General features: G+C 41.0%; 45 protein-coding genes. 9 read left to right on the forward strand and 36 right to left on the reverse strand.

Annotation, left to right across the window (positions count from 1 at the left end; all coding sequences use genetic code 11):
* From ACN0T8_RS04480 to guaB, 3 genes are all read right to left on the reverse strand, one after another.
* Nucleotides 1–983: tyrosine-type recombinase/integrase (locus ACN0T8_RS04480; RefSeq protein WP_417879421.1), on the reverse strand; the 983-nt coding region annotated here is incomplete at its 3' end.
* Nucleotides 984–1,289: 306 nt separating this feature from the next.
* A complete protein-coding gene (gene guaA / locus ACN0T8_RS04485; protein ID WP_417879422.1) occupies nucleotides 1,290–2,867 on the reverse strand; it encodes a glutamine-hydrolyzing GMP synthase in 1,578 nt (525 codons plus the stop codon).
* A 188-nt stretch (nucleotides 2,868–3,055) separates the two neighbouring features.
* Nucleotides 3,056–4,519: an IMP dehydrogenase gene (guaB, locus tag ACN0T8_RS04490; RefSeq protein ID WP_417879423.1), complete on the reverse strand. Its 1,464-nt coding sequence runs from the start codon at nucleotides 4,517–4,519 to the stop codon at nucleotides 3,056–3,058.
* A 349-nt stretch (nucleotides 4,520–4,868) separates the two neighbouring features.
* Here guaB and xseA point away from each other — a divergent pair, with 349 nt between their 5' ends.
* The gene (xseA, locus tag ACN0T8_RS04495; protein ID WP_417879424.1) at nucleotides 4,869–6,200 is read left to right on the forward strand and encodes an exodeoxyribonuclease VII large subunit; all 1,332 of its coding nucleotides are present in this window, start codon (nucleotides 4,869–4,871) and stop codon (nucleotides 6,198–6,200) included.
* A 1,080-nt stretch (nucleotides 6,201–7,280) separates the two neighbouring features.
* Here xseA and der read toward each other — a convergent pair.
* From der to trmJ, 19 genes are all read right to left on the reverse strand, one after another.
* Nucleotides 7,281–8,786 (reverse strand): ribosome biogenesis GTPase Der, encoded by a 1,506-nt coding sequence (der, locus tag ACN0T8_RS04500; protein ID WP_417879425.1) that lies wholly within the window; start codon nucleotides 8,784–8,786, stop codon nucleotides 7,281–7,283.
* 203 nt (nucleotides 8,787–8,989) lie between these two features.
* A complete protein-coding gene (gene bamB / locus ACN0T8_RS04505) occupies nucleotides 8,990–10,156 on the reverse strand; it encodes an outer membrane protein assembly factor BamB (RefSeq protein ID WP_417879426.1) in 1,167 nt (388 codons plus the stop codon).
* A 12-nt stretch (nucleotides 10,157–10,168) separates the two neighbouring features.
* Nucleotides 10,169–10,786 (reverse strand): YfgM family protein, encoded by a 618-nt coding sequence (locus tag ACN0T8_RS04510; RefSeq protein ID WP_417879427.1) that lies wholly within the window; start codon nucleotides 10,784–10,786, stop codon nucleotides 10,169–10,171.
* Between the two features lie 35 nt (nucleotides 10,787–10,821).
* Complete coding sequence (hisS, locus tag ACN0T8_RS04515) at nucleotides 10,822–12,090, reverse strand: histidine--tRNA ligase (protein ID WP_417879428.1); 1,269 nt, start codon at nucleotides 12,088–12,090, stop codon at nucleotides 10,822–10,824.
* 30 nt (nucleotides 12,091–12,120) lie between these two features.
* Entirely contained in the window at nucleotides 12,121–13,242 is a 1,122-nt protein-coding gene (gene ispG / locus ACN0T8_RS04520; protein WP_417879429.1) for a flavodoxin-dependent (E)-4-hydroxy-3-methylbut-2-enyl-diphosphate synthase, read from the reverse strand.
* 7 nt (nucleotides 13,243–13,249) lie between these two features.
* Entirely contained in the window at nucleotides 13,250–14,227 is a 978-nt protein-coding gene (rodZ, locus tag ACN0T8_RS04525; RefSeq protein WP_417879430.1) for a cytoskeleton protein RodZ, read from the reverse strand.
* Complete coding sequence (pilW, locus tag ACN0T8_RS04530; RefSeq protein WP_417879431.1) at nucleotides 14,217–14,978, reverse strand: type IV pilus biogenesis/stability protein PilW; 762 nt, start codon at nucleotides 14,976–14,978, stop codon at nucleotides 14,217–14,219. The genes rodZ and pilW overlap by 11 nt, the downstream gene beginning before the upstream one ends.
* Nucleotides 14,979–15,025: 47 nt before the next feature.
* Entirely contained in the window at nucleotides 15,026–16,144 is a 1,119-nt protein-coding gene (locus ACN0T8_RS04535) for a bifunctional tRNA (adenosine(37)-C2)-methyltransferase TrmG/ribosomal RNA large subunit methyltransferase RlmN (protein ID WP_417879432.1), read from the reverse strand.
* 167 nt (nucleotides 16,145–16,311) lie between these two features.
* The gene (gene ndk / locus ACN0T8_RS04540) at nucleotides 16,312–16,737 is read right to left on the reverse strand and encodes a nucleoside-diphosphate kinase (protein WP_237296382.1); all 426 of its coding nucleotides are present in this window, start codon (nucleotides 16,735–16,737) and stop codon (nucleotides 16,312–16,314) included.
* A 76-nt stretch (nucleotides 16,738–16,813) separates the two neighbouring features.
* Nucleotides 16,814–18,109 (reverse strand): aminopeptidase PepB, encoded by a 1,296-nt coding sequence (gene pepB / locus ACN0T8_RS04545; protein ID WP_417879433.1) that lies wholly within the window; start codon nucleotides 18,107–18,109, stop codon nucleotides 16,814–16,816.
* A 393-nt stretch (nucleotides 18,110–18,502) separates the two neighbouring features.
* On the reverse strand, nucleotides 18,503–18,700 hold the full coding sequence (gene iscX, locus ACN0T8_RS04550) for a Fe-S cluster assembly protein IscX (RefSeq protein ID WP_417879434.1): 198 nt from the start codon (nucleotides 18,698–18,700) through the stop codon (nucleotides 18,503–18,505).
* Between the two features lie 25 nt (nucleotides 18,701–18,725).
* The gene (fdx, locus tag ACN0T8_RS04555) at nucleotides 18,726–19,064 is read right to left on the reverse strand and encodes an ISC system 2Fe-2S type ferredoxin (RefSeq protein ID WP_417879435.1); all 339 of its coding nucleotides are present in this window, start codon (nucleotides 19,062–19,064) and stop codon (nucleotides 18,726–18,728) included.
* Between the two features lie 96 nt (nucleotides 19,065–19,160).
* Nucleotides 19,161–21,011 carry a Fe-S protein assembly chaperone HscA gene (hscA, locus tag ACN0T8_RS04560; protein WP_417879436.1) on the reverse strand — a complete coding sequence of 617 codons (1,851 nt, stop codon included), beginning with the start codon at nucleotides 21,009–21,011 and terminating at the stop codon, nucleotides 19,161–19,163.
* Between the two features lie 67 nt (nucleotides 21,012–21,078).
* Nucleotides 21,079–21,594 carry a co-chaperone HscB gene (gene hscB, locus ACN0T8_RS04565; RefSeq protein ID WP_417879437.1) on the reverse strand — a complete coding sequence of 172 codons (516 nt, stop codon included), beginning with the start codon at nucleotides 21,592–21,594 and terminating at the stop codon, nucleotides 21,079–21,081.
* 111 nt (nucleotides 21,595–21,705) lie between these two features.
* A complete protein-coding gene (iscA, locus tag ACN0T8_RS04570; protein WP_089123498.1) occupies nucleotides 21,706–22,029 on the reverse strand; it encodes an iron-sulfur cluster assembly protein IscA in 324 nt (107 codons plus the stop codon).
* A 92-nt stretch (nucleotides 22,030–22,121) separates the two neighbouring features.
* The gene (gene iscU, locus ACN0T8_RS04575; protein ID WP_089123499.1) at nucleotides 22,122–22,505 is read right to left on the reverse strand and encodes a Fe-S cluster assembly scaffold IscU; all 384 of its coding nucleotides are present in this window, start codon (nucleotides 22,503–22,505) and stop codon (nucleotides 22,122–22,124) included.
* A gap of 33 nt (nucleotides 22,506–22,538) precedes the next feature.
* Complete coding sequence (locus ACN0T8_RS04580) at nucleotides 22,539–23,753, reverse strand: IscS subfamily cysteine desulfurase (RefSeq protein WP_417879438.1); 1,215 nt, start codon at nucleotides 23,751–23,753, stop codon at nucleotides 22,539–22,541.
* A gap of 33 nt (nucleotides 23,754–23,786) precedes the next feature.
* Nucleotides 23,787–24,311, reverse strand: a complete 525-nt coding sequence (gene iscR / locus ACN0T8_RS04585; protein ID WP_417879439.1) for a Fe-S cluster assembly transcriptional regulator IscR — start codon at nucleotides 24,309–24,311, stop codon at nucleotides 23,787–23,789.
* A 101-nt stretch (nucleotides 24,312–24,412) separates the two neighbouring features.
* Nucleotides 24,413–25,144 carry a tRNA (cytosine(32)/uridine(32)-2'-O)-methyltransferase TrmJ gene (gene trmJ, locus ACN0T8_RS04590; protein WP_417879507.1) on the reverse strand — a complete coding sequence of 244 codons (732 nt, stop codon included), beginning with the start codon at nucleotides 25,142–25,144 and terminating at the stop codon, nucleotides 24,413–24,415.
* Between the two features lie 176 nt (nucleotides 25,145–25,320).
* On the opposite strand from trmJ, the gene suhB reads away from it, so the two are divergent.
* Nucleotides 25,321–26,124 carry an inositol-1-monophosphatase gene (gene suhB / locus ACN0T8_RS04595; RefSeq protein WP_144388254.1) on the forward strand — a complete coding sequence of 268 codons (804 nt, stop codon included), beginning with the start codon at nucleotides 25,321–25,323 and terminating at the stop codon, nucleotides 26,122–26,124.
* A 137-nt stretch (nucleotides 26,125–26,261) separates the two neighbouring features.
* On the opposite strand, the gene secF is transcribed toward suhB, so the two are convergent.
* From secF to ACN0T8_RS04625, 6 genes are all read right to left on the reverse strand, one after another.
* Complete coding sequence (secF, locus tag ACN0T8_RS04600) at nucleotides 26,262–27,212, reverse strand: protein translocase subunit SecF (RefSeq protein ID WP_417879440.1); 951 nt, start codon at nucleotides 27,210–27,212, stop codon at nucleotides 26,262–26,264.
* A 9-nt stretch (nucleotides 27,213–27,221) separates the two neighbouring features.
* Entirely contained in the window at nucleotides 27,222–29,072 is a 1,851-nt protein-coding gene (secD, locus tag ACN0T8_RS04605) for a protein translocase subunit SecD (protein WP_417879441.1), read from the reverse strand.
* 39 nt (nucleotides 29,073–29,111) lie between these two features.
* Entirely contained in the window at nucleotides 29,112–29,444 is a 333-nt protein-coding gene (gene yajC / locus ACN0T8_RS04610) for a preprotein translocase subunit YajC (protein ID WP_417879442.1), read from the reverse strand.
* Between the two features lie 102 nt (nucleotides 29,445–29,546).
* Nucleotides 29,547–30,698, reverse strand: coding sequence for a tRNA guanosine(34) transglycosylase Tgt (tgt, locus tag ACN0T8_RS04615; RefSeq protein WP_417879443.1), 1,152 nt, complete (start codon nucleotides 30,696–30,698; stop codon nucleotides 29,547–29,549).
* Between the two features lie 87 nt (nucleotides 30,699–30,785).
* Nucleotides 30,786–31,838: a tRNA preQ1(34) S-adenosylmethionine ribosyltransferase-isomerase QueA gene (gene queA / locus ACN0T8_RS04620; RefSeq protein ID WP_417879444.1), complete on the reverse strand. Its 1,053-nt coding sequence runs from the start codon at nucleotides 31,836–31,838 to the stop codon at nucleotides 30,786–30,788.
* 93 nt (nucleotides 31,839–31,931) lie between these two features.
* Nucleotides 31,932–32,837: a hydrogen peroxide-inducible genes activator gene (locus tag ACN0T8_RS04625; protein ID WP_417879445.1), complete on the reverse strand. Its 906-nt coding sequence runs from the start codon at nucleotides 32,835–32,837 to the stop codon at nucleotides 31,932–31,934.
* 201 nt (nucleotides 32,838–33,038) lie between these two features.
* Here ACN0T8_RS04625 and ACN0T8_RS04630 point away from each other — a divergent pair, with 201 nt between their 5' ends.
* On the forward strand, nucleotides 33,039–33,650 hold the full coding sequence (locus ACN0T8_RS04630) for a peroxiredoxin C (protein ID WP_027696756.1): 612 nt from the start codon (nucleotides 33,039–33,041) through the stop codon (nucleotides 33,648–33,650).
* An 89-nt stretch (nucleotides 33,651–33,739) separates the two neighbouring features.
* Nucleotides 33,740–34,483 carry a copper homeostasis protein CutC gene (locus tag ACN0T8_RS04635; RefSeq protein WP_417879446.1) on the forward strand — a complete coding sequence of 248 codons (744 nt, stop codon included), beginning with the start codon at nucleotides 33,740–33,742 and terminating at the stop codon, nucleotides 34,481–34,483.
* Between the two features lie 83 nt (nucleotides 34,484–34,566).
* On the opposite strand, the gene phoU is transcribed toward ACN0T8_RS04635, so the two are convergent.
* Genes phoU through ACN0T8_RS04655 form a run of 4 tightly spaced genes read right to left on the reverse strand, consistent with a single transcriptional unit; the run spans nucleotide 34,567 to nucleotide 40,136 of the window.
* Entirely contained in the window at nucleotides 34,567–35,259 is a 693-nt protein-coding gene (gene phoU / locus ACN0T8_RS04640; RefSeq protein ID WP_417879447.1) for a phosphate signaling complex protein PhoU, read from the reverse strand.
* A gap of 46 nt (nucleotides 35,260–35,305) precedes the next feature.
* Entirely contained in the window at nucleotides 35,306–36,124 is an 819-nt protein-coding gene (pstB, locus tag ACN0T8_RS04645; RefSeq protein ID WP_417879448.1) for a phosphate ABC transporter ATP-binding protein PstB, read from the reverse strand.
* 1 nt (nucleotide 36,125) lies between these two features.
* The gene (gene pstA, locus ACN0T8_RS04650) at nucleotides 36,126–37,787 is read right to left on the reverse strand and encodes a phosphate ABC transporter permease PstA (RefSeq protein ID WP_417879449.1); all 1,662 of its coding nucleotides are present in this window, start codon (nucleotides 37,785–37,787) and stop codon (nucleotides 36,126–36,128) included.
* A 57-nt stretch (nucleotides 37,788–37,844) separates the two neighbouring features.
* Nucleotides 37,845–40,136, reverse strand: a complete 2,292-nt coding sequence (locus ACN0T8_RS04655) for a phosphate ABC transporter permease (protein WP_417879450.1) — start codon at nucleotides 40,134–40,136, stop codon at nucleotides 37,845–37,847.
* A 214-nt stretch (nucleotides 40,137–40,350) separates the two neighbouring features.
* On the opposite strand from ACN0T8_RS04655, the gene ppk1 reads away from it, so the two are divergent.
* A complete protein-coding gene (gene ppk1 / locus ACN0T8_RS04660; protein ID WP_417879451.1) occupies nucleotides 40,351–42,426 on the forward strand; it encodes a polyphosphate kinase 1 in 2,076 nt (691 codons plus the stop codon).
* A gap of 10 nt (nucleotides 42,427–42,436) precedes the next feature.
* Entirely contained in the window at nucleotides 42,437–43,978 is a 1,542-nt protein-coding gene (gene ppx, locus ACN0T8_RS04665; RefSeq protein ID WP_417879452.1) for an exopolyphosphatase, read from the forward strand.
* Nucleotides 43,979–44,115: 137 nt separating this feature from the next.
* On the opposite strand, the gene ACN0T8_RS04670 is transcribed toward ppx, so the two are convergent.
* The 3 genes from ACN0T8_RS04670 to phoB are packed head-to-tail and all read right to left on the reverse strand — an operon-like array spanning nucleotide 44,116 to nucleotide 47,128.
* Nucleotides 44,116–45,078 carry a PstS family phosphate ABC transporter substrate-binding protein gene (locus tag ACN0T8_RS04670; protein ID WP_417879453.1) on the reverse strand — a complete coding sequence of 321 codons (963 nt, stop codon included), beginning with the start codon at nucleotides 45,076–45,078 and terminating at the stop codon, nucleotides 44,116–44,118.
* A gap of 16 nt (nucleotides 45,079–45,094) precedes the next feature.
* Nucleotides 45,095–46,402 carry a phosphate regulon sensor histidine kinase PhoR gene (gene phoR / locus ACN0T8_RS04675; RefSeq protein ID WP_417879454.1) on the reverse strand — a complete coding sequence of 436 codons (1,308 nt, stop codon included), beginning with the start codon at nucleotides 46,400–46,402 and terminating at the stop codon, nucleotides 45,095–45,097.
* Nucleotides 46,403–46,438: 36 nt separating this feature from the next.
* A complete protein-coding gene (gene phoB / locus ACN0T8_RS04680; RefSeq protein WP_237296403.1) occupies nucleotides 46,439–47,128 on the reverse strand; it encodes a phosphate regulon transcriptional regulator PhoB in 690 nt (229 codons plus the stop codon).
* A gap of 258 nt (nucleotides 47,129–47,386) precedes the next feature.
* Here phoB and rdgC point away from each other — a divergent pair, with 258 nt between their 5' ends.
* The 3 genes from rdgC (at nucleotide 47,387) to ACN0T8_RS04695 (ending at nucleotide 50,140) form a co-directional block, all read left to right on the forward strand.
* Nucleotides 47,387–48,298: a recombination-associated protein RdgC gene (gene rdgC / locus ACN0T8_RS04685; RefSeq protein ID WP_417879455.1), complete on the forward strand. Its 912-nt coding sequence runs from the start codon at nucleotides 47,387–47,389 to the stop codon at nucleotides 48,296–48,298.
* 182 nt (nucleotides 48,299–48,480) lie between these two features.
* On the forward strand, nucleotides 48,481–49,884 hold the full coding sequence (gene yegQ, locus ACN0T8_RS04690; RefSeq protein ID WP_417879456.1) for a tRNA 5-hydroxyuridine modification protein YegQ: 1,404 nt from the start codon (nucleotides 48,481–48,483) through the stop codon (nucleotides 49,882–49,884).
* 1 nt (nucleotide 49,885) lies between these two features.
* Nucleotides 49,886–50,140 (forward strand): YfhL family 4Fe-4S dicluster ferredoxin, encoded by a 255-nt coding sequence (locus ACN0T8_RS04695; protein ID WP_027696743.1) that lies wholly within the window; start codon nucleotides 49,886–49,888, stop codon nucleotides 50,138–50,140.
* Between the two features lie 93 nt (nucleotides 50,141–50,233).
* Here ACN0T8_RS04695 and nfsA read toward each other — a convergent pair whose 3' ends face one another.
* Entirely contained in the window at nucleotides 50,234–50,956 is a 723-nt protein-coding gene (gene nfsA, locus ACN0T8_RS04700) for an oxygen-insensitive NADPH nitroreductase (RefSeq protein ID WP_417879457.1), read from the reverse strand.
* Between the last annotated feature and the right edge of the window lie 381 nt (nucleotides 50,957–51,337).

Consider the following 51,337-nt stretch of genomic DNA (forward strand, 5'->3'; position numbering starts at 1 on the left):
GACTGCCCATCCTTCTGCGCAGCCTTGTACGTTAAAGCCAATACACGATTCATTGTCGCACTGCTCATTGGGGCATCTGAGTCATAACGGGAAGGAAGAATGTAATCAGACCCACCGGCAAATGTCTTCAAGGCAATCAGAATGTCCATAGCCTGGCGTGACAAAAATACCAGGTGAGGGTTACGCCGTTTCATCCTCTCTTTAGGAATCGTCCACAACGCTTCGCTAAAGTTAATTTCGCTCCAGGTTGCATTGGTTAATTCGCTTTTGCGTACCATAGTCAGCAATAGCAACTTTACCGCAGCACGAATCGAAGGGGTGGTTCCTACCTTTTCCATATAGCGGTACATCAAACCAATCTCAGCCGGTGTTAACGTTCGGTCTCTTGGCTCAAACCGCGCGATACTTACGGGCCTCACCAGGTCTGCCGGGTTCTCAACTTTCTGCCCTCTCTCAATCGCCCATCGATACACCTGGAGTACAATATCACGTGTGTGTACAGCCGTTGCGGGCGCTCCACGCTCTACTATTGCATCAGTCAGTGCTCGCAGATCTTCATGGGTAATTTCTGTAAGCTTCCAGTTACCAAATTTATCTTTAAGTTCTCGGGTATAGACTGAGCGACGCATATCTCGGGTAGAATCGGCCATCTGATAGCCACGCAGCCATTTTATAGCCCAGGCACCAAAGGTTTCAGCATCTTTGGTTCTCGCCTTCGCACGTGCTTTCTCTTTGGCCGGTGACTTTCCATCAGTAACCATTCTCTTCGCTTCATTGAGACGCTCACGCGCTTCTGCTAACGTGATGCCTCCTACTCCATAGCGACCAAAGGTAATGGTTTCTTGTCTGCCATTGATCGAGTAGTTGTAGCGAAAAGAAATAGAGCCCGCAGTCGTCACAGCAACATAGAGGCCATCACGGTCATTGACTTTGTAAAGTTTATCTTTGGGTTTGAGATTGCGTAGCTTGGTATCAGTCAGCATGTATCGACCTATTATTATTGTTTGATACCATGCTGAAAAACCTCTAAAAAATAGAGATTAATCTTTATAAAACAGATAGATATGTAAATTTAATACCATGCCCCATCAAAAACACTCAGCATGGTATCGGGCGTAATCCATGGCATTACCGATGAATCATACCCATCAAAATACCACGGTCAAACCGTGCTTGGCGTTGCCAGACATTGCCAAAAATCACTAAGCCAAAAACGAAAAAAGTCCGCAATTACGCGGACTTAAGTATGATTTAGTGCTTGTTAATGCCAGACCTTTCTTAAAGGAGCATTATTCCCACTCGATAGTCGCTGGTGGCTTACCAGAAATATCATAAACTACACGAGAAATGCCATCGATTTCATTGATGATACGGTTAGAAACCTTACCTAGGAAATCGTATGGTAAGTGCGCCCAGTGTGCTGTCATGAAATCAATCGTTTCTACCGCACGTAGTGACACAACCCAATCGTATTTACGACCATCGCCCATTACGCCAACCGAACGTACAGGTAGGAATACCGTAAAGGCTTGAGAAACTTTATTGTAAAGATCCGCAGCGTGAAGTTCTTCAATAAAGATAGCATCGGCACGACGTAGTAAATCACAATATTCTTTCTTCACCTCACCTAGAACACGTACACCTAGACCAGGGCCTGGGAATGGGTGACGGTAAAGCATATTGTATGGTAGACCTAGTTCTAGACCAATTTTACGGACTTCATCTTTAAATAATTCACGTAATGGTTCAACCAAGCCCATTGCCATATCATCTGGCAAGCCACCAACATTATGGTGAGATTTAATTACATGCGCTTTACCTGTTTTCGATGCTGCAGATTCAATCACATCAGGATAAATAGTACCTTGTGCTAACCATTTAGCGTTCTTCAGTTTCTTCGATTCTTCATCAAAGATTTCTACGAATACGCGACCAATGATTTTACGTTTGGCTTCTGGCTCATCTTCACCACCTAAAGCTTCAAGGAAACGGTTTTCTGCATCGACATGAATGATATTAAGACCAAAATGATCGCCAAACATTTCCATTACTTGATCTGCTTCATTCAAACGTAGTAAACCGTTATCAACAAACACACAAGTTAATTTAGGACCAATCGCACGGTGGATTAGCATCGCAACCACTGATGAATCAACACCACCAGATAAACCTAAGATCACTTCATCATCACCCACTTGCTCTTTAATGCGAGCAACTGCGTCTTCGATGATTGAAGATGGTGTCCATAATTTGCTACAGCCACAGATATTTAGCACAAAGTTTTCAAGCATACGTAAGCCTTGGCGAGTGTGCGTGACTTCTGGGTGGAACTGAACACCGTAGAAACGTTTTTCTTCGTTGGCCATTGCCGCGTACGGACAAGTATCAGTTTGAGCAACTTTGGTGAAATTGCTTGGAATCTCAACTACTTTATCGCCATGACTCATCCATACATCTAAAAGTGGTTTGCCATCTTCAGAGATTGCATCTTCGATGTTTTTGAATAAAGCACAATCAGAAATAGACTTAACTTGAGCATAACCAAATTCACGCTCGCTGGAACCGGCCACTTTGCCGCCTAGTTGCTCAGACATCGTCTGCATGCCGTAACAAATACCAAATACCGGTACGCCAGCATTAAAAACATACTCAGGAGCGCGAGGTGAACCGGCTTCAGTTACACTTTCTGGACCGCCCGATAAGATAATACCGTTTGGATTAAATTCACGGATATCCGCTTCGTCTACATCCCAGCTCCACAGTTCACAATACACACCGATTTCACGGATACGACGAGCAATCAATTGGGTGTATTGAGAGCCAAAATCTAAAATTAAAATGCGTTCAGCATGGATATTGGTTGTCATTAGTGTTCTCTAATAATCTAATCAAAGTGGGTGTGGTACGAGTTTCGAGTTTCGAGTTTCGAGTTTCGAGTTTCGAGTTTCGAGAAGACTAGCCTCCCTGTATCTAAACTCAAACACTCATACCTTTAAAATATTATCTGGAGTAAAGCTTTACCGTTATAACTCACTTTACCCCATAGATTAACAAGTTACATTCTATTGTAGTTTGGCGCTTCTTTGGTGATCTGTACATCATGCACATGCGACTCTTGAATGCCTGCACCTGAAATACGAACAAATTCCGCTTTAGTACGCATATCTTCGATGGTTGCACTACCCGTTAAGCCCATGCTTGAACGTAAACCACCCATTTGTTGGTGGATAATTTCTTTTAGGCGACCTTTGTATGCAATGCGACCTTCAATACCTTCAGGTACTAGCTTGTCTGCAGCATTATCCGATTGGAAGTAACGGTCTGATGAGCCTTGGGACATCGCCCCTAGTGAGCCCATACCGCGGTAAGACTTGTAAGAGCGACCTTGGAAAAGAATTACTTCACCCGGCGCTTCTTCCGTACCTGCGAACATAGAGCCAACCATCACGCAAGATGCACCAGCGGCAATCGCTTTACAGATATCCCCAGAGAAACGGATACCACCATCAGCAATCACAGGAATGCCAAATTCAGCGGCAGCACTTGCCGCTTCTGAAATAGCCGTAATTTGTGGAACGCCTACGCCTGTTACGATACGAGTAGTACAAATAGAACCTGGGCCGATACCGACTTTAACCGCATCAACACCAGCATCAATGAGTGCACGAGCGCCGGAAGCCGTTGCTACGTTACCACCGATGATTTGTAGATCAGGGTATAGAGCGCGTGTTTCTTTAATGCGATCAAGTACGCCTTGCGAGTGGCCATGTGATGAGTCAATCAATAACACATCAACACCGGCTTCAACTAACGCTTTAACACGTTCTTCGTTACCAGCACCAGCGCCAACTGCAGCACCAACACGTAAACGGCCACGCTCATCTTTACAAGCGTTCGGTTTACGTTCAGCTTTTTGGAAATCTTTTGCCGTTATCATACCTGAAAGTTGGAAAGCGTCATTAACGACCAATACTTTCTCCACACGATGGGCTTGCATGCATTGCTGAACTTCACTCATTGATGCGCCTTCTTTTACAGAAGCAAGGCGATCTTTTGGTGTCATTACTTGTTCAACTTTTTTTGTTAAATCGGTTACAAAACGCACGTCACGACCGGTAATAATACCGACAAGATCGTTGCTTTCTGTCACAACAGGAAAACCAGCAAAACCGTGTTTCTCGGTTAATGCTTTTACATCAGCTATGGTTTCATCAGGACGGATTGTCACAGGATTGCTAACCACACCCGCTTCGTAAATTTTTACTAAGCGAACTTCTTCAGCTTGTTGCTCAATCGACATATTTTTGTGAATAAAACCGATACCGCCTTCTTGAGCTAGAGCAATAGCCAAACGAGCTTCTGTTACCGTATCCATAGCGGCAGAGATCATTGGTACATTAAGGGTGATCTTTTTAGTCAACTGAGTGCGAAGATCAGCTGTATTTGGAAGAACAGTAGAGTGTGCTGGGACGAGCAGTACGTCATCAAACGTTAGAGCTTCTTTAGCGATTCGTAACATTGCAATATCTCACATAAGAGTTTTGGAGGAATAAATCCCGCATTGAGCTTGAACTCTCCGCGATAAACTCATTTCATCGTTTCGCATAATAAAATGAATTTGGGATTTGATATTGCAGCGGGATTATACGCCTCACGCAATCGTTTGACTAGCCGTTTTTAATAGTTTCTTCATGATATTTTCATCCATAAAATTATTGATGGTAAATATGCTGAAAATTCGTTTATTTATTAGCTTTATAGGTATTATTTTTTGCGTTGAAATTACCAACAGTATTAGGCTCTAAAGCCAACAAACGCTATAATAAAATTGATTGCTGATATTCACATAACTTTCAAAATGGCTGCTAATGACCCTAAATTCTAACCCTAATATTTTTACCGTATCTCGTTTAAATGCCGAAGTCAGAATGCTACTTGAAAATGAAATGGGCATTGTGTGGTTAGTGGGTGAGCTATCAAACTTTTCAGCGCCGGTTTCTGGCCATTGGTACTTCTCATTAAAAGATGCTCGTGCTCAAGTCAAATGTGCCATGTTTAAAGGCAATAACCGACGAGTGAGTTTTAAACCACTTAATGGCAACCAAGTATTAGTTAAAGCACGTTTATCTTTATATGAACCGCGTGGCGACTACCAATTGATCGTCGAAAGTATGCAGCCTGAAGGCGATGGCCGCTTACAACAAATGTTCGATGAATTAAAAATGAAATTAGCCGGTGAAGGCTTATTTGCTCAGCACCTTAAAAAGCCCTTGCCCGACAATCCGAAACGTATTGGGGTGATTACTTCCAAAACCGGCGCGGCTTTATATGACATTCTCGATGTTTTAAAACGTCGCGATCCTAGTCTACCCGTCATCGTCTACCCAACCACGGTACAAGGGGAAGACGCCGCATTTAAAATTGCCCAAGCGATTGGACGAGCGAACAGCCGTAATGAATGCGATATTTTGATTGTTGGACGAGGCGGTGGTTCGCTAGAAGATCTATGGTGTTTTAACCATGAAATTGTGGCAAGAACCATAGCGTCAAGCCAAATTCCAATCGTCAGTGCGGTTGGTCATGAAATTGATGTCACGATTGCTGATTTTGTTGCCGATGTCCGTGCTCCGACCCCATCGGTTGCGGCAGAACTAGTTAGCCGAGATAATAGCCATAAAGCACAAACTATTTTAAGCAAGCAACAAGCGTTAATGAATGCTTGGCGTCATTATAAGCATCAGCAAAAAATACAGCTCAATCGATTACAATTTGCATTAGAAAAGCAGCATCCTCGCTATCAGTTAGAAAAGCAAAGCCAAAAGTTAGATAGCCTTACTTCTCGTATGCAGCAAGCTTTAATTAGGCAAATAACACAATCAAGAAATCAATTGGAACGAGCGCAACAAAGGCTCAACTTTTACTCACCAAATAAGGCTATTGAGCGTAATCAGTACCACCTAAAAAACAATAAAGAACGATTGATCCAAGCTATTAACCAACATTTATTAAATCAACACTACCGAGTTTCTCTTCAAGCAGAAAAACTCGATACCGTCAGTCCTCTTTCCACTTTAAAGCGTGGTTATTCGATAACTCGAGATGAAAATGGCAAGCTGATCACGGATACTAAGCAACTCCGTTCAGGCCAGACAATTAATACAAAATTTATTGATGGTGATATATACTCAGTTATTGTGTGAGTTTTTTTTGAGCACTATGCATTCCAGTAGCGAGGTTTGATTTGAATCAGCATAAAGAAATTTGGACATCACTCTGACAAGAGATCGTAGACTTGGTTACTGGCCTTACCGAAATACTGGTCGCGCTGATTATTCATAAAAATTCCGGTAGCATGGAAGTCATAAAGGCCAATATTAAGGCTGATAATCCTGACTATATTGGAGCTAAGAAAGCCTTTTGTCATAACTTATATTATCATCATGTAGTATAAACTGACTCACCTCTACATATCTCCAACACTCTAAAGCGGGATAATGAAAAGATAATCCTGACATCAAACTAGGTATGGTTGCCTATTATGGCGTACCAATCTATTTTGCAGATGGTAGCACTTTCGACACTTTTGTATTTTAGATAAGATTAATAGATCTTCCACCGATCTTCCGCTTTCTACCACGTGATCAGCGATCTACCCCATTAAGAATATTTATATCACCATATACCGAAAGCATAAGTTACATGTTCTGCATTTCAATTTTAAAAAGCATAATAATCTAAATATTAATTTTAAAATGTCACGATCCGATATTTTCAACATTTCATAAAACTCTATTTAGGCTATTAAACTAAAAGATCATTGTCCTACAGGAGAAGCAACTTCTAATTGGAATTAGTGCTTCCAATGCACTTATCTAGAAGATGGATTGATATAACTAAATTCACTGGAGCTATACCCAAGTGACTTTAAAGTGCAGAATTTAGAGTTATCATCCAAACCTTTAAATAAGAAAGATTGGCGAAGGAATGTAGGTACCTTTCAAACCAATTTGACGCTACCTATCTCTTATAAAAAAAGAAGGGGGCTAGATGAGTCTTCGAAGGGCAAGTTAAAACAAGCTTTATGCTGCATTAAATTGAACAGAGATAGAATAACTATGATCATATTCAATTTTCCTTTCCTATAGCTTGTTTTATTCTTGTTGAAACTCCTATCTTAATGTTACTTGGGTATATACAAAAAATGTTACTTGGGTATATACAAAAAATACCACTCAATTGGAGTGGTATTTAACGTTACAGGTTATTGTGCGTGTAGAAAACTACTTTTTACGGCCACGCTTAATCAAACTCACCATACGCTTACGCTTCTGCTCTTCAGAATAACCTGCTTTTTTAGTTGCTGCTTGATTCTCAAATGGATTCTCACTATTTTGGAATTGAATACGAATTGGTGTACCCATGATTTCCAAAGAACGACGGAAGTAGTTCATCAAATAGCGCTTGTAAGAATCCGGTAGATCTTTTACTTGGTTACCATGCACTACCACGATTGGCGGGTTGTAACCACCGGCGTGGGCATATTTCATCTTCACGCGGCGACCACGAATAAGCGGCGGCTGGTGATCATCTTGCGCCATCTTCATGATACGAGTTAGCACAGAAGTACCAACACGTGTCGTGGCAGATTTATACGCTTCTTGTACTGATTCGAACAAATGTCCAACGCCCGTACCATGTAATGCCGAGATAAAGTGAATACGAGCAAAATCAACGAAACCTAAACGGCGATCTAGCTCTTTCTTCACGCGCTCTTTGACATCGGTATCAAGACCATCCCACTTATTCACCGCAATCACCAGTGAACGACCCGCATTGAGCGCAAAGCCTAATAAGCTAAGATCTTGGTCGGAAATATTTTCACGAGCATCAATGATCACTAAAACAACGTTAGCATCTTCAATCGCTTTTAAAGTTTTAATGACCGAGAACTTTTCAACCGCTTCATTAATACGCTTACGACGACGAACACCGGCAGTATCAATCAACACATATTCACGCTCATCACGCTTCATTGGGATATAGATAGAGTCGCGAGTCGTTCCTGGCATATCGTAAACTACGACACGCTCTTCACCCAGAATACGATTAGTCAGCGTTGATTTACCAACGTTTGGTCGACCAATGATAGCAAGTTTAATTGGTTGATCTTGTAGACGTTTAAACTCAGCTTCCGCTTGCTCTTCCGTGTATTCAAGCTGCTCTTCTTCCACATCCACATCACCAGTAAGATCTTCAATCCCACCATTGAGTAGTGCTTGTTCTGCTGCAAGTTCGTCTGAAAAAGGCTTTAATGCTTTATCAATTAAGCTCATAACACCACGGCCATGCGCTGCTGCGATTTGATAAATCTTATCCATACCTAGCTGCCAAAATTCAGCGCTTGCCGCGTCAGCATCAATACCGTCAACTTTATTAACCACTAACATGCTTGGTTTTTCACGCATACGTAGGTGACGGGCGATTGCCTCATCAGCCACGGTTAGACCAGCACGACCATCCACCATAAATAAAACGACATCCGCTTCTTCAATCGCCGCTAATGACTGTTCAGCCATTTTGGTTTCTACGCCGTCTTCGGTGCCATCAATACCACCGGTATCGATCACGATGAACTCATGCTCACCCGACTTGGCTTGACCATATTTACGATCGCGAGTTAAGCCTGGAAAGTCAGCCACCAGCGCGTCACGTGTACGTGTAAGACGATTAAATAACGTGGATTTACCAACGTTTGGACGCCCAACTAGAGCCACTACAGGAATCATATTTACCTCTACAATCTTTAAAATCACATCAGTAGTTATAGGTAATGATCATCGACATGATGGTTACCTATAACTACTTAATCTATTCAACATTCTTAGATAACGGCTAAAATAGCCATAGCTAAGAATAACAACGGCTCCTATAATCCGAGTTGGATAGGAGCCGATTACTCATACTGATAAAATCAGGGGCGCAAATTATATCACGATCCTTCAGGGATCTGCATTTTCTTTATCCCCCCATCACGATCTATGATGATAAAGCCATCATCTGTTTCAATTGGTGCTGTCGCGATACCTTCATCATCAATTAACTGTTGGGCGACAAATTTACCTGACGTTCTATCTAGCCAATGTAGATAACCTTCTCCATCCGCCACGACAAGGTAGTTACCTATCATTACAGGTGCGGTTAACTGTCGATACTCTAGGGATTCATTACTCCAAATCTCCGTGCCACTACGGATATCTACAGCCGAAATATGATCTTTATCAGTCACTACAAAAATACGGCTACCGTCAGTCGCAAGGTCAGTTGCAGAAGAATAAATACGCTTCCACATTGGTGCACCTGAACGTAAATCAATCGCGACCAACTGACCATTTACACCAACCGCATATAGGTTAGCCCCGATAATTAATGGGCTAGCATCAACATCGACAAGACGATCTATTTCTGTTGATCCTTTTGGAGTACCAATCGGTTGTTGCCACAATAACTGACCACGTTGAATCAATGCTGCAGCAAGACGACCATTTGCCATCCCCCAAAACACACCGCCAGAAATAGACACGGGAGAACTATCACCACGTAAAGTTAAGTTAGGCACTTCATTAGTGATATCCCAAACTTTCTCGCCAGAATCTTGCTTTAAAGCAATCAGAGAGCCTTTACTGGTATGCAACATCACTAGACTTTCATCAGCTAGTGGCTTTGCTAAGATCTCACCATCAACTTTCTGTTGCCAAACAATAGAACCATCTTCTACCGACAGGGCAAATGCTTCGCCATTTTCAGTACCGATATATAACTTGTCATAAGAGGCGGTTAAGCCACCGGATAAACGAGCGGGGCTATCTTCAGATAAATCTTGTTCCCAGAGGGTATCTCCAGTTTCAGGATCCAGAGCTTTAACTTCACCATCTCGGCTTGCAACAAATACTTTGTCATAAGCATACACTGGAGAAAGTTTTGAAAAATAATGTCCAACTCCATTACCGATAGAACTACTCCATTCTGTTGTCGGAGTAAATTGGCTATTTACGACTGGTAGCGGGGCCATCACAATCGTATCTTCTTCGCTAGAACAGCCGAGTATACCAAGTGCAATAGCTGAAATCGCTAAGCTACGGTTAAACATTTTTTTCATGCAAGACATCCCTTACTTTGCAAGATCATCAAGTTTAATTTGCAGTGTTTGATTGGTTGAACCATCTTGTTGGGCTTGAGTATATGCTTTCACTGCGGCGTCTTTATCGCCCTTTAGTAAATAAATATCACCGATAAGCTCTTGGTTTCTTGCCTTCCAAGCTTCTGATTTTACAGATGAAACCGTTTTAATCGCATTATCATACTCGCCTTGTGCCGCAAGCACGCGTGCAGTACGGTAAGCGATAATTGGCGTTAAAGTTTCATCTTTGGTATTAGCTTGAGCCCATTTCAACTGAGTAAGTGCATCATCGAGCTTATCAGCATCGATTTGTGCTTTTGCTAGTTGTAATGCTGTTAAAACCGCATAAGACGTTTTATTGTTATTATCAATGAACTCTTGTGCTGATGCAGCGGCATCAATACCTTTCGCTTCAATATTCGAAACGATGGCGGTATAACCATGTGATGCGGTTTCTTGTGCCTTTGTTTGAGTGTCTTGATAGTAACGCCATCCCACAATGCCACCAATACCAACAACAATACCGATAATCACAGCTTTACCGTTCGCATGCCACCAATCTTTAATTGCTTCTACTTGTTGTTCTTCATCAGCGTCGTAGATACTCACGTCTTGTCCTCTTAAATAAATCGACTCAATATAAATTAAATAATGTTAGCTAAATGAACAGCAACATCGGCTTGTGGCATAGTTTGTTGTTCACCACCAGCAAGATCTTTAACCACAACCGTTTGCTCGGCCACTTCATTTTCACCCAATACCAGTGCAATGGTTGCGCCTACTTTATCTGCACGTTTGAATTGCTTCTTAAAGTTACCGCCACCAAAGTGAGTCATCAGACGAAGTCCCGGTACTGATTCTCGTAATTGTTCAGCAAGCTTCATACCATTAACTAAAGTACCTTCACCTGCTGTTACTAAGTAAACGTCAACCGATTTACGAGTGTCATTAAGCTCTAAGGTTTCTAACATTAAGACTAAACGCTCAAGTCCCATTGCAAACCCTACAGCAGGAGCAGGCTTACCACCAAGCTGCTCAACGAGACCATCATAACGACCACCACCACAAACAGTACCTTGTGATCCTAGGCTTTCGGTTATCCACTCAAAAACAGTCTTATTGTAATAATCTAAACCACGAACTAAACGTTGATTGACTTGATATTCAATGCCCGCAGCATCGAGTAATTCACATAGACCTGCAAAGTGAGCTTTTGAATCATCATCAAGATAATCGGCTAGTTGAGGTGCATCGACTAAAATCGCTTGGATCTCAGGATTTTTAGTATCTAATACACGCAGAGGATTGGTGTACATACGACGTTTGCAGTCTTCGTCCAGTACCTCAATATGCTGCTCTAAAAATTCAATCAAGACATTACGGTAGTGTTGACGAGCTTCTAAAGAGCCAATCGAGTTCAATTCAAGGCGAACGTGCTTATCGATCCCCAACTCACGCCATAGACGTGCAGTCATCATGATCAATTCAGCGTCAACATCTGGTCCTTGTAAACCAAACACTTCTATACCAACTTGGTGGAATTGGCGATAACGACCTTTTTGTGGACGTTCATGGCGAAACATTGGGCCCATGTACCACAAACGCTGCTCTTGGTTATAAATCAAACCATTTTCAATTCCAGCACGCACACAACCCGCAGTCCCTTCAGGACGCAGAGTTAAACTATCACTATTACGGTCTTCAAAGGTATACATTTCCTTTTCAACCACATCGGTAACTTCACCAATCGCACGCTTGAATAGGTTTGTCATCTCAACGATTGGCATACGGATCTCACTGTATCCATAAGAGCTAACGACACGCTTCACCGCGTCTTCAACTTTATGCCACAGTGGAGATTGAGTCGGAAGGCAGTCGTTCATGCCTCGAATTGCTTGAATTGTTTTACTCACAGTCTTTACCGTTTATATTCGTATAGGTGATTATTTATCGATGTGGCTGATATCAATACGGTTATTGCTATCTAACATGGATGCTTTGGCGCGAATTTTTGCTTCTAATTGATCGATAACTTTATCATTATCAAAGCGTTCTTTTTGGCGTTTACCATCTTCATAAAACGCACTTTTCTTATTACCGCCAGCGATACCCATGTGCGAAACCTCAGCTTCACCTGGGCCATTAACCACACAACCGATAATAGAGACATCCATTGGAGTAATGATGTCTTCTAAACGTTCTTCTAGTGCATTCACAGTACCAATGACGTCAAATTCTTGACGAGAACAGGTAGGGCATGCAATGAAGTTGATGCCACGAGAACGAATACGCAGCGACTTCAATATATCGAAGCCAACTTTAATTTCTTCAACAGGATTAGCCGCTAGAGAAATACGTAGTGTATCGCCGATACCTTCCGCTAACAGCATACCTAAGCCAACCGCTGATTTAACAGAGCCAGCACGAGCACCACCTGCTTCGGTGATCCCTAGGTGCAATGGTTGCTCAATTTGTTTAGCCAATAAACGATAAGAATCGACGGCTAGGAATACATCAGAGGCTTTCACGCTGACTTTAAACTGATCAAAGTTAAGGCGGTCAAGAATATCCACATGGCGCATTGCTGATTCCACTAATGCTTCCGCAGTCGGTTCGCCATATTTTTGTTGGATTTCTTTTTCTAAAGAGCCACCATTAACACCAATTCGAATTGGAATGTTTTTGTCGCGAGCGCAATCCACAACTGCACGAATACGTTCTTCGTTGCCAATATTACCAGGGTTGATTCGCAAACAATCCACGCCATATTCCGCTACTTTTAACGCGATGCGATAGTCAAAATGGATGTCAGCAACAAGAGGAACATTCACTTGTTGTTTAATCAACTTAAAGGCTTCAGCTGCATCCATGGTTGGTACTGATACGCGAACAATATCCGCACCAACTTTTTCAAGTGCTTTAATTTGCGCGACGGTTGCTTCAACATCAGTAGTACGAGTGTTCGTCATTGACTGAACAGCAATCGGTGCACCGTCGCCAACAGGCACGTTACCAACATAAATACGGGTTGACTTGCGTCGTTTAATAGGAGATTCGTGTTGCATAATAATTCTACGGTAATGTCAATCGGGCCACTTTACCTGGAGTATACTCAGAAAGATCAACAGGTTCTTCGGCTAACGAAATAGACACCCCTTCAGGAGCGCCTAAAATGATAGAGTAAGGTGCTTTACCCGTTAAGGTTAAAGAGTCACCAGTTTTTTTCAGTCCAGTCGCAAGGACTGAGCCTGAGCTATCTTTTACTTGTATCCAGCAATCATCTTTAAAGTGCATTGCGAGAACATTATCCGCTTTTTGTTGCTCTGAATCTTGAGTGGCATCTTGGCTTTCAGCTTGAACTGATTTCAGTGTTTCTGAAGATTCAACTGCATTATCATTCGATGAAACTTGTCCTGTTTCTAGCGCTTTTGATTGAGTAACGATTTCAGATAGATTATCGTCTGTCGCGACTAAGCCTTGCTCTGATGTCGTTGATAATTCCGCTGTTGCATCTTCAGGAGCCGGCACTTCTGAAACAAAAGCTTGTGGGGCGTCTTCTAGCTGTTCAGGCTCACTCACAGCGCTTTCTTGCTGCTGTGAAGACAAAGAAGATGGGGATAATGTATCAAGTTGATGATTCTGCCACCACCATACTGACGAGATCCCAATAATAATCACTAAGATCCCCCAAGTTAAACGCATGATACGGTTATCATGTTGTTGTTTCTTAGTTTTTTGAGAAAAGCTATGCATAGGTTGCTCTTTATGCTGCCCTCTTCCTGATTCTTCTAGAGCAGCAAGAATATCTTTCTCTTTAATGCCAACGGCCTTAGCGTAAGATCGAAAGTAGCCACGAATAAATGTGGCTACATGATGGCTATCGAAATGATTACTTTCGATGTTTTCAATCACAGATATTTTTAGGCGTAAACGTTCAGAAATGTCCTTCTGAGTTAACCCTAATTCTTCTCTTCTTTGGCGTAATATTTCACCAGGAAGGATTTTGTGATTGTTTGATTTTATCTCTAAGTTGTTATTTTCAGTACTCATTTTTCCTGTACTTCTGATATTGAACAGAATCTGGGTATTTAGTCTTAAGTATGTTGCCATATTTAGACACTAGCTCAGGATTATTGGCTTTGTTTTCTAGTTTTATTAACAGGCCTAAGCTAACTGGACGGTACCCATATCTCTTATTAAACTTTAATAGTCGACCCCTTGCATTGGAAAACTCGTCCTTTTCGATTTCCAACTCAGCCAATTGTAATAACGACTGAGACCTGCTGGGATCATGATCAAGAGCACGAGAGAAATAATTCCTTGCCTTCTCCTTATTACCACTTTTGAGGGCGCATAAACCAGCATTTTCATAACTGGCTGCGACTAAGTAATAATAAGGTTGCTCTATCGCGCGGTTAAAAAATTCATCCGCTTTTTTGTATTCGCCCTGTCGACATAAAAATGCACCGTAGTTATTTAAGACATCTCCATTGTTAGGAGAACTATCCAATGCATCTTCATAAGCCTCTTCAGCTAATTCATATTCACCAACTCTTTGATAAAAATACGCTACCGAATTCAAAGCTCGGTAATAAGATGGTGCATATTTAACTGCTATCTCAAGGTTTTCTCGAGCTTTAACCATATTGCCTTCTTCCAAGTATCCCAAACCTAATGAGATTCTTGCTTCCGACGCTTTTATATTATCAAATTTAGCAGTGTTTGGCTTGTCAGTCACTGTAACACAACCAACTAAGAAACTAACTACTAAAGTAAAAACTAACTTTTTTATAGAAAACATTGGATTCCACCTAATTCAGGAGTGGGAACCAATGCCATCTATACTTATCAGACGGCTTTTACTGGAATAGGTTCCCCATGCTGCTTTTGCTTTGTACGTTTTGTTCGATCGATCACATCTCCGACAAGCTGACCACATGCCGCATCAATATCATCACCACGAGTTTTACGCACCGTCACCGTGTAATCGTATTGCATTAAGGTTTTCATAAAACGATCAATGCGAGAATTACTCGGCTTCTTGTATGGTGACCCAGGATAAGGGTTAAATGGAATTAAATTAATTTTTGCAGGGGTATCTTTTAGTAACTCTGCGAGCTGCCTAGCATGTTCCATATCATCATTAACATGATCGAGTAAAACATATTCAATCGTCACTTTACCTCGGTTGGCATTTGAAGTGGCAATATAACGACGAACTGATTCTAAGAAATCTTGAATATCCCAGCGATCGTTAATTGGCATAATCTGACTACGCAATTCATCATTAGGCGCATGCAATGAGATCGCAAGCGCCACATCGATGTTTCCAGTCATTTGGTCAAGGCCAGATACCACACCTGAGGTTGATACTGTCACACGACGTTTCGATAATCCAAAACCAAGATCGTCTAGCATGATCTCCAGTGATGGCATCAAGTTTTTCATGTTCAGTAACGGCTCCCCCATTCCCATCATTACCACATTGGTAATCGGACGACGACCAGTGACTTTCTCTAAGCCAATTTCACGTGATGCACGCCAAATTTGGCCAACAATTTCTGACACTTTTAAGTTACGATTAAAGCCTTGTTGCGCCGTTGAGCAAAAAGTACAAGCTAATGCACAACCAACTTGAGATGACACACATAATGTCGCGCGATCGCCATCAGGAATGTAAACTGTCTCGACATCTTGATCGCCGACACGCATAGCCCATTTAATTGTACCATCAGTAGAATGTTGAGCTTCGGATACATAAGGCGCACGAATTTCACAACGTGCTTCTAACTTGGTTTTAAGGGCTTTATTGATATTACTCATTTGTGAGAAATCATCACAACCAAAATGATAGATCCATTTCATGATCTGATCGGCGCGAAATGCCTTTTCATTCAGCTCTTCGGTAAAAAACTGGCGCATACCTTTACGGTCAAAATCCAGCAGATTTACTTTTGTCATGGTCATGGTTTTCTCACTAATGGAACGATAAATAAGGGCGCGAATTGTACAGGGTTTATACATTCACAACAAGGTTTGTTCAGCCTTACCGATTAAATCACACATAAAAAAGAGACCTTAATATCAGGTCTCTTTAGTATAGTGGAACTTTATCTATCTGAATAAACGTGTAATTATCGTGGGCAGATTTCCGATTGAGGGAAGAAGTATTCGATCTCACGTGCTGCCGATTCAGGGCTATCTGAACCATGAACTGAATTATGACGCATGCTAAGTGCATAATCTGCACGTAAAGTGCCACAAGCCGCTTCTTCTGGGTTGGTTTTTCCCATTAGTTCACGGTAACGAGCAATAGCATTTTCACCTTCCAATACTTGCACCATAATCGGTCCAGATGTCATAAATTCTTTTAACGGCTCAAAAAACGGTTTGCCTTCATGCTCAGCATAAAAACCACTTGCTTGCTCTGCAGTCAAATGCACCATTTTAGCAGCAACGATAGACAGTCCAGCTTTTTCCATTCGTTGATAAATAGCGCCAATCAGGTTACGTTCAACGGCATCAGGCTTGATGATTGAAAATGTTCTTTCTAAAGCCATATAAAATCCTTTACTCTTATTTTTATCATTGTTAGCTAGAAGGAGAAAATCACTCCCTCTAAGCTTTATATTGTCGTTATTTTGCTTGATCAATCAAAATTCTAGCTAACGTTCTTACGCCCATCCCTGTCGCTCCAGCTGACCATTTGTCACTTGATGATTTACGGTAAGTACCGGCACAATCAAAATGTAACCAACCTTTTTTATAGTCTTCAACAAAGTAAGACAAAAAGGCTGCTGCTGTACTTGCACCTGGACTATACGCCGCTGACGAGATATTCGACATATCAGCAAAGTTTGATGGCAACATGTTACGATGGAAATCAGCTAATGGTAATTGCCACAAGCCTTCTGATTCCTGCTCCGCACTTTTTAGCGCTTTCTGTGCTAGCTTGTTATCGAAAGTAAGTAGAGCGTGATAATCGTTACCTAAAGCGTTTTTGGCTGCGCCGGTTAAAGTAGCACAATCAATAATCAGTTTTGGTTTTTGCTCACTGGCGTACATTAAGCCATCAGCTAATACTAGTCGGCCTTCCGCATCAGTATTCATTACTTCAACGGTTTTGCCATTTTTATAAGTAATAATGTCGCCCAATTTTAATGCTCGGCCAGAAATCATATTCTCCGCGCAGCATAAAATGAGTTTTACGCGCTTATTCAATCCGCGAGCAATAGCTAATGCTAGTCCACCAGTAATAGTACCAGAGCCGCCCATATCAGCTTTCATTGAATCCATAAAACCCGATGGTTTAATACTATAACCGCCCGAATCAAACGTGATGCCTTTACCGACTAAACATGCATAGACAGGCGCGTCAGCATCGCCTGTTGGGTTAAAGTCGAGTTGTAACATAGCAGAGGTGCGCTCAGAGCCACGACCTACTGCATAGATTCCTTCCCAGCCTTCGGTTAGTAGATCTTTATCTTTTACGATCTTGTAGTTAACACTGCCTTCTGGAGCTAAAGATTTAATAAACTCGCCCGCCATCGTGGCCAATTGACGAGGTGCCACTTCTTCGGCACTTTTATTAATAATGTCACGAACCCAATCCGTCACCTTAATGCGCGCTTCTAACTCTAGTTGTTCTTCGTTATCTAACTGAGGCCAAGTAACGGTATTTCCTTTTTTAGAAGAACGGAAACCTTGAACGAAAGCCCAGATCATTTCCAAATCCCAGTCTTCACCTGTTAGCTCAACATGTTTAATACCTTGTGAGTCAAGTTTGCGTGCTGCACGTTGTGCCGAATCAAAATCAGATGCTGATGGTAGGTGAACAATCGCACCTTCGGCCGAAAAAGAAAGTAGTGCCTTTTCGCCCCATTGAGATGGAGCCTCTTCACGAGTAATACTCACTGATAGTTGTGTTGACATTTTTACTCCTTACCTAAATGTCCGGGGAGCCCTTAAAAGCAAATAGGCTGTCATTATTTGAGAAGATAGCGAGTACAAATTTGCCCTCTAAACTCGCACCTTTAAATTATTTGGGTATATACATAAGAGCTATACTCAAAGTAATTGGAGTTGCAGTCGGGCGAATGAACGCTTTCAACAAAGCTGCAACTTCAAGTACGAAGGGTATAAAGTTAAGCTATATCATAATGCGATTCATCACAAGTATCATAATAGCCATGATAACTTGTGACTTTGACCTTTCTTTGCTGAAAATCTAATCAGTTTTTCTCTAAAGTAATTTATATGCTAGTGACAAAATAAAAGCCTCCGAAGAAGCTTTCTATAAATGAAACTCTAATGTGTTATCTAGCGTTAAATTTCATCTAACCAACAAAGCAAAATAGCTTCTAAGATTTTTTCATTGGAACGACTTGGCTCGTCATCAAAATCCTCAAGCTCAGTGATCCATTGGTGCATATCCGTAAAACGTACCGTTTGAGGATCGAGATCTGGAAATTTATCCGCGAGTTCAATGGCAATATCTTGTGAATCCGTCCATTTTAATCCCATGTTCTGCTCCTTGCTACCAGTAGTATTAATGATTTTCCGATGCTAAGTTAATGGTATAGCGAGGAATTTCAACCACCAAATCTTGATCTGCGACTTTCGCCTGACAGCCTAAACGAGATTCAGGCTCCAGGCCCCATGCTTTATCTAACATATCATCTTCTAATTCTTCACTTTCTTCTAATGAATCAAAGCCTTCACGAATCACAATATGACAAGTTGTACAGGCACATGATTTTTCACAAGCATGCTCAATACCAATGCCATTTTTTAATGCGACATCTAATACAGATTCCCCTGTTTTCGCTTCTAATACAGCACCTTCTGGACATAAATCTTCGTGAGGTAATACAACAATCTTAGGCATAATCCATCCTACTTCAATAGAGTTATTATAAGTTTTCTTTACTTATAATATATTGTCTATGCAACTGGTTAGGTACTTTTAACCAATACCCATTCATTAAATATTATCGACTGACTGCCCGGATAATGCCGCGCGAATTGATACATCCATTCGACGTGATGCAAAGTCTTGGCTTGCTTTGTCAGTCTCTTTAATTCCTTGCTCAATCGCATCAGCATCTTGGCCGTTACGTAGTTGGATCAAGGTTCTTACTGAGTTTTCTAATGCTAAGTATTCTTCCTTACTTAGTAGATCTTCACCATTTTCTTGCAAAGCTACAAGCAGGCCTTCAATCACTCGATCAGCTTCAACTTTCTGTTCCGCTAACGCACGAGCTTGCATATCTTCTTTGGCATGAGTCATTGATGATCTCAGCATGTCGGCGATTTCAGTATCACTTAAGCCGTAAGAAGGTTTCACTTGGATATCGGCTTGTACACCAGTGCTCTTCTCCATTGCAGTCACTGAAAGCAATCCGTCAGCATCAACTTGATAAGTCACTCGGATATGCGCAGCGCCCGCTTTCATTGGTGGAATACCGTTCAGAGTAAAACGAGCTAATGAACGACAGTCATCAACCATTTCACGTTCACCTTGTGCGACGTGAACCAACATAGCGGTTTGACCATCTTTGAATGTGGTGAACTCTTGTGCTTTAGCCACTGGAATAGTGGTATTGCGTGGAATGATTTTCTCAACTAAGCCTCCCATGGTTTCAATACCAAGAGAAAGGGGGATCACATCCAATAACAGCATGTCTGAATCAGGTTTGTTACCAACTAAGATATCCGCTTGAATACCAGCACCAATTGCTACAACCTCATCTGGGTTAATGCTAGTTAGAGGTGTACGGCCGAAAAACTCTCCAACCATAGTACGAACAAGTGGAGTACGAGTTGAACCACCTACCATCACAACTTCACCAACATCTTCCGCAGTCACATCGGCATCTTTTAATGCTCTACGGCACGATAGTAAGGTCCTTTTAACTAGTGGTTGAATAATGTCATTAAATTGTTCACGAGTTAATGTGATGGTTTGTCCCAGCACTTCTACACTCACTTGTTCATTATCTGACAAACCGATTTTAGCTTGAGTTGCCGCATCCAATAACACTCGGTGTTGCTCGGCGCTTAATTTATCAAGCTGACCAACTTGCTGTTTAAAATAACCTAATAATAGATCATCAAAGTCATCACCACCTAGTGCAGAATCGCCGCCGGTAGCCAGCACTTCAAATACACCTTTTGATAGACGTAGTAATGAGATATCAAAAGTACCACCACCTAGGTCATAAACTGCAATCACACCTTCTTGACCTGAATCTAAACCATAAGCTATCGCCGCGGCAGTTGGTTCATTTAATAAACGAAGTACTTTCAATCCGGCTAACTCGGCAGCATCTTTAGTGCCCGCGCGCTGAGCATCATCAAAATAAGCAGGAACGGTGATCACAACGCCTTCGATCTCATGAGCTAAAGTGCTTTCTGCTCGTTCAACTAAGCTTTTTAAAATTTCACTCGAAACCTGAATAGGATTGACTAAGCCCGTAGGCACTTGAATAAGTGGTAGACCGTTGTCACTGGCTTGAAATTGATAAGGTAGATCAGAGTAACGAGATTGCACGTCATCAAGTGAACGACCAATAAGACGTTTCACTGAACTAATAGTATTTTGGGGATCTTGTTGCGCTTTTTGTTTTGCCTGCACGCCGACAGACACACCATCTTGAGAGTAATGGACCACTGAAGGCAAAATCGCTTTTTGGTTTTCATCAACCAAAGGAGTGCATGAGCCACTTCTTACTGCGGCAACAAGAGAGTTGGTAGTACCTAAATCAATCCCTACGGCGAACTTATGCTCATGTGGTGCTGCACTTTGACCAGGTTCTGCAATTTGAAGTAGCATATTCGGAACTATCCTTTCTATATTGGCTAATAGAGATTAAACGAGCTTTAGCTTTAACTCCAAAGCTTTAGCCAAGCAACTTATCTTCAAGTTGCTCGATTTCATATCTTAATTTATTAACAAACTTAAGCTTTCGAACGCCATCTGCAGCATTATCCCACTGCTCATTTTCAAGCTGTGATTTTAATTGTACGAGTTGCTGCTGATACATTTTTTGAACTTTACTATCAAAATCAAATAAAGCACTTTCTGGCTCATCAGATTGAGCGATAGTTTCAATTTCTTCTCGCAATTCCATCTGTTCCATTAAGAACATTGAATCACTCATTGTCTGCTGTTCAGCTCGAATATCAACACCTTGTAGAACAAGGATATATTCTGCTCGAGAAATAGGAGACTTTAAGGTTTGATAGGCGTCGTTAATTTCTGCCGCTTTCTGCACAGCCATTAATCGATCTCGCTCAGAAGCAGAGGCAAACTTATCTGGATGAAAACGACGTTGCAGATCACGGAACGTTTCCGACAAAGTATTATTATCTAACTCAAACTGATTCGGTAAGCCAAATAATTCAAAATGGTTCATGGTAATAACTCGGACCTAATGCTAGTCAGTTACATGGTATTCACACATGATTGACGTCTTAAAATGGCAATGGCACCCTAATTAGAGTGCCATCGTACCTATCATGAAGGGTTATACGTTGAAGCTTTCACCACAACCACACTCACCTTTCACATTAGGGTTATTAAACTGAAAGCCTTCATTTAGCCCCTCTTTGACGAAATCAAGTTCGGTGCCATCAAGGTAAACTAAACTTTTAGGATCAATAATAATCTTTACCCCATCATGTTCAAAAGTTTGATCTTCTTCGTTTAGTTGATCAACAAACTCTAAAACATACGCCATACCTGAACACCCAGTAGTTCTAACACCTAAACGAAGACCAATGCCCTTGCCTCGGTTTTCCAAGAATGTTCTTACGCGATTTGCTGCCGCGTCTGTCATGGTAATGGCCATACTGCAACCTTGTGAATATCAATAAATAGAGTAAAAAATTAAAAAGATGCCTAAGTAAAACAAGGAAAGGGGACCCTTCCCCTGATTTCACATTATTGTTGATGTTTCTTTTTATAATCCGACACTGCCGCTTTAATTGCATCTTCTGCAAGAATTGAACAGTGGACTTTTACTGGTGGCAATGCCAATTCTTCTGCGATTTCAGCGTTTTTAATTGAAGCCGCTTCATCTAGGCTTTTGCCTTTAACCCACTCGGTTACTAATGAGCTTGATGCAATGGCAGAACCACAACCATAGGTTTTAAATTTCGCATCTTCGATAATGCCTTCTGGTGATACTTTAATTTGCAGTTTCATTACGTCACCACAAGCTGGAGCACCTACCATACCGCTACCGATAGAAGGATCTTCTTTATCAAAAGAACCAACGTTACGTGGGTTCTCATAATGTTCAATTACTTTTTCGCTATACGCCATAATGTTTACCTCGAATCCTCTACTTCCTTGAGATTAATGATGAGCCCACTCAACGGTGTTCAAATCAATCCCTTCTTTGTACATGTCCCATAATGGTGACATGTCACGGAGTTTGTCTACTGCTACACGAATTTGTTTAACGGCATAGTCAATTTCTTCTTCTGTCGTAAAACGACCAAAAGAGAAACGAACTGAGCTGTGTGCTAATTCATCATCTAGCCCTAGTGCACGTAATACGTACGAAGGCTCAAGGCTGGCAGATGTACATGCAGAACCCGAAGATACCGCAAGATCTTTTAGTGCCATCAATAATGATTCACCTTCAACAAATGCAAAGCTTACATTTAAGTTGTGTGGTAGACGTTGCTCAAGATCGCCATTAATTGTCACAGCTTCCATATCTTTGATGCCATCTAACAAGCGATTACGCAGTGCTAATGCATGGTCGTAATCTTTTTGCATATCTTGTTTAGCAACAGCAAAAGCTTCACCCATACCAACAATTTGATGAGTTGCTAGAGTACCAGAACGGAAACCACGTTCATGACCACCACCATGCATTTGTGCTTCTAAACGAATACGCGGTTTACGGCGAATATAAAGTGCACCGATACCTTTAGGGCCATAAATTTTATGCGCCGATAAAGAGAGTAAATCAACTTTTAATGCTTTGGTATCAATAGGTAGTTTACCTGCTGATTGTGCTGCATCGACATGAAAGATCGTTTTGTTTGCACGACATAATTCACCAATCGCTTCGATATCTTGAATCACACCGATTTCATTGTTGACGTGCATGATAGAAACTAAAACCGTATCTTCACGTAGTGCTGCTTTAAACTTCTCAATATCAATTAAGCCAGAACTTTCCGGCTCAAGATAAGTCACTTCATAACCTTCACGCTCTAGCTGACGACATGGGTCTAGTACAGCTTTATGCTCAGTTTTACAAGTGATGATATGTTTGCCTTGCTTACCATAAAAGTGCGCAGCACCTTTAATCGCAAGGTTATCTGATTCTGTCGCACCAGAAGTAAATACAATTTCACGTGGGTCTGCATTTAAGATGTCTGCAATTTGCTCACGAGCATGATCAACCGCTTCTTCTGCCTGCCAACCAAATCGGTGAGAACGTGATGCAGGATTACCAAAGGTGCCATCCATCGTCATAAATTGAACCATTTTTTCCGCCACACGTTGGTCAACCGGACATGTCGCTGAATAGTCAAAATAAATAGGCAGTTTCATTCTTTACTCCAATGTAAAAACTTTTCGCTCACGTTAAAGATGAGCATTCATACCAACAGTGCCCGCTTTATCACTCTTTTCTGAAGTGTAATTTTTATTACCAAAGCTGTTATTCACTATTAGTTCTATATTCTGGCGTTCGGTGATATCAAGAACTTCATTATTCATCATAAGTTCACCAAGCGTAATACCATCTAAGAACTCACTAATGCGAGCACTTAAATCATGCCACAGGGTGTGAGTTAAGCAGCGTACGCCACCTTGGCAATCGCCTTTACCTTGACATTTTGTTGCATCAACCGATTCATCAACGGCTGAAATCACAGTACCGACTGCGATCTGATCCGCTTCGATACCTAGGCGGTAACCACCACCTGGACCACGTACGCTCGCCACTAAGCCAGCTTTACGTAATCGTGAAAAAAGTTGCTCCAAGTAAGATAGTGAAATCCCTTGGCGTTCCGAAATATCCGCTAACGGCACAGGCCCTTGATTTGAATGTAAAGCTACATCCAACATTGCTGTTACCGCGTATCTTCCTTTTGATGTAAGTCTCATATGCACCGTACCCACAGTAAGTATATGGGAACTATGATTTCATACCTGACTAAAATGGTCAAGTATTCATTTGACCATTTTAGTCAGGTATTTATAAGTAACTATTTTTTATCAGGAATAGACTTTTCAATCGAGGTTAGAATACCTCTTAACATGTTTAATTCTTGGATTTCAGGACGTGCACGACTAAACAGGCGACGTAATTTATTCATCACCAAATTTGGCTTACCTTTAGAGATAAATTGGGTATTCAAGATAGTGTTTTCAAGGTGTTGATAAAATAATTCCAATTCTTTATGTCTTGGGTATTCTTCAGCGACGGCTTCTGGATATTGACCTGCTTGTTTGTTAAGCCAAGCCATACGGATCTCATAGCTTAAGGTTTGTACTGCCATCGCTAAATTAAGCGAGCTATATTCAGGGTTTGCCGGAATACAAACATGATAATGACACTTTTGTAGTTCTTCATTGGTTAGCCCGGTTCTTTCACGACCAAACACTAAAGCGACTTTGCCTTTTTCAGCTTCTTGAATAAATTTTTCACCACACTCACGAGGTTCAAGCATTGGCCATTCAAGCGTACGAGAACGAGCACTTGATCCAACCACTAATGCGCAGTCTGACACAGCTTCATCTAAGCTTTCTACAATGCGAGCATTTTCCGCTACATCACCAGCACCAGATGCTAAAGAAAGTGTCTGTTCATCAACTTGACACTGTGGTGCCACTAAGACTAATTCGGTTAGCCCCATCACCTTCATTGCTCTTGCCGCAGAACCTATATTCCCAGAATGTGAGGTACCGACTAAAATTACTTTTACGTTGTCTAACATTGCAGTCTTCGTCATAGTGAAAATTCACTGAATAATACCATATTCCAAACCAAATAAATGCAACCTTAATCGAGACAATTTACGAGTGAACAAAAAATAGACGCTTTCTATTTAAAGAAACTCTGGTATACTGCACGCCGCTTTTTTCGTTCTTTAACATCCGTTGGGAAAATTATATGCATCCTATGCTAAATATCGCTATTCGTGCTGCACGAATGGCTGGCAACCATATTGCAAAATCATTAGAAAATACTGACAAGATTGAATCTACTCAAAAAGGTCAGAACGACTTTGTCACAAACGTCGACAAAGAAGCAGAACAACTGATTATCGACACTATCAAGAAGTCTTACCCTGATCACTGCATCGTAGGTGAAGAAGGTGGTTCTATCGAAGGTAAAGATACTGATGTTCAATGGATCATTGACCCACTGGATGGCACTAATAACTTTGTAAAAGGTTTCCCTCACTTCTCAGTATCAATTGCTGTACGTATGCGCGGTAAAACTGAAGTTGCTTGTGTTTACGATCCAATTCGTAATGAGCTATTTACCGCTCAACGTGGTTCTGGCGCACAGTTAAACAACGCTCGTCTACGTATTAACCCTATTAAAGATTTGAATGGTGCTATTCTTGCTACTGGCTTCCCATTTAAACAAAAACAACACGCTGAAAGCTTCGTAAAAATCGTTGGTGGCCTATTCACAGAATGTTCAGACTTCCGTCGTACTGGTTCTGCAGCTCTAGATTTATGTTACTTAGCATCTGGTCGTGTTGATGGTTACTTTGAACTTGGCTTGAAGCCTTGGGATATCGCAGCAGGTGAACTTATCGCTCGTGAAGCAGGTGCTATCTTAACTGATTTTGCTGGCGGTACTAACTACTTAGCTTCTGGTAACTTAGTTGCTTCAAGTGCACGTGGTGTGAAACATATCTTAAAACACGTTCGTGAACATTCTAACGAAGGTATGATGAAATAATTCATCCTTTGATGGATATCTATTGAATAGAAGAAACGCCCGCTGATATTCTGCGGGCGTTTTTGTTTGTGCGTTACTCAATATAAAAAAGGCTTTGAACCAAAATCCAAAGCCTTTGTTTTTGAGCTGATATCCAATTAAGGGAGCATTGACTCTTGATCAGCACCTTCTTTCTCAACTTGTGTTGGCATCAAGTGCTCACGTGTTAAGCCTAGTTTCAATGCTAGTGCAGAAGCTACGTAAATTGACGAGTAAGTACCTACAGTAATACCAAGCAATAATGCTAGTGCAAAACCGTGAATATTCGCCCCACCTTGAGTGAACAAAGCAATAACCACAAACAAAGTGGTACCAGATGTAATCAAAGTACGGCTCAATGTCTGAGTGATTGAATAGTTCATGATATCGCCCGGTAGACCATTACGCATCTTACGAAAGTTCTCACGGATACGGTCAAATACTACGATGGTATCGTTAAGTGAGTAACCGACTACCGTCAACAAGGCTGCCACGATGGTCAAATCAATCTCAATTTGTAGCAATGAGAAGATACCGAGAGTAATGGTGACATCGTGTGCGAGTGATAATACCGCCCCCGCAGACAAACGCCACTCAAAACGCATCGATACATACATTAAGATACAAAGGAGAGAAATCAGAATCGCTAACCCCCCCGCTTCGGCTAACTCATCGCCAACGTTAGGTCCAACGAATTCAATACGCTTAAGTGTTACTTGATCACCAGTACCTTGTTTTAATGATTCAAGGACTTGGTTACCAATGACTTCACCTTTTGCATCTTCCCGTGGACGCATACGCACCATCACATCATGCGCAGAACCAAAATTTTGAACAGTAGCATCGGCAAAGCCATCTTTAGCTAGTGATTCACGTAGCACCGGCAGGTTGGCTGGATGTTCAAATGACACCTCAATCAAAGTACCACCGGTAAAATCTAGCCCCCAGTTAAACCATTTAGTTGAAATGGTAAACAAAGATGCTGCGATCATTAGTCCAGAGAACACAAAGGCAAACTTAGACCAACTCATAAAGTCGATCGCTTTGTTAGCTTTCAATATTTGAAACATGACTCTTCCTTAGATCGACAATTTCTTGATATTACGTTTGCCGCCATACATCAGGTTAACCACACAACGTGTGCCAATGATAGCGGTAAACATAGACGTTAAAATACCGATAGACAGAGTAACCGCAAAGCCTTTAATCGCACCAGTCCCCACTGCAAATAGAATAATTGCTGTGATAAGCGTGGTAATGTTTGCATCTGCAATGGTACTAAAGGCATTAGCATAACCTTGGTGGATCGCTTGTTGAGGACTACGCCCTTCTTTTAGCTCTTCACGTATCCGCTCAAAGATAAGAACGTTCGCATCCACTGCCATACCAACTGTTAATACGATACCAGCAATACCCGGCAGGGTCATTGTTGCCCCAGGAATCAACGACATCACACCAATAATTAACACTAAATTAGCCATTAATGCCATATTGGCAATAAAGCCAAATCGACGGTAATAGATCAGAGTAAATAGCATTACTGCCACCATACCCCAAACACAAGCTTGAATACCTTTATCAATATTTTGTTGCCCCATTGATGGACCAATGGTGCGTTCTTCTACAATTGAAATAGGTGCAATCAAAGCACCAGCACGTAATAATAGTGCTAAGTTATGCGCTTCAGCTGCTGAATCAATACCAGTAATACGGAAGCTACGGCCTAGAGCAGATTGGATGGTTGCTTGGTTAATCACTTCTTCGTGTTTAGCCAATACCACTTTACCTTCTGGTGTACGTTTACCGCTGTCTTTATATTCTGTAAAGACTGTCGCCATTAACTTGCCAATATTTTTCTTCGAGAAGTCAGCCATTTTATTGCCGCCTTCGCTATCAAGAGAAATATTTACTTGAGGGCGACCATACTCATCGGTACTAGAGCTTGCATCAGTAATACTTGAACCGCCAAGAATTACACGCTTTTTCAGTACAGCCGGACGGCCATCTTTATCAAATTTAACTTCACTACCCACTGGTACACGACCTGCGGCAGCGGCAGCCAAATCAGCTTTATCATCAACCTGACGGAATTCAAGCGTTGCGGTGGCACCAAGAATTTCTTTAGCACGCGCAGTGTCTTGAACACCTGGTAATTCAACGACAATGCGGCTTGCACCTTGACGTTGAACAAGTGGTTCAGCAACACCTAGTTCATTAACACGGTTACGTAAAATCGTAATATTTTGCTCAACCGCGTAGTTACGGATTTCAAGTAAGCGAGCTTCATTAAACTTAGCGATCAATGTATTGTTTTTACCTTCAATAAACACCATATCGCGATACTTATCGGAAAGAATACTTTTCGCTTGTTCAAGTTGTTCTTCATTACGTAGAACCACTTCAACAGCATCTTTACCTGAAGGTCGAATAGCACGGTAGCGAATACGTTCATCACGAAGATCACTACGGAAAGATTCTTCTTGTTGGCCAACGAGTTTTTCCATCGCAGCATCCATATCCACTTCCATTAAGAAGTGAACGCCACCACGTAAATCAAGGCCAAGCTTCATTGGGGTAGCACCGATTGAGTCAAGCCAGTTCGGTGTCGCTGGGGCAAGGTTTAACGCAACGATATAATCTTTACCCATAGATTGGCTGATTACATCGCGAGCACTGATTTGAGAGTCAGTATCTTTGAAACGAATGAGAACAGAACCATTTTCTAGTGCAACAGACTGTGTTTCAAGATCGTTTTCTTTTAATACGGTATTAATAGAATCCAGTGTAGACATGTCAACTGAGGCGCCGCGCGCCCCAGTGACTTGTACCGCAGGATCTTCACCGTAAATATTTGGAAGGGCATAGAGCGCGCTGATTAAGATGGCAGTAGCCACCATCAGATACTTCCATAACGGGTAACGGTTTAGCACAGCGGGTATCCTTTAGCTTTTATAGCTAACTAACTATAATTAAAGAGATTTAAGTGTACCCTTAGGTAGCACAGCCGTAACGAAATCTTTCTTGATTGTTACTTCATTGTTTTCATTTAAAGCTAGTAGGATGTAGTCGTTATCGTCAGAAATCTTAACGATTTTACCTACAAGGCCACCACCAGTAATAACTTCATCACCCTTTGACATCGCAGCCATTAAGTTTTTATGCTCTTTTACTCGTTTTGCTTGAGGGCGGTAGATCATAAAATAAAAGATCAACGCAAACATACCAAGCATGATGAACATTTCCATACCACCGCCAGTTGGGCCAGCACTTGCAGCGTGTGCTTCTGAAATAAATAAGCTCATTAAAACATTTCCTTTTTCTGATTTTGATAATTTGGTTTTAGATTGGGGTGCTCTCTACTTTTTTCAAGGCAAAGAGCCGCTTACCTCACTTAAAATACGATGTTATTGTGATGAATCACTCATTCGTAGTTCTTTTTGTAGTGGTGGTACTTCTCGATCACGACGAGCATAAAACTCTTGTACAAATTCTTCAAAACGATCTTCATCAATTGCAAGGCGAATGCTTGCCATTAAACGTTGATAATAACGAAGATTATGAATAGTGTTTAAACGCGCACCTAAAATCTCGTTACAACGATCAAGATGATGTAAATAAGACTTTGAGTAATTTTTACAAGTGTAACAATCACACTGTGGATCAAGCGGTGATGTATCCGTTTTATGTGACGCATTACGAATCTTAATTACGCCACCTGTTACAAACAGATGCCCGTTACGCGCATTTCGAGTTGGCATCACACAGTCGAACATATCAATACCACGACGTACACCTTCAACTAAATCTTCCGGTTTGCCAACTCCCATTAAGTAACGAGGTTTGTCTTCCGGTAGTTGTGGGCAAGTATGCTCTAACATGTGGTGCATATCTTCTTTCGGTTCACCTACCGCAAGACCACCCACCGCGTAACCATCAAAGCCAATTTCCGTTAAGCCTTTGACTGAAACGTCACGTAAATCACCGTACACACCACCTTGAACGATTCCGAATAGAGAATTTGGATTTTCAAGCTTATCGAAATGGTCACGACTACGTTGCGCCCAGCGTAATGACATTTCCATCGACTTACGCGCTTCTTCATAGGTAGCAGGATATGGCGTACATTCATCGAAAATCATTACGATGTCAGAGCCTAGATCTTTTTGAATTTCCATCGACTTTTCTGCGTCCATAAAAATTCGATCACCATTTACAGGATTGCGAAAGTGCACGCCTTCTTCGGTAATTTTGCGCATTTTACCTAAGCTAAATACTTGGAAGCCGCCTGAATCGGTCAAAATAGGGCCTTGCCAGTTCATGAAGTCATGCAAATCACCATGTAATTTCATGATCTCTTGACCAGGACGAAGCCATAAGTGGAAAGTGTTACCCAACAAAATTTCCGCACCAGTATCTTTCACTTCTTCTGGCGTCATACCTTTAACAGTACCATAAGTACCCACCGGCATAAATGCAGGGGTTTCAACCGATCCACGCTTAAAGGTTAAGCGTCCACGACGAGCGACGCCGTCTTTTTTAATTAGTTCGTATTTCACGAAGCCTCCAAAATGTCGGATAAACAGTCCAACGAAAAATCGAGGCTCGTCTATCGAGCCTCGTATATCGAGTAACGAGATTCGAGCTTACGAGTCTCGCTTTGTAACAAACATCGCATCACCATAACTGAAGAAGCGATATTCTTTATTTACAGCATGTTGATAAGCGTTCATCACATGCTCATAGCCAGCAAAAGCACTCACTAACATAATCAAAGTAGACTCAGGCAAATGAAAATTAGTGATAAGTACGTCAACTAATTGATATTCATAACCTGGGTAAATGAAAATTTCTGTATCACCAAAAAATGGGACAAGCTCGGTGCCTTTTTGCTTAGCATTTTGCGCTGCACTTTCTAATGAACGCACCGAAGTTGTTCCTACGGCAACAATTCGTCCACCACGAGTTTTAGTCGCGTTAATAGCGTCAACCACATCTTGTGGCACTTCCACATATTCAGAATGCATGTGGTGGTCGTTAATATCATCGACACGAACTGGCTGAAAAGTACCAGCACCAACATGTAGAGTCACATACGCAAACTCGACACCTTTGGCTTTAATTTTCTCTAAAAGTTCATTATCAAAATGCAATCCGGCGGTTGGCGCGGCAACCGCACCTGGCTTTTGATTATAGACGGTTTGATAACGCTCTTTATCGGTATCTTCATCAGGGCGATCGATGTAAGGCGGGAGTGGCATGTGGCCGATTTCATTTAAAATATCAAACACGCCTTTTTCATGATCAAAATGAATCTCAAATAATGCATCATGACGCGCAACCATGGTGGCTTGATATTCGTCATTTTCACCTAAAAATAGTGCATTTCCTGGCTTCGGGGATTTTGACGCACGGACATGAGCAAGAATCGAATGTTCATCCAATACACGCTCGACTAATACTTCAATTTTACCGCCTGACTCTTTACGTCCAAACACACGAGCAGGAATAACACGAGTATTATTGAATACCACTAAGTCACCCGGCTGAACGAGATCCAACACATCGGTAAACTTCCCATCCGTTAGATCACCACTATTGCCATCTAACTGTAATAGTCGGCTTGCTGTACGCTGTGGCTGAGGGTAACGAGCGATCAGCTCATCGGGTAGTTCGAAGTCAAAATCAGATACTTGCATGAAGGGTCACTTTTTTAAGGCTAAACAATTATTCAATTTGGATATTAGCGGTGTAAAAATCTGGCGCTAGTATAGAGTTTGATGCTCATTGAATCAAAGTAAACCTTCTACTACATTGGCTAATGTTTCAAAGGTCGTCGTACGATTTGAGCTTGGTCGCCAAATCAAACCAATTTGACGGTGAGCACTTTTCTCCGGAGGCTCAATTATAACAATGTTTTGGTTATCCACTAAACCGTGGTTAATCGCCATTTGAGGAATAAAAGTCGTGCCTAATCCATTGGCCACCATTTGCACTAAAGTATGCAAACTAGTGGCGGAAAATGGGTTAATTTTTTCTTTCTTGGTTAATTTACATGCCGACACCGCGTGCTCAGTTAAGCAATGTTCATTTTCAAGCAAGAACACCGATTCATCCGGAAGATCATCATAACGCAGAGGAATGCGGATCGAACCGGCCTGCTCTCGGCTGATGATCATACGAAACGGGTCTTGGCCAACGATTCTACATTCCATTCCATCAATTTCCATCGGCATCGCCAAGATCAACACATCCAAATCACCATTACGCAAAGCTTTTAATAAATTGGTCGTAGTATCTTCACGTAATAATAAAGTCAGTTGCGGAAAGCGTTGATTAACTTCCTGTACCAATCCTCCCAGTAAAAACGGTGCAATGGTAGGAATGCAGCCAACTCTTAATTGACCTTGCATCGTATGACCCTGACACAACGATCCTAATTCAAGTAGATCTTGGCTTTTGGCTAAGAGGTCCCGTCCTTGCTTCACCACTTGCTTACCTGCCAAAGTAAAAACCAGCGGGCTCTTTTTATCTTTTTTTTCGTAAAGTGGGCAACCAATTAAGGATTCTAAATTTTGAATACCTTTACTCAAAGTCGATTGGCTAACAAAGCAACGCTCTGCCGCTTCGCTAAAGTGACGTGTTTCATAAAGCGTCACCAGATAATGTAGCTGTTTTAAACTTGGCCATTTAGTCATATTAAATTTCGATGAAGTTGTCGTGAAATCATGCTGCGATCACAAATTAAAGATAATCGCTTTTTTCGATAAGGTTAATCGGTTTATTTCGCTTTTTTTCATACTACAACTTGTACTATAGTTTGTCGCGTTGAAACAAAACTCAGACACAGAAGTTTGAGTATTGATTTTTATATCAAAGAAAAATTTAGGAGCAATAAAATGGTACTAGTAGGTCGTCAAGCCCCAGATTTCACAGCAGCAGCAGTTCTAGGTAACGGTGAAATTGTTGATACATTCAACTTTGCAGAATTCACTAAAGGCAAGAAAGCCGTTGTTTTCTTCTACCCTCTAGACTTCACATTCGTTTGCCCATCAGAGCTAATCGCTTTCGACAAGCGTTTCGAAGATTTCCAAGCTAAAGGTGTTGAAGTAATCGGTGTTTCTATCGATTCACAATTCTCACACAACGCATGGCGTAACACTGCTATCGCTGACGGCGGTATCGGTCAAGTTAAATACCCTCTAGTTGCTGACGTTAAACACGAAATCGTTAAAGCATACGATGTTGAGCACCCAGAAGCAGGCGTTGCTTTCCGTGGTTCTTTCCTAATCGACGAAGACGGTCTTGTACGTCACCAAGTGGTTAACGATCTTCCTCTAGGTCGTAACATTGATGAAATGCTGCGTATGGTTGACGCACTAAACTTCCACCAAAAACACGGTGAAGTTTGCCCAGCACAGTGGGAAGAAGGTAAAGCAGGTATGGACGCATCTCCAAAAGGTGTTGCTTCGTTCCTATCTGAGCACTCAGATGACCTAGGCAAAAAATAATTTAGCCTAAACGGTTTATTGAGCCCCGCCATTGTGCGGGGCTTTTTTTGTTTTACAATACACCATCACTTTTTAGCTTAGAGCTTATCATGACCATTGAATTAGAAGTCTGTATTGATAATTTAGAATCCCTACACCTTGCGATTGAAGGTGGTGCGACTCGTATTGAACTATGTTCATCCCTTGCGTTAGGTGGCTTAACTCCTAGCTATGGTTTTATGAAGAAAGCCGCGCAATACTCAAGTGTCCCGGTTTACGCCATGATTCGCCCTCGCCAAGGTGACTTTCTGTATAGCGAGCAAGATGTTGAATCGATGTTAGAAGATGTGCTTTGCGCTAAACAAGCGGGCTTGCAAGGCATTGTAATTGGTGCACTTACCGAAGAAGGTGAGGTAAATAAAGCAATATGTCAGCGTCTTATCGAAGCGGCTTCAGGTATGGGCGTGACTTTTCACCGAGCGATTGATCAATGTCGAGATCCTAAACAAGCATTAGAAGATATTGCAGAACTAGGTTGTGAGCGCATATTAACGTCAGGGCTGGCAAGTACCGCAGAACAAGGTATTAACGTTATCGCGGAAATGGTTGAACAAGCTCAAGGGCGATTTTCGATTATGGCTGGCGCAGGTGTCAACATTGATAATGCAGCGCAAATAATCAAGCAAACTGGCATTCACGAGATTCACCTTTCAGGAAAAACCACTCGCCCTAGTCACATGAAACTGCACGCTGATAGCGCAAAAATGGGTTCAGATTCAATCGATGATTTTGCAATTCCGGTAACCAGTAAACAAATCATTCAAGCGGTGAAGCAAACCATCCAGTGCTTTTGAAAAGTAGGCATTTAATAGCAATTGAATAAAAATGGCGACCTCAATTGGTCGCCATTTTCACAATGAAAAGCTAACTATTTACCTTACATTAAAGATTCTAAATAATCCTTATCATGACGAACATCTTTACCTTGTACGAAGTAAATGATGTATTCACAGATGTTCTGGCAACGATCACCGACCCTTTCTATCGATTGAGCGCAGGCAACTATTTGCATCACTTTGGGTACTGAACTAGGGTCTTGCATCATAAAATTGATCATCTGCTGCTGAACTTTTTTATGTTCTGCATCTAACTGATCATCCATACGATATACCGCCGCTGCGGCTTGAACATCCATGCGAGCATAAGCATCTAACACTTGATGTAGCATATTGACCGCCATGCGACCAAACGCTTCGACTGAAACAATCAAAGTTTCTTGTTTCGGTGCAAATGCTTCTTGTGCGACATAACTTAATTTAGTCGCGACATCACCAATTCGTTCCAGATCGGAAATAGTTTTAATGATCGCCATCACCAAACGTAAATCTTTTGCGGTTGGTTGCCTTTTGGCAATAATGCGTGTACAAGCTTCATCAATCGCCACTTCCATTTGATTCACTTTGTCATCATTACGCTTAACCTTAGTGGCTAATTGAGAATCGCGTTTATACAGCGCATGTAATGCCAGAGAAAGTTGCTCTTCAACTAAGCCACCCATCGCTAATACGTGAGTACGAATGGATTCAAGTTCGACATTAAACTGCCCTGAAATATGACGACCAAGTTGCATTCTATTTTAAATCCTTATTTACCATCACTTATTTACTGACAATAGATTAACCGTATCGTCCAGTAATGTAATCTTCAGTTTTCTTCATTCTTGGCGAAGTAAAAATTGAATCGGTATCGCTATACTCCACCAGCTGTCCCATGTGCACAAAAGCGGTATGATCACTTACTCGCGCAGCTTGCTGCATATTATGTGTAACAATCACCACTGTGTATTTGGTTTTTAATTCCGAGATCAGCTCCTCAATCGTCAATGTCGAAATCGGATCTAAAGCAGATGTCGGTTCATCGAGTAATAAGACTTCAGGCTCAATGGCGATGGCGCGAGCTATCACTAAACGTTGCTGCTGACCACCAGATAATCCAAAAGCACTTTCATGTAGGCGATCTTTGACTTCAGTCCATAAGGCCGCCGCTCGTAATGAACGCTCAACAGCATCATCTAAAGAACGAGAATCTTTGATCCCTTGCAAACGTAACCCATACACCACATTCTCATAAATTGATTTAGGGAAAGGGTTAGGACGTTGGAATACCATCCCCACTCGTCGACGTAAGCTCGCGACATCAACATTAGGGTGATAAATATTATTACCATTTAAAAGAACTTCGCCTTCCACTCGGCAACCATCTACCAAGTCATTCATACGGTTGATACAGCGCAACAAGGTCGATTTACCACAACCAGAAGGTCCGATAAAAGCCGTCACCTGGCCTTTAGGAATACGCATACTAATATCTTTTAAGGCTTGAGTTTTATGGTAAAACAAGTCCAAGCCATCAATAGAAATCGCCGTTTGTTTTTCAGTTAAGTTATGAACATCTAAAGGTTCAGGATACCCAAGCGCCGAATGAATCGAAAGCATATTAATCGTTTCCTAATATCTTAAACTTTTCGCGTAAATTATTACGGATCATGATTGCAGTAATATTGAGACCGACGACTACTGTGATCAATAAAAATGACGTCGCAAATACCAATGGCCTTGCCGCTTCAATATTCGGCGTTTGGAAACCCACATCATAAACGTGAAAACCAAGATGCATAAATTTTCTTTCTAAGTGTAGGAATGGGAAATTACCATCAACTGGTAAATTAGAAGCCAACTTCACAACCCCTACCAGCATCAAAGGGGCCACTTCTCCTGCCGCCCTTGCAACAGCAAGAATTAAACCCGTCATGATTGCTGGACTAACCATAGGCAACACGGTTCGCCATAGCATTTCGAACTTAGTTGCTCCTAGAGCATAAGAGCCATGTCGAACTGAGTTTGGGACCCGAGCTAATCCTTCTTCTGTAGCAACAATCACTACGGGTAAAGTTAATATTGCTAACGTCATCGCAGACCATAGCAAACCAGGAGTACCAAACGTCGGCGTAGGTAAGGTATCAGAATAGAACAACTCATCAATCGAATTACCTATAGTATAGACAAAGAAACCTAGACCAAACACGCCATAGACAATCGATGGTACACCAGCGAGATTAACTACTGAGATTCGAATCAATCGTGTAAGCATGGTATTTCCGGCGTACTCATGCAGATAAACTGCAGCAATAACACCAAGTGGCATCACCACCACCGACATGATAATCACTAATAATACTGTACCGAAAATAGCCGGAAAGACACCTCCCTCTGAATTCGACTCTCTTGGATTATCGAGTAAAAACTTCCCAACTTGTTTAACCCAATGATGAGCCTTTTCTCCCCAACTCATTGCGTTGGGGTACCAAACATCTAATATTGAGTCTAAAGGTAAAGAAATAATCTCACCTTTCATATCTTTCACTAGCACTCGTGCTGATGATAGTTGTTCCTGCAATGCTAAAATCTTACTTTCAGCCAAAGTAAACTTAGACTCTAACGCATCTTGTCGTTGATCTAAGGTTTTAAGATTAACGACTGCCACTTTGCCTTTTTTCTGCTTTAATTGCCTCTCAATACGTAACTTATTAAGTTGTTGAGTCACAACTTGTAGCTCATTTTGTAAAATATGATCAATTTTCTCTCGAACCGCATCCGCATTTTGTATCGCAATCGCAATGCGCTTAGGTAATGAGTTTTTATAAACTTGGCCTTCGCTTTCAAATGATATGGGTTGACCAAAAAAGTCCCCGGAATGTGTACGCTCAAAAACAGCAAGATCTCGAGGCGTATCTTGATGATGTAAATCTATTGATAATACCGAAATAAAATCTCGCGGATAAATATCACGGTTAGCCACCTTGATCGATAATCGCTGTGCTTGCCCTGATTGCAATACAGAGTCTGGCCACGTCCTATCTTGATTTGATAGCTGATCAAGAGAAACATAACTTTGCTGATAAATCTGACCTATCAAGCGCTGCCCATGCTCATCTTGCCATTGATATAAAGGTGCAGGCCAAAAGTACACCAGCCCCTTCCAGCCAATTAATAACAGTAAGCCTAATACTGAAATAAGGCTAATACTCACCGCGCCAGCCGTCAGCCATACCCAAGGATTGCCAGATTTGATCCAAATAAATTGATAACGGCTTAACATGGCAGACCTCTTAATCCAAGTATCACTCCAAATATCAAGCCACCTTTTGTCGATGAACTATAAAGCACTGTACTTATCCCTTAAACGTTGGCGGATTAGCTCTGCTATCGAGTTGACGACAAAGGTAAAAATAAACAATAAGAAAGCCGATAAAAACAACAATCTGAAATGAGAACTGCCGACTTCTGATTCCGGCATCTCAATCGCAATATTGGCCGACAAAGTACGCATGCCTTCAAAAATATTCCAATCCATCACAGGAGTATTACCGGTTGCCATCAGTACAATCATGGTTTCACCAACCGCGCGCCCTAGTCCCATCATCACCGCTGAAAATATCCCGGGAGATGCAGTGACTAACACTACGGTAGTTAAACATTGCCAAGGCGTCGCACCAAGTGCACTAGCACCATCGGATAAATGTTTTGGTACGGAGAATATAGCATCTTCCGCAATGGTAAAAATGGTTGGTATTACCGCAAAACCCATTGCAAAACCAACAATTAATGCATTTCTTTGATCGAAGTCGATACCCATATTGGACATAAATAATCGAACATCACCACCAAACAACCAATGTTCAAGGTAGTGGCCATAGCTGAATACCAACCAAGCAAAACCGATAATCACAGGCACTAGAAATAACGCTATCCAACCTTGATAGTCACCTATCCCAGTAAATTTCCTCATTGCTTGCCACAATAGTGCTGCGAGTAAAATCACCACAGGTGACAACACGATAAACAAGATGGTATTGAGTAAATTTAACTCAACAATTGGGGCTAACCATAAGCCCGCTAGAAAACCAATAATCACCGTAGGCAAAGCTTCCATTAACTCAATAGTCGGTTTTACGTAACGGCGCATTTTTGGTGTCATAAAGTACGCCGTATAAACCGCACCACAAATAGAAATTGGCACAGCAAAGATCATGGCAAATAATGCTGATTTTAAAGTACCAAAGGCGATAGGAACCAGACTAAACTTCACTTCAAAATCATTGCTAGCAGCTGTAGATTGCCAAATAAACTCAGGTTCAGGGTATCCCTCATACCATACCTTTTTCCATAAAGAGGTAAACGAAATATCAGGATGAGGATTATCAACCTTAAATAGCGATAGTTTGTCTTGAAAAGCGGTAATTAAAAATTGCTCATTGGATGAGGTCGCCGCAGCTATAGGTAATGTTTGAGCAATTTTTTTCGAGAATACTTTATCATCTGAAGTCGTATAAAAATTATTGACTCGCCCCATTTCATCAAACAAAAAGAAACCTTTACGATAAAAGTCTGGCAAAACAAAAGCCGTTTTGATCTTGTTACCTGAATCAAAATCACGAATGTGAGTAAACTGTCGCTTTCCTTCTTTCAATACATCAAACCATTGAGAAACCGTACCATCCGATTGAGTAACTAAAACGGAATAAGCCCCAGAAAGTAAATCCAGCTTAACGCCTTGTACCGATGGCGCCTTTTCTTTTTGAGTATCTTTCTTAATAGAAGTACTCACTAAAGCGACACTTTCCCGCAATAGAAAACCTGCATCATTACGCTTTAAAACACTGATCGAATCAGGATATAACACATATAAGGTCTGCCCATCTTGTGTGAGTACAAAATCTTTCACATTAGGAGATAAACTGGGTAGATTCAATGAAGAGCTTTGCCAGTGTGATTCAACATCCCCAAATTGAGAAGTATTTTGATAACCAATAGCGCGCCACTCACCATGCTGATTAATACCAACAAAGGTCGCCTGTTTCGCCTGTATAGAAAAATCAAACTGGCGAATCGCGACCCCATCACGATCAAGGGAGACTGGATTATCGGCAAAAGAACTAAAGCTGGGAGAAGACTGACGACCATCAGAGGTAAACACAGTCGTAAACTTGGGTTGAACCGCATAGATTCTTCCTTGATTATCGGCATAAGCATACCAACGAGAACTGATTTCAGCTGCCTTAAAGGCTACCGGGTGCTCAACAATTTGGCTCACCAATAACGGATCGACCTTTTGACTAGTGTTAACAGAGGAATTTAAAGATGGGTTGAGTGTAGAAAAAACTAATTTCCCATCATCAGTAAAACGAAAAACCGTACTACTATCATCATCGACACCAACAGCAAGTATTTTATTTATAGATTGACCAGGGGTAAGTAAGTATTCACTTTTTAGCTTTATACCTGAAGGAGAAAATATAGGTGCAATGACTACAATCAAATAGAAAATCAGTAATACTAAAGCGATAAGAACACTAATCCCCCCTAGTTTAATCACCGAGCTTGCAAAGCGATCTGTTAGCCATCGCCTTTTATCTCGTTGTTGAAAGAAAGTATCGACTTGAGCCATGTTCCACAGTACCTTTTTTGATTAATGACATAATATGTCGATTGTGTGACAGTTTTATTACTATACTTTGATTTGTACTTGATTTTACTACCATTGCTTCTTTATATAAGCCTCATTGAAATAAAAGTGTCACAAAAAACCACTAACGTACTCTATTAGATATGATAAAGGATTCCATTCTCCCCTTCTCTACTAATACATGCTGGATGGTAAAATGAGCTCCGAGAAACTCTACATAGAAAAAGAACTAAGTTGGCTATCTTTTAATGAACGAGTCTTACAAGAAGCGGCCGATAAAACCGTTCCCCTGATTGAACGTGTACGTTTTTTAGGGATCTTTTCTAGTAATTTAGATGAGTTTTATAAAGTTCGCTTTGCTGATGTAAAACGCCGTATTTTAATTAGCCAAGAAAGTGGTAATAACGACAGCCCTAAACATCTTTTAACCAAGATGCAGTCAAAAGTATTAAAGCTAAATCAAAGATTTGATGAATTATATAATGAATTAATACTTGAAATGGCTCGACGTCGCATATTCTTAGTTAATGAATCACAGTTGCAAGAATCTCAACAAAAATGGATCAGAAAATATTTCCAACGTGAAGTGCTTCCTCACATCACTCCCTTTTTGATGAATAAAGATACCGATGTACTGAGCTTTTTAAAGGATGAACATTCTTACCTTACTGCGGAAATCATTCATCAAGACCAAAAGAATTATGCCTTAATTGATATTCCAACCGATCATCTCCCTCGCTTCATTATGGTACCGGAACAAAAAGGTAAGAGGCGTAAAACAATTATATTGCTTGATAATATTATTCGCTTTTGTCTGGATGATATTTTCAAAGGCTTCTTTCAATACGATGAGCTTAATTGTTACACCATGACCATGACTCGTGACGCTGAATATGATTTACGCCATGAGGTTGAACACAGTTTATTAGAGCAGATGTCGGAAGGGGTCAACCAACGTCTGACTGCTATGCCTGTGCGACTCGTCTATCAACGAGATATGCCAGAAGATCTACTGAAATATTTATGTGAAAAACTCAATATGAGTAGTTATGACAGCTTAATTCCTGGTGGTCGTTATCATAACTTCAAAGATTTCACTGGCTTTCCAAACGTAGGAAGAGATTATTTAGAAAACAAACCGTTAGCTCCACTTAAATGTGCTGATTTTGATGGTTATCCAAATAACTTTGAAGCCATCAGTGCGCAAGATATTTTATTGTATTACCCGTATCACAGCTTTGACCATATTACCGAGTTGGTTCGACAGGCATCTTTTGATCCCAAAGTAATCAGTATCAAAATCAATATTTATCGTGTTGCCAAAAACTCAAAGCTAATGAATTCATTGATGGATGCGGTACACAACAAAAAGAAAGTCACTGTTGTGGTTGAGCTGCAAGCTCGTTTTGACGAAGAAGCCAATATTGAATGGGCTAAATTACTAACGGATGCCGGTGTACATGTTATTTTCGGCGCACCAGGATTAAAAATACACTCAAAACTATTACTGATTACTCGTAGAGAAGATGATGAATTAAAGCGTTACGCTCATATTGGTACTGGTAACTTTCACGAAAAAACCGCACGAATTTATACCGACTTCGCTTTGTTAACTGCAGATCCACAATTAACCAGCGAAGTGAAAAGTGTCTTCGGCTATATCGAAAATCCATATCGCCCAGTCAAATTCACTCAATTAATGGTGTCACCACGTAATGCTCGCCAACAAATTTATAAATTAATAGACAATGAAATCGCCATTGCTAAAGAAGGTCGCCCCGCTGGTATTACTTTAAAAGTAAACAACCTAGTCGATAAAGGCCTCGTTAATAAGTTATACGGTGCAAGCAATGCTGGGGTTAAAATCCGCATGATCGTTCGCGGTATGTGTTCATTAGTACCTGGCATCCCTGGGGTAAGTGAAAACATCTCAATTATTAGTATTGTCGACCGATTTTTAGAACACCCTAGGGTCGTTGTGACTGAAAATAATGGCGATCCAAAAGTTTATATTTCTTCAGCCGACTGGATGACACGTAACTTAGATTATCGAATTGAAGTTGCCACTCCTATCCACTCTCAACGATTAAAACAACGGATCATCGATATTCTCAATATTCATTTTATTGATACCGTCAAAGCTAGGCGTATCGATAAAGAGATGAGTAACAACTATGTACCACGCGGCAACCGAAAAAAAGTTCGTTCACAAATTGCTATTTATGATTATTTAAAGCAAATTGAAAGGAAGGCTCGTTTAAAAACAGAATAAATAGGTATTTATGAATCTAGCAACCGAACTAAGTATTAGGCACATTGCCGCTATCGATTTAGGCTCAAACAGTTTTCACATGGTGGTGGCCAAAGTCACTGATCATGATTTGCAAATTGTCAGTCGCCATAAACAACGTGTTCGGTTAGCTGATGGTTTGGACTCACACATGAACCTAGACAATACCGCAATGCAACGTGGCTTGGATTGTCTCGCCATGTTTGCTGAACGTATACAAGACTTCGATGCCGATAACGTTAGAATCGCGGCTACACACACGCTTCGCCAAGCCAATAATGCCCATATATTTCTCTCTCGTGCTCGCCATATATTACCCTTTCCAATTGAAGTGATTGATGGTGTTGAAGAAGCGCGTTTAATTTATTTAGGCGTTGCTCATACTCAACCTGAATGGAAGAAAAAGTTTGTTATTGATATCGGTGGTGGTAGTACTGAAATGATCATTGGTGCAGGCTTTGAACCTCAACGACTTAATAGTAAGCAGTTAGGTTGCGTCAGTTATACCAATAAGTTTTTCCACAATGGAAAATTATCCAAAAAGAATTTCTCTAAAGCTATCTTAGCGGCTCAGCAAAAGTTAGAAGCCTTATGTAAACCATATAAGAAGTTAGGTTGGGATGCGGCAATAGGATCTTCGGGTACGATAAAAGCAATCCGAGAAGTCCTCATTGGTATGGGGCATGAAGATGGCATAATCACCTTAGAACGACTCAACCAACTGGTTGAAGAATTGTGCAAACTCGATCAAATTGATGATATTAAGCTCGAAGGTTTAACCGATGAACGTAAACCTGTATTTGCAGCGGGTGTTGCAATTTTATTAGCTATATTTGAATCGTTTTGCATTAAACAACTGCATTTTTCCGATGGTGCATTACGTGAAGGTTTAATGTATGAAATGGAAGAACGATTCCAGCGTTCAGATATTCGCATGCGTACCGCAGAAAACCTTGCCGATAAACATCAAGTTGATGTGAGTCATGCTAAAAATGTACGCAATCAAGCAGAGCGCTTTTTAAAACAAGTAGGTTCAGAACTCGATATAAAACCTAAAAGTGGACTTTGCAGCTTATTATCCTGGGGAGCCTTACTACATGAAGTAGGGCTTAGTATTAGCTATAAAGGCTTTCATCGCCATTCTGCTTATATCCTTCAACACACCAACATGCCGGGATTTAACCAAGAACAACAACAAGTTCTTGCTGCATTAGTTCGCTTTCAACGTAAAGCCCTTAAACTGCAAGAAATGCCCGAATTAACCATTTATAAGAAAAAACAAATACTGCCTTTAATTGCCATATTACGTTTAGCGATCGTCGTTAATGGACAGAGAAAAGAAGAAAATGAGCTGCCTAAATTGACTATTTCCGTGGAAACAATAAACGGTGGAAAGGATGAAGAAGGCACAGATCAACGATGGAAGCTGGCTTGTGAAGATGAAGATTGGCTAGATAATAATCGCTTATTACATGCCGACTTACAAACAGAGCAGCAATATTGGACCAATGCGGGTTGGAACCTCAGTTTTTAAAGTGATATACCCTTGATTGCCATTACAACTTTTTTGATCGTTAAAACAGCCTTTTCCAAGACTGTTTTTATTGCTAGAGATTATACCTAAGCTGTTTAGAAAACGTTTATCATTTTTCTAATGAATTCTCGAATAAATTAACGCAAGCCGACCTTCTGCAGTTGAGCATTGGCCAGTTCACGTGATAACGCAACATAACCATCCTTCTCTACTCCTATCTGCCCTTGTTTGGAATAGATAAACTTTAAAAATTCAGCCTGTGGCCGGGGCAGAGGCTTTAATGGATTTTTATTTACATAAATATATAAATAACGAGCGAGTGGATAACGACCATCTAAAATATTATCTCTGGTTGGGTAAATATAATCTTGCCCTTTCAGAGCAATAGGAATCAATTTCGCTTTTGATACTTGATAACCCACTCCAGAATAACCAATGCTGTTAATTGATGAGGCGACAGATTGCACAACAGAAGCCGAACCAGGTTGTTCATTCACTTGCCTTTTAAAATCACCTTTACACAGTGCATGTTGCTTAAAGTAACCATAAGTGCCTGATACCGAATTACGACCAAACAGTTGGAAACCTAACTTAGCCCACTCGGTATCTATCCCTAGTTGTTGCCATTTATTTAATGGCGCAGTTGCCCCACATTTTAATGTGGATGAAAAAATGGCATCCACTTGTGAAAAGTTCAAACCTTCAATTGGATTATCTTTATGTACAAAAATACCAATTGCATCAATGGCGATTTTTAATTGAATCGGTGGATATCCATATTGACGCTCAAAAGCCTCCAATTCTTTGACTTTCATAGGGCGACTCATTGGGCCTAGTTGTGACGTTCCCTCGGTCAAAGCTGTTGGTGCCGTTGATGAGCCTGAAGATTGAAGCTGCATATTAATATTAGGGTAAATACGTTGAAAATCTTCCGCCCACACAGAGGTCAAGGTCGCAAGGGTGTCCGAACCTACAGAAGAAATAGTTCCAGACATTCCGGATATTTTATCATAGCTATCAAGCTCATCATTAACGATTTCCTTAGCCAAACAAGGCATTGAAAATGCGACCATCAAATAAACGAGTATTGCGTTACGCATATGCTTCCTTTGTAAGTTATAAAGTTGAGCGCGCGATAAGCTTTTTGGGCAATACAAACGAAAAGCAGCTACCTTTATCGACTTCACTGGTGATCTCTAAATAAGATTCATGGTGACTTAATGCATGCTTAGCAATCGCCAAACCAAGCCCACTACCACCTGTTTCACGAGATCGAGCTTTATCTACTCGATAGAAACGTTCGGTTAATCGGTTAATATGTTGAGGCTCAATACCATCTCCAGAGTCTTCAACCGATAAACATGCACCATTAGATGTTTCATACCATTTAACATGTACATCTGCCCCAGCAGGGGTGTACTTAACCGCGTTATATACAAGGTTTGAAATGGCACTGCGTAGCTGATCTTCATCACCATATACCATCATGTTCTTATCGATATCAAACACGATTTTATGTTGATTATCGCCACTTAATGCAATAGCTTCTTTTTCTAAAATCTCTAACATCGCCGGAACATTAACAATTTCATCAAGCTCATGAATCGGTGATGCTTCAATCTTAGAGAGTGTCAGTAATTGTTCGACTAAAGCATTCATACGAGATAATTGTTCAGTCATCACACCATGTGCCTTCGACCACATTGGTCCTGCTAAGATTTCAGGATCTTCAGTCATCTCAAGATAACCTTGTAATACCGTCATTGGCGTTCTTAATTCATGGGAAACATTAGCAAAGAAATTTCTCCGCATCCCTTCTAGTTGTTTTAATTGCGTCACATCACGCACAACCATCAAGTGCTCACCATCGGTATAAGGCACAATACGCAATTCTAAAATACGCTCAGGCGTAAGCGGAGATAGCATTTCAAGCGGTTCAGTAAAGTCTTGCTTAGAAAGGTATTTAATAAAATCAGGCGTACGAATTAAATTAGCGATCGGTTGCCCTGAATCATCTGGCCAACGAAAGCCAAGCAGCGATTGTGCAAGTTTATTACACCAAACGATATTACCTTCACTGCGAAATACCACCACGGCATCGGGTAAGGATTCTGCACCATTTCTAAAACGACGAATTAAATTAGCGAGTTCTTTTCTACGACGACGCTGCTTTTGTTGCAAGTGATAAATACCGTTAAATACGGGTTCCCAATGGCCAGTACCTGAAGGTGGGCTCAAGCGTTTTTCATCCCACAGCCATTCAGATAAGCGTATTTGGTTATGAAATTGCCATAAGAGTTGTAATACGGTAGCGGCAAATAAGAGCCAGCCCATATAACCAAAAAACCAGCCAATTATTAGCCACGGAAGGTAAAAAAAAGCCAGCGACCAAGCTAGCTTTTTTCTGGTTAACCTTTCAACCATTCAGTTAGATACTCCGTCATTCGGATAAAATATAAATTAAGCTCGTGTTGAGAAACGGTAACCAGCACCACGTACAGTTTGAACAAGCTTATCATGTCCCTCTTGCTCCAACGCTTTTCTCAAGCGACGAATATGGACATCTACCGTACGATCTTCAACATAAACATTAGTACCCCAAACGTTATTCAATAACTGTTCACGACTATAGACTCGCTCTTGATGCGTCATAAAGAAATGTAGCATTTTAAACTCAGTCGGCCCCATGTCGAGTGGAGAATCATTTGCTGTCACACGATGAGAAACAGGATCAAGTTTTAATCCTTGCACATCAATGACATCTTCTACTGCTGTAGGTGTAACACGACGAATAACCGCTTTTAAGCGAGCAACGAGTTCTTTAGGAGAAAAAGGTTTGGTAATGTAATCATCCGCCCCCACTTCTAAACCGCGAACTTTATCTTCTTCTTCACCACGTGCAGTAAGCATCACGACAGGAATATTTCGGGTTAGCTCTTCACGCTTAAGGTGTTTAATAAAATTAATACCGGAACCACCTGGTAACATCCAATCTAATAAAATCAAATCCGGATAGGGTTCGCACAATTTATTAATGGCGGTATCGTAATCTTCAGCTTCAACCGGTTGATACCCTTTTTGTTCTAAAACAAAGCACAACATTTCCCTGATAGGAGCTTCATCTTCAACAACCAAAATTCTTCTCGACATACCCAAAAATCCTTTCGCGTCTACTTTACTAATTTAAATTAGCCAAAATTAATCTGCTACTTATTATGTGTCTTAAGTATGACAGTTTTGTGACTTCTGCAAAGTAATTTTCATATAACTGTCAACCAATCATGGTTATTTTGTCATAGGCACCATTTCTTTAAGTCAGAACTGCTTTGAATTCTCTCCTTCACTTTGATTAAGTGAATAAATCTTCTATGATAGGCGTCCAATTTCCAGACTGAGTGTATGAGAGTTATGTGGTTTAAGAATTGTTTAGTGTACCGTTTCAATCGTGAAATTAACTTTGATGTTGATAAGCTCGAATCTCAACTCGCTGAATTTAAGTTCACGCCTTGTGGTAGCCAAGATAAGCAAAAGTTTGGTTGGACGAGTGTACTGAATAAGCACTCAGATGTATTAACTCACATCGCTGGTGATCACATTCTGATCAAAGCAAAAAAAGAAGAGAAACTGCTTCCTGCCTCCGTTATTAAAGACTCTCTACAAGATAAAATTGATCTGCTTGAGCAGCAAGAAGGTCGACCTCTTAAGAAAAAAGAAAAAGATGATCTTAAAGATGAAATCTTAATCGACTTGTTACCACGCGCGTTTAGTCGTCATAACTTCACATCAATTTTAATCATGCCAACACTTGGTTTTATTGTGGTGGACTCAAGCAGCAGTAAAAAAGCAGAAGATGCGCTAGCTCTACTACGCAAAACCTTAGGAAGTCTTCCCGTTGTACCAGCTATTCCTGAAGTTGCAATTGAAACCAGCTTAACCGAGTGGGTAAAAACCGGTGACCTACCACAAGGCCTGCAACTATTAGATGAAGCTGAATTCCACTCTCTGCAAGAAGAAGGCGGGATCATTCGCTGTAAGAAACAAGAACTAAGCGCAGAAGAAATTCAAAACCATATCGCTGCCGATAAAGTGGTAACAAAACTGGCACTTGATTGGCAGGAACGTATTGAATTTGTACTGGCGGCCGATGCAAGCATTAAACGTTTAAAGTTCAACGATGAATTAAAAGACACCAATGAAGACATTCCTCGTGAAGACCAAGCGCAACGTTTTGATGCCGATTTTGTTCTAATGTGCAGTGAATTCGACGCATTTTTCCCACAACTATTTGATGCACTAGGTGGATTACCAAAAAACGACTAATCATGTGCTCCTCTCAACGATACAGAGCTTTGTGACACCGCAAAGCACTGTTGTTTTTTTATTCCCTACTTCCTTTGTGCTTTTCTCGCTTTTCTTCTTAACTTGGCGTAAAATTCGCTCCCTTAATTTATACCGCTTGGTGGTATAAATCTGACCTGAAATCAGACCTAGAGAAATACATTATGTTTAAACCAGAACTACTGTCTCCTGCTGGCAGCCTAAAAAATATGCGCTATGCATTCGCTTATGGTGCCGATGCGGTTTACGCGGGACAACCACGTTATAGCCTGCGTGTACGTAATAATGAATTCAATCATGAAAACCTGCAAATCGGTATCGATGAGGCGCATGCTTTAGGTAAGAAATTGTATGTGGTATGTAATATCCAACCACACAATTCGAAACTTAAAACTTTTATTCGTGACTTAAAGCCCGTCGTTGATATGGGGCCGGATGCGTTGATCATGTCGGATCCAGGTTTAATCATGATGGTACGTGAAGCTTTTCCTCAAATGCCAATCCACTTATCAGTTCAAGCCAATGCAGTTAACTGGGCAACTGTGAAGTTCTGGTCGACTCAAGGTGTTGAGCGTGTGATTTTATCGCGTGAGCTTTCTCTAGAAGAAATTGAAGAAATTCGTGAACATTGCCCAGAAACTGAATTAGAAATTTTCGTTCATGGCGCGCTATGTATGGCTTACTCTGGCCGTTGTTTGTTATCTGGCTACATGAACAAACGAGATCCAAACCAAGGAACGTGCACGAATGCTTGTCGCTGGGAATATAAAGTAGAAAAAGGCACCGAAAATGATGCTGGCCAGATCGTTGAACAATTCGATCCAAGCCAAGCACAAGGTATTGAAGTTCAAGAGCAACGTCCTGAAAATACCTTAGGCCTTGGTAAACCAACTGATGAAGTAGTATTACTGTCAGAATCTCACCGCCCTGAAGAAAAAATGGCGGCATTTGAAGATGAGCATGGTACCTACATCATGAACTCGAAAGATCTACGTGCGATCCAACATGTTGAACGCTTAACCAAAATGGGAGTTCATTCATTAAAAATTGAAGGCCGTACTAAGTCTTTCTATTACTGCGCACGTACTGCTCAAGTTTATCGCAAGGCGATTGATGATGCGGTAGCGGGTAAACCTTTCGATGAAAGCCTAATGGGTACACTAGAAAGCCTTGCTCACCGTGGTTATACCGAAGGCTTCTTACGTCGTCATACTCACGATTCATACCAAAACTATGATTACGGATATTCAGTATCGGACTCTCAACAGTTTGTTGGTGAATTTACTGGTAAACGCCGTGGACATTTAGCTGAAGTTGAAGTGAAAAATAAATTCTTGCTAGGTGATAGCTTAGAGCTAATGACACCAAACGGAAATATCAACTTCACTTTAGAAGAAATGGAAAATCGTAAGTCAGAAAAAGTGGATGACGCCAAAGGTAACGGACACTTTGTATTTATCCCAGTACCGGAAGATCTAGATTTAAGCTACGGTTTATTAATGCGTAATCTGTCTAATGGACAAAATACGCGTAATCCAGTTTCAGTCGCGACAGCAGAAGCAAAGTAATATGGCCTTATTAATTACAGATAAGTGCATCAATTGTGATATGTGCGACCCCGAATGCCCAAATGGCGCAATCAGCATGGGTGATAGCATTTATGAAATTGATCATAACCTATGCACTGAATGTAAAGGACATTACGATAAACCTACCTGCCAATCGGTATGCCCAATTAACAATTGCATCATTACCGATCCTAAGCATATAGAAACGGAAGATCAGCTACTTGAAAAGTTTGTGGTTATCCAAAACTTGGCCTAATCATCAACTGTTAGCTAATTGAAATTCTATAAACAAAATGGCCTGCTATATTTATCATGTAACAGGCCATTTTTATACTTGTTTAAAGATGAATTACTTCGTCGCTAGCCCTTTGGAATTTAAGTAATCACGGATAAACGGACGTGACTCTTGGCTTAGTCGATTACTAATATGATCCGACCAAGATCCTGATTTTTGATTACTACCGCGCGTCTGATAATAATGACTAGTCTCAGCGTCGTATTCTGCGACCGCTTGCTCTGAAAGCGGTTGGTATTCATCTTGATGGATCATGACCTTCTGTGGTAAACGAGGCTTAATTTTTGGATCTTGATCTGGGTAACCTAAACACATTCCAAACATCACCGCACAATATTTCGGAAGACCTAACAATTCATCGACGTCTTTAGGTGAATTACGTAACCCGCCAATATAAACACCACCTAGCCCTAGAGACTCTGCAGCAAGTAATGTGTTTTGCGCCATAATACCGGCATCAATCGCGCCAATTAATGTCAGTTCAGTGAACTCTGGTTTCACTTCGGGTGATAATTGAAAGTGACGTTGATAATCGATACAAAACACTAAAAATTCAGCTGCCGTTTCAACATATTTTTGCCCGCCGGCAAACTCAGCCAATGCAGCACGTTTAGTAGGGTCGGTAACACGAATGATCGAGGTAGTTTGGAGAAAGCTAGATGATGATGCTGAGATACCTGCAGACAAGATAGACTCTAATTGCTCAGAGGCGATAGATTGCTTGGTAAACTTACGAATTGAGCGATGGTTAAGCATAGTTTCAATAGTCGAATTCATATCTTTCTCCTCTAATATTGCCGTAACTTTATCACACTATCTCGCTTTGCTTTAATTGAGAATATACAAAGAGAATATGAATAAAAGTCATATTTATACTTGAATTTAAATCTTAAAGTACAATATGACTAGTCTTATATTACGAGAACCTTATCCTTTGTATCAGATCCATTAGACCTAAAAAAAGGCCTCAGCATTTCTGCTAAGGCCTTTAATATGGCAGGGGTGGAGAGATTCGAACTCCCAACACGCGCTATTTTGGTATTAGGGGAATCCGCTGCTTTGCATCTGAGCAATTAAACGTAAAAAAGGCCTCAGCATTTCTGCTAAGGCCTTTAATATGGCAGGGGTGGAGAGATTCGAACTCCCAACACGCGCTAT

It is taken from the genome of Vibrio sp., assembly GCF_048266485.1.
GTDB lineage: Bacteria > Pseudomonadota > Gammaproteobacteria > Enterobacterales > Vibrionaceae > Vibrio.

Coding starts and splice junctions, on each gene's coding strand:
- secF (WP_417879440.1), bottom strand. CDS start 27,212: ATGTTTCAAATATTGAAAGCTAACAAAGCGATCGACTTTATGAGTTGG.
- pilW (WP_417879431.1), bottom strand. CDS start 14,978: ATGTTTTCTATAAAAAAGTTAGTTTTTACTTTAGTAGTTAGTTTCTTA.
- bamB (WP_417879426.1), bottom strand. CDS start 10,156: ATGAAAAAAATGTTTAACCGTAGCTTAGCGATTTCAGCTATTGCACTT.
- ndk (WP_237296382.1), bottom strand. CDS start 16,737: ATGGCTTTAGAAAGAACATTTTCAATCATCAAGCCTGATGCCGTTGAA.
- ACN0T8_RS04625 (WP_417879445.1), bottom strand. CDS start 32,837: ATGACTAAATGGCCAAGTTTAAAACAGCTACATTATCTGGTGACGCTT.
- nfsA (WP_417879457.1), bottom strand. CDS start 50,956: ATGAATTCGACTATTGAAACTATGCTTAACCATCGCTCAATTCGTAAG.
- ACN0T8_RS04655 (WP_417879450.1), bottom strand. CDS start 40,136: ATGGCTCAAGTCGATACTTTCTTTCAACAACGAGATAAAAGGCGATGG.
- pepB (WP_417879433.1), bottom strand. CDS start 18,109: ATGTCAACACAACTATCAGTGAGTATTACTCGTGAAGAGGCTCCATCT.
- rodZ (WP_417879430.1), bottom strand. CDS start 14,227: ATGAGTACTGAAAATAACAACTTAGAGATAAAATCAAACAATCACAAA.
- ACN0T8_RS04695 (WP_027696743.1), top strand. CDS start 49,886: ATGGCCTTATTAATTACAGATAAGTGCATCAATTGTGATATGTGCGAC.
- xseA (WP_417879424.1), top strand. CDS start 4,869: ATGACCCTAAATTCTAACCCTAATATTTTTACCGTATCTCGTTTAAAT.
- iscR (WP_417879439.1), bottom strand. CDS start 24,311: ATGAGACTTACATCAAAAGGAAGATACGCGGTAACAGCAATGTTGGAT.
- ispG (WP_417879429.1), bottom strand. CDS start 13,242: ATGCAACACGAATCTCCTATTAAACGACGCAAGTCAACCCGTATTTAT.
- ACN0T8_RS04535 (WP_417879432.1), bottom strand. CDS start 16,144: ATGACCATGACAAAAGTAAATCTGCTGGATTTTGACCGTAAAGGTATG.
- suhB (WP_144388254.1), top strand. CDS start 25,321: ATGCATCCTATGCTAAATATCGCTATTCGTGCTGCACGAATGGCTGGC.
- guaB (WP_417879423.1), bottom strand. CDS start 4,519: ATGTTACGAATCGCTAAAGAAGCTCTAACGTTTGATGACGTACTGCTC.
- phoB (WP_237296403.1), bottom strand. CDS start 47,128: ATGTCGAGAAGAATTTTGGTTGTTGAAGATGAAGCTCCTATCAGGGAA.
- hscB (WP_417879437.1), bottom strand. CDS start 21,594: ATGAACCATTTTGAATTATTTGGCTTACCGAATCAGTTTGAGTTAGAT.
- pstA (WP_417879449.1), bottom strand. CDS start 37,787: ATGTTAAGCCGTTATCAATTTATTTGGATCAAATCTGGCAATCCTTGG.
- ACN0T8_RS04670 (WP_417879453.1), bottom strand. CDS start 45,078: ATGCGTAACGCAATACTCGTTTATTTGATGGTCGCATTTTCAATGCCT.
- pstB (WP_417879448.1), bottom strand. CDS start 36,124: ATGCTTTCGATTCATTCGGCGCTTGGGTATCCTGAACCTTTAGATGTT.
- guaA (WP_417879422.1), bottom strand. CDS start 2,867: ATGACAACCAATATCCATGCTGAACGCATTTTAATTTTAGATTTTGGC.
- ppk1 (WP_417879451.1), top strand. CDS start 40,351: ATGAGCTCCGAGAAACTCTACATAGAAAAAGAACTAAGTTGGCTATCT.
- iscX (WP_417879434.1), bottom strand. CDS start 18,700: ATGGGATTAAAATGGACGGATTCACAAGATATTGCCATTGAACTCGCG.
- ACN0T8_RS04630 (WP_027696756.1), top strand. CDS start 33,039: ATGGTACTAGTAGGTCGTCAAGCCCCAGATTTCACAGCAGCAGCAGTT.
- ACN0T8_RS04580 (WP_417879438.1), bottom strand. CDS start 23,753: ATGAAACTGCCTATTTATTTTGACTATTCAGCGACATGTCCGGTTGAC.
- queA (WP_417879444.1), bottom strand. CDS start 31,838: ATGCAAGTATCTGATTTTGACTTCGAACTACCCGATGAGCTGATCGCT.
- trmJ (WP_417879507.1), bottom strand. CDS start 25,144: ATGTTAGACAACGTAAAAGTAATTTTAGTCGGTACCTCACATTCTGGG.
- phoU (WP_417879447.1), bottom strand. CDS start 35,259: ATGCAACTTGGTCGTCATATTTCAGGGCAGTTTAATGTCGAACTTGAA.
- iscU (WP_089123499.1), bottom strand. CDS start 22,505: ATGGCGTATAGCGAAAAAGTAATTGAACATTATGAGAACCCACGTAAC.
- yegQ (WP_417879456.1), top strand. CDS start 48,481: ATGTTTAAACCAGAACTACTGTCTCCTGCTGGCAGCCTAAAAAATATG.
- iscA (WP_089123498.1), bottom strand. CDS start 22,029: ATGGCCATTACCATGACAGACGCGGCAGCAAATCGCGTAAGAACATTC.
- fdx (WP_417879435.1), bottom strand. CDS start 19,064: ATGCCTAAGATTGTTGTATTACCTCACGAAGATTTATGTCCAGAAGGT.
- hscA (WP_417879436.1), bottom strand. CDS start 21,011: ATGCTACTTCAAATTGCAGAACCTGGTCAAAGTGCAGCACCACATGAG.
- rdgC (WP_417879455.1), top strand. CDS start 47,387: ATGTGGTTTAAGAATTGTTTAGTGTACCGTTTCAATCGTGAAATTAAC.
- yajC (WP_417879442.1), bottom strand. CDS start 29,444: ATGAGCTTATTTATTTCAGAAGCACACGCTGCAAGTGCTGGCCCAACT.
- ppx (WP_417879452.1), top strand. CDS start 42,437: ATGAATCTAGCAACCGAACTAAGTATTAGGCACATTGCCGCTATCGAT.
- ACN0T8_RS04635 (WP_417879446.1), top strand. CDS start 33,740: ATGACCATTGAATTAGAAGTCTGTATTGATAATTTAGAATCCCTACAC.
- der (WP_417879425.1), bottom strand. CDS start 8,786: ATGATTCCTGTAGTGGCTCTAGTTGGGCGTCCAAACGTTGGTAAATCC.
- phoR (WP_417879454.1), bottom strand. CDS start 46,402: ATGGTTGAAAGGTTAACCAGAAAAAAGCTAGCTTGGTCGCTGGCTTTT.